The 57,671-nt window shown below is 59.8% G+C and carries 44 protein-coding genes (2 of these 44 only partly in view); 12 read left to right on the top strand and 32 right to left on the bottom strand.

Translation table 11 applies throughout. The annotated features are described in order from the left end of the window. Positions 1 to 1,233: the start of a BPTD_3080 family restriction endonuclease gene (locus ROI90_RS04060; RefSeq protein ID WP_315997051.1), read on the bottom strand. The gene continues 1,902 nt to the left of window position 1, outside the view; 1,233 of the gene's 3,135 nt are visible here — the first part of the coding sequence; its start codon is at positions 1,231 to 1,233; the stop codon falls past the left edge of the window. Positions 1,234 to 1,509: 276 nt separating this feature from the next. On the opposite strand from ROI90_RS04060, the gene ROI90_RS04055 reads away from it, so the two are divergent. From ROI90_RS04055 to ROI90_RS04045, 3 genes are read left to right on the top strand one after another with little or no spacing between them, the layout of a single operon-like run. Further along, positions 1,510 to 6,198: a hypothetical protein gene (locus ROI90_RS04055; RefSeq protein WP_315997050.1), complete on the top strand. Its 4,689-nt coding sequence runs from the start codon at positions 1,510 to 1,512 to the stop codon at positions 6,196 to 6,198. Positions 6,199 to 6,216: 18 nt separating this feature from the next. Continuing rightward, on the top strand, positions 6,217 to 7,329 hold the full coding sequence (locus tag ROI90_RS04050) for a coiled-coil domain-containing protein (protein ID WP_315997049.1): 1,113 nt from the start codon (positions 6,217 to 6,219) through the stop codon (positions 7,327 to 7,329). A 32-nt stretch (positions 7,330 to 7,361) separates the two neighbouring features. Continuing rightward, a complete protein-coding gene (locus tag ROI90_RS04045; protein ID WP_315997048.1) occupies positions 7,362 to 8,024 on the top strand; it encodes a hypothetical protein in 663 nt (220 codons plus the stop codon). 41 nt (positions 8,025 to 8,065) lie between these two features. Here the strand turns inward: ROI90_RS04045 and ROI90_RS04040 are convergent, their stop codons facing one another. Next, on the bottom strand, positions 8,066 to 8,950 hold the full coding sequence (locus tag ROI90_RS04040; RefSeq protein WP_315997047.1) for a DNA/RNA non-specific endonuclease: 885 nt from the start codon (positions 8,948 to 8,950) through the stop codon (positions 8,066 to 8,068). Positions 8,951 to 9,094: 144 nt separating this feature from the next. Here ROI90_RS04040 and ROI90_RS04035 point away from each other — a divergent pair, with 144 nt between their 5' ends. Beyond that, positions 9,095 to 9,676: a hypothetical protein gene (locus tag ROI90_RS04035; protein WP_315997046.1), complete on the top strand. Its 582-nt coding sequence runs from the start codon at positions 9,095 to 9,097 to the stop codon at positions 9,674 to 9,676. Between the two features lie 10 nt (positions 9,677 to 9,686). Here ROI90_RS04035 and ROI90_RS04030 read toward each other — a convergent pair whose 3' ends face one another. Both ROI90_RS04030 and ROI90_RS04025 read right to left on the bottom strand, forming a co-directional pair. After that, complete coding sequence (locus ROI90_RS04030; RefSeq protein WP_315997045.1) at positions 9,687 to 11,009, bottom strand: Y-family DNA polymerase; 1,323 nt, start codon at positions 11,007 to 11,009, stop codon at positions 9,687 to 9,689. Between the two features lie 98 nt (positions 11,010 to 11,107). Continuing rightward, positions 11,108 to 11,575, bottom strand: coding sequence for a LexA family protein (locus ROI90_RS04025; protein WP_315997044.1), 468 nt, complete (start codon positions 11,573 to 11,575; stop codon positions 11,108 to 11,110). 398 nt (positions 11,576 to 11,973) lie between these two features. Here ROI90_RS04025 and ROI90_RS04020 point away from each other — a divergent pair, with 398 nt between their 5' ends. Then, positions 11,974 to 12,942, top strand: a complete 969-nt coding sequence (locus tag ROI90_RS04020) for an HNH endonuclease (RefSeq protein ID WP_315997043.1) — start codon at positions 11,974 to 11,976, stop codon at positions 12,940 to 12,942. A 26-nt stretch (positions 12,943 to 12,968) separates the two neighbouring features. Here ROI90_RS04020 and ROI90_RS04015 read toward each other — a convergent pair whose 3' ends face one another. The 9 genes from ROI90_RS04015 to ROI90_RS03975 all read right to left on the bottom strand — a co-directional run bounded on the left by ROI90_RS04015 (position 12,969) and on the right by ROI90_RS03975 (position 19,858). Then, positions 12,969 to 13,697 (bottom strand): metallophosphoesterase, encoded by a 729-nt coding sequence (locus tag ROI90_RS04015; RefSeq protein WP_315997042.1) that lies wholly within the window; start codon positions 13,695 to 13,697, stop codon positions 12,969 to 12,971. Between the two features lie 245 nt (positions 13,698 to 13,942). Then, positions 13,943 to 15,688, bottom strand: a complete 1,746-nt coding sequence (locus ROI90_RS04010; RefSeq protein ID WP_315997041.1) for an RNA-binding domain-containing protein — start codon at positions 15,686 to 15,688, stop codon at positions 13,943 to 13,945. 34 nt (positions 15,689 to 15,722) lie between these two features. Beyond that, on the bottom strand, positions 15,723 to 16,538 hold the full coding sequence (locus ROI90_RS04005) for a hypothetical protein (protein WP_315997040.1): 816 nt from the start codon (positions 16,536 to 16,538) through the stop codon (positions 15,723 to 15,725). Then, complete coding sequence (locus tag ROI90_RS04000) at positions 16,501 to 17,490, bottom strand: hypothetical protein (RefSeq protein WP_315997039.1); 990 nt, start codon at positions 17,488 to 17,490, stop codon at positions 16,501 to 16,503. The genes ROI90_RS04005 and ROI90_RS04000 overlap by 38 nt, the downstream gene beginning before the upstream one ends. A gap of 12 nt (positions 17,491 to 17,502) precedes the next feature. Further along, positions 17,503 to 18,336, bottom strand: coding sequence for an adenine nucleotide alpha hydrolase family protein (locus ROI90_RS03995; RefSeq protein ID WP_315997038.1), 834 nt, complete (start codon positions 18,334 to 18,336; stop codon positions 17,503 to 17,505). 12 nt (positions 18,337 to 18,348) lie between these two features. Next, positions 18,349 to 18,915, bottom strand: coding sequence for a hypothetical protein (locus tag ROI90_RS03990; RefSeq protein ID WP_315997037.1), 567 nt, complete (start codon positions 18,913 to 18,915; stop codon positions 18,349 to 18,351). A 9-nt stretch (positions 18,916 to 18,924) separates the two neighbouring features. Further along, positions 18,925 to 19,236, bottom strand: coding sequence for a helix-turn-helix domain-containing protein (locus ROI90_RS03985; RefSeq protein ID WP_315997036.1), 312 nt, complete (start codon positions 19,234 to 19,236; stop codon positions 18,925 to 18,927). A 65-nt stretch (positions 19,237 to 19,301) separates the two neighbouring features. After that, a complete protein-coding gene (locus tag ROI90_RS03980; protein ID WP_315997035.1) occupies positions 19,302 to 19,592 on the bottom strand; it encodes a helix-turn-helix domain-containing protein in 291 nt (96 codons plus the stop codon). A gap of 2 nt (positions 19,593 to 19,594) precedes the next feature. Next, the gene (locus tag ROI90_RS03975; protein ID WP_315997034.1) at positions 19,595 to 19,858 is read right to left on the bottom strand and encodes a hypothetical protein; all 264 of its coding nucleotides are present in this window, start codon (positions 19,856 to 19,858) and stop codon (positions 19,595 to 19,597) included. A 102-nt stretch (positions 19,859 to 19,960) separates the two neighbouring features. On the opposite strand from ROI90_RS03975, the gene ROI90_RS03970 reads away from it, so the two are divergent. Next, positions 19,961 to 20,863 (top strand): LexA family transcriptional regulator, encoded by a 903-nt coding sequence (locus tag ROI90_RS03970; RefSeq protein WP_315997033.1) that lies wholly within the window; start codon positions 19,961 to 19,963, stop codon positions 20,861 to 20,863. A 147-nt stretch (positions 20,864 to 21,010) separates the two neighbouring features. Here ROI90_RS03970 and ROI90_RS03965 read toward each other — a convergent pair whose 3' ends face one another. Then, complete coding sequence (locus ROI90_RS03965) at positions 21,011 to 22,675, bottom strand: T9SS type A sorting domain-containing protein (RefSeq protein ID WP_315997032.1); 1,665 nt, start codon at positions 22,673 to 22,675, stop codon at positions 21,011 to 21,013. 337 nt (positions 22,676 to 23,012) lie between these two features. Between ROI90_RS03965 and ROI90_RS03960 the strand changes: the two genes are divergently transcribed. Genes ROI90_RS03960 through ROI90_RS03950 form a run of 3 tightly spaced genes read left to right on the top strand, consistent with a single transcriptional unit; the run spans position 23,013 to position 25,929 of the window. After that, positions 23,013 to 23,996, top strand: coding sequence for an AAA family ATPase (locus tag ROI90_RS03960; protein WP_315997031.1), 984 nt, complete (start codon positions 23,013 to 23,015; stop codon positions 23,994 to 23,996). A 3-nt stretch (positions 23,997 to 23,999) separates the two neighbouring features. After that, positions 24,000 to 24,557, top strand: a complete 558-nt coding sequence (locus ROI90_RS03955) for an acyltransferase (RefSeq protein ID WP_315997030.1) — start codon at positions 24,000 to 24,002, stop codon at positions 24,555 to 24,557. Next, entirely contained in the window at positions 24,508 to 25,929 is a 1,422-nt protein-coding gene (locus ROI90_RS03950; RefSeq protein WP_315997029.1) for a polysaccharide biosynthesis protein, read from the top strand. The genes ROI90_RS03955 and ROI90_RS03950 overlap by 50 nt, the downstream gene beginning before the upstream one ends. Positions 25,930 to 25,995: 66 nt before the next feature. Here ROI90_RS03950 and ROI90_RS03945 read toward each other — a convergent pair whose 3' ends face one another. Both ROI90_RS03945 and ROI90_RS03940 read right to left on the bottom strand, forming a co-directional pair. After that, positions 25,996 to 27,663: a T9SS type A sorting domain-containing protein gene (locus ROI90_RS03945; RefSeq protein WP_315997028.1), complete on the bottom strand. Its 1,668-nt coding sequence runs from the start codon at positions 27,661 to 27,663 to the stop codon at positions 25,996 to 25,998. Positions 27,664 to 27,888: 225 nt separating this feature from the next. Continuing rightward, entirely contained in the window at positions 27,889 to 30,720 is a 2,832-nt protein-coding gene (locus ROI90_RS03940) for a TonB-dependent receptor (RefSeq protein WP_315997027.1), read from the bottom strand. A 148-nt stretch (positions 30,721 to 30,868) separates the two neighbouring features. Here ROI90_RS03940 and ROI90_RS03935 point away from each other — a divergent pair, with 148 nt between their 5' ends. Then, a complete protein-coding gene (locus ROI90_RS03935) occupies positions 30,869 to 31,765 on the top strand; it encodes a YicC/YloC family endoribonuclease (RefSeq protein WP_315997026.1) in 897 nt (298 codons plus the stop codon). A gap of 336 nt (positions 31,766 to 32,101) precedes the next feature. Further along, on the top strand, positions 32,102 to 32,647 hold the full coding sequence (locus ROI90_RS03930; RefSeq protein WP_315997025.1) for a hypothetical protein: 546 nt from the start codon (positions 32,102 to 32,104) through the stop codon (positions 32,645 to 32,647). A 136-nt stretch (positions 32,648 to 32,783) separates the two neighbouring features. Here the strand turns inward: ROI90_RS03930 and ROI90_RS03925 are convergent, their stop codons facing one another. The 11 genes from ROI90_RS03925 to ROI90_RS03875 form a co-directional block, all read right to left on the bottom strand. Further along, on the bottom strand, positions 32,784 to 34,154 hold the full coding sequence (locus ROI90_RS03925; protein WP_315997024.1) for a M28 family metallopeptidase: 1,371 nt from the start codon (positions 34,152 to 34,154) through the stop codon (positions 32,784 to 32,786). Between the two features lie 2 nt (positions 34,155 to 34,156). Beyond that, positions 34,157 to 34,564, bottom strand: a complete 408-nt coding sequence (locus ROI90_RS03920) for a VanZ family protein (RefSeq protein WP_315997023.1) — start codon at positions 34,562 to 34,564, stop codon at positions 34,157 to 34,159. 23 nt (positions 34,565 to 34,587) lie between these two features. Further along, complete coding sequence (gcvH, locus tag ROI90_RS03915; protein ID WP_315997022.1) at positions 34,588 to 34,968, bottom strand: glycine cleavage system protein GcvH; 381 nt, start codon at positions 34,966 to 34,968, stop codon at positions 34,588 to 34,590. A gap of 117 nt (positions 34,969 to 35,085) precedes the next feature. Further along, complete coding sequence (locus ROI90_RS03910) at positions 35,086 to 35,649, bottom strand: hypothetical protein (protein WP_315997021.1); 564 nt, start codon at positions 35,647 to 35,649, stop codon at positions 35,086 to 35,088. 117 nt (positions 35,650 to 35,766) lie between these two features. Next, on the bottom strand, positions 35,767 to 43,287 hold the full coding sequence (sov, locus tag ROI90_RS03905) for a T9SS outer membrane translocon Sov/SprA (protein ID WP_315997020.1): 7,521 nt from the start codon (positions 43,285 to 43,287) through the stop codon (positions 35,767 to 35,769). Between the two features lie 145 nt (positions 43,288 to 43,432). Beyond that, a complete protein-coding gene (gene ruvA, locus ROI90_RS03900; RefSeq protein ID WP_315997019.1) occupies positions 43,433 to 44,038 on the bottom strand; it encodes a Holliday junction branch migration protein RuvA in 606 nt (201 codons plus the stop codon). 234 nt (positions 44,039 to 44,272) lie between these two features. Further along, positions 44,273 to 46,549, bottom strand: coding sequence for an NADP-dependent malic enzyme (locus tag ROI90_RS03895; protein WP_315997018.1), 2,277 nt, complete (start codon positions 46,547 to 46,549; stop codon positions 44,273 to 44,275). 154 nt (positions 46,550 to 46,703) lie between these two features. After that, entirely contained in the window at positions 46,704 to 48,650 is a 1,947-nt protein-coding gene (locus tag ROI90_RS03890) for a LysM peptidoglycan-binding domain-containing protein (protein ID WP_315997017.1), read from the bottom strand. Positions 48,651 to 48,846: 196 nt separating this feature from the next. Continuing rightward, positions 48,847 to 50,286, bottom strand: coding sequence for an Asp-tRNA(Asn)/Glu-tRNA(Gln) amidotransferase subunit GatA (gatA, locus tag ROI90_RS03885; RefSeq protein WP_315997016.1), 1,440 nt, complete (start codon positions 50,284 to 50,286; stop codon positions 48,847 to 48,849). A 12-nt stretch (positions 50,287 to 50,298) separates the two neighbouring features. Continuing rightward, positions 50,299 to 50,664, bottom strand: a complete 366-nt coding sequence (locus ROI90_RS03880; protein ID WP_315997015.1) for a Sec-independent protein translocase subunit TatA/TatB — start codon at positions 50,662 to 50,664, stop codon at positions 50,299 to 50,301. Positions 50,665 to 50,676: 12 nt separating this feature from the next. Continuing rightward, positions 50,677 to 50,910 carry a Sec-independent protein translocase subunit TatA/TatB gene (locus ROI90_RS03875; RefSeq protein ID WP_315997014.1) on the bottom strand — a complete coding sequence of 78 codons (234 nt, stop codon included), beginning with the start codon at positions 50,908 to 50,910 and terminating at the stop codon, positions 50,677 to 50,679. A gap of 319 nt (positions 50,911 to 51,229) precedes the next feature. Between ROI90_RS03875 and ROI90_RS03870 the strand changes: the two genes are divergently transcribed. Further along, positions 51,230 to 52,186, top strand: coding sequence for a GAF domain-containing DNA-binding protein (locus tag ROI90_RS03870; RefSeq protein ID WP_315997013.1), 957 nt, complete (start codon positions 51,230 to 51,232; stop codon positions 52,184 to 52,186). 267 nt (positions 52,187 to 52,453) lie between these two features. On the opposite strand, the gene ROI90_RS03865 is transcribed toward ROI90_RS03870, so the two are convergent. From ROI90_RS03865 to dut, 5 genes are all read right to left on the bottom strand, one after another. After that, positions 52,454 to 53,797 (bottom strand): murein hydrolase activator EnvC family protein, encoded by a 1,344-nt coding sequence (locus tag ROI90_RS03865; protein ID WP_315997012.1) that lies wholly within the window; start codon positions 53,795 to 53,797, stop codon positions 52,454 to 52,456. Next, on the bottom strand, positions 53,781 to 54,539 hold the full coding sequence (locus ROI90_RS03860; protein ID WP_315997011.1) for a DUF4292 domain-containing protein: 759 nt from the start codon (positions 54,537 to 54,539) through the stop codon (positions 53,781 to 53,783). Before ROI90_RS03860 ends, ROI90_RS03865 begins: the two co-directional genes overlap by 17 nt. Further along, positions 54,532 to 56,346 carry a tetratricopeptide repeat protein gene (locus ROI90_RS03855; RefSeq protein ID WP_315997010.1) on the bottom strand — a complete coding sequence of 605 codons (1,815 nt, stop codon included), beginning with the start codon at positions 56,344 to 56,346 and terminating at the stop codon, positions 54,532 to 54,534. Before ROI90_RS03855 ends, ROI90_RS03860 begins: the two co-directional genes overlap by 8 nt. 116 nt (positions 56,347 to 56,462) lie before the next feature. Continuing rightward, positions 56,463 to 57,473 (bottom strand): sugar phosphate nucleotidyltransferase, encoded by a 1,011-nt coding sequence (locus tag ROI90_RS03850; RefSeq protein WP_315997009.1) that lies wholly within the window; start codon positions 57,471 to 57,473, stop codon positions 56,463 to 56,465. A gap of 108 nt (positions 57,474 to 57,581) precedes the next feature. Then, positions 57,582 to 57,671: the end of a dUTP diphosphatase gene (dut, locus tag ROI90_RS03845; RefSeq protein ID WP_315997008.1), read on the bottom strand. 345 nt of this gene lie beyond the right edge of the window; 90 of the gene's 435 nt are visible here — the last part of the coding sequence; the start codon falls outside the window, past its right edge — the gene reads right to left on this strand; its stop codon occupies positions 57,582 to 57,584.

Here is a 57,671-nt window from a genome sequence, read left to right as displayed (position 1 = left end):
CTTGACGAGGCCGCTCTCGATGGCCTCGATGAGGCCGAAGTCGGAGCAGACCCAGCTGAAGAGGCTGTAGGGCGTGTAGCCCGAGCCGCTGAGGTAGTAGGGCGTGGCGGACAGGTCGTAGACCTGCTGGAGCTTGAAGCGGCGGCCGATTTCGACGAGGCCGCGGTACCAGACGGCCGCCCGCTCGTTTTCCTCCTTGATGTCGGTGCCATCCTCGGCCTTGGCGGCCGCCTTCACTTTGGTTTTGGGCAGGTAGCAGTGGTGGGCCTCGTCGTTGAGCACGAGCAGGCGGCTGCCACGACGGAAGGAGTTCAGCAGGCGGCGGATCACCTGGTCGAAGTCTTCCTTGGCTTCGACCTTGAGGCCGGTGATGGGGTCCTTCTTGCCGTCGAAGGGGCTGCGCTTGTTGCCCTGGAGCTGCTTGGGCTCGAAGGCGTGGTAGTTGGTGAGGACGAGGCGGGCGTTGAGGCCGGCGAGGCGCTGGTGCAGGTGGGGCGGTACGAGGCCGCGCTGGCGGTAGTAGTCCTTGGCGTCGGTGGCCGTCTGGGCCTGAGTATCGACGTAGAGCACCCCGAGCCGGTCGCGGATGGTGACGCCGGGGGTGACGAAGAGGAAGTAGTCGGCGAAGCGGGTGTCCTGGCGGTACTCCTGGCGGTTGAAGTAGTGGTAGAGCGTGAGCATGGCCATGACAACCGTCTTGCCGGTGCCGGTGGCCATCTTGAACGCCAGGCGGGGCAGGTTGAAGTCGGCATCGTCGCTGACCTGCCAGGCGGTGGCCAGCTCGGCCAGGATGCTGGTGCCGCGGTTCTCGGCGCGGGCGGGGGCTACTTCGTTGAGCCAGACGGCCGTTTCGAGGGCCTCGCGCTGGGCGAAGAACAGGCGCTGGGTGACGAGGCGCTCCTTGTTCTCGAACCAGAACAGAAGCAGCTCTTTGGTGACGCGGGTGGTGTTGGGGTAGCCATCGTGGCGCCACTGGCCGACCTCCTTGCGGAGGCGGTTGATGAGGTGGTCCTGGGCGGCGGGCAGATCGGCGACGTCGTAGAGCTCCTTCTGCTTGCCGACTTTCTTGGGCAGAACCTGAGCGTCGGGGGTGTAGGGGCGGCGGCCGGTTTTGATGACGCTGTAGTCGAGGCTGCCGTCGGGCGCCATCTGGTAGGCCTTGCGGGGCTCGTCGTAGGGGTTGTTGAGAATGGGGTTATCGGCGGGTGGGGTAGCAGAGGATTCGACGGACATAGGGAAGCATAGCGAAAAAGGGGTAGTAAGGTAGCAGATCGGGTCCTGCCGGACAAGACAGTGGGTGGGTAAACCGGGTAGTTTTCAGGCCCGGCAGGCAGCTAGTGGCTGACTGCCTGCGGGTTGCGGCTGAACAGTGGGGTAAGCGGGAGGATAGTGAATTTGTACTGTGTTGTGCAATGCGGTAGATTGGCTGACGCATTGCTGCCAGGTGGCTATATATTAGATATTTACCATATACAGGCAGGTGTTTTTACCTTTTATCCAATTGCGTTAATGCTTACCGGGATTATCATCAGCTACGATGGAGAACGGGGTGTTATCCGGAGTGAAACCGGCATCCAGTGTTCCTTCACCGCCAAACAGATCAAGTCGCCCGGTACGTGGCGACCGAAGGGCAAGGAAGCGGTAGTAGTGAAGCTGCAGGATGGCCAACATTCAGTGGCGCGCTCCGTCCGGCAGCTGCCCCCTGGCCACCTGAAGGCGCACCAGCCACCGCGGCTGGTGCCGGCGCGCTACGTGGGGTGGGGGGTGGCCGTGAGTCGTTTTGCGCCGGGCATTGAGGTGAGCACGCTGCTGCGAACCCAACACAACGTGAGACCGGGCAGTGTACTGTTGGTGCGCTACACGGTGACCGATAACGCGCTGGCCACGGCCACAGACATCACCGTGGTGGCTCCGGGGAGCGAGCAGCAAAAAGCGCTGGCGGCGGCCCTGCTGGCGGATGAGCAGGCAGTTAAGACGGGTAAAGCCGAACTGCTTGAGCAACTGGAGGCGGTGGGCGAAGTGAGCAGCGACGAGCAGTATGAGCACCTGAAAGGACTACTGCAGCAATGGGATGCATGGTCGATGGAGCCCGGGACGTTCCGGGCAGCCACTTCGGTGGAGACCGGTCAGCGTCTGGTGCAGGATGGCTACGCCCACTACCTGGAGGATACTACGCTGTTGAACCTGCTGGAGCAGGCAACTGACCTGACGATACTGGGCCCGGCGGCGCGCCGGTTGCCGGCGGTGCTACTGAAGCAGAGCGTGCTGGCGCGGCTGGCCCGGCTGGCCCCCACCTCGCCCCTGGCGGACTACCGGTTGGTGGCCCAGTGGCTGAAGGCAGCACCGGAGCTGATGAAGACGGAGCCGCTGCTGCAACCCGCAGCCCTGAGTCAGCTGCCTTTGCCGGAGCTGGCGCGCTTTTACTGGTGGGAAGAAGGGCTGGTATTGACGCCGGACCAGAGCATGCTGGTGACCGAGCTGGGCCGACGGCTGCACCTGGCATTGACGGATACCAGGATGCAGGAACCGCTGCACCGCCTGGTGCGCACCTGTCGGCGGAATAATTGCCTCCGGCAGGTTGGCCGGGAGATGCTTCTCGCCATTCCGGTGGCGGGCCGGCTCCCGGCACTGGGCAGCCTGGTGCCGCTGGCGGACGCGGCAACCCGGGAAACGTGGGTGCGCGAATGCCTGATGGGTCAAGTGAACGATGCCGAGCTGTACGCGGCCTGGGAGCAAAACAAGTTGTTCTGGCTGCCAACGGAGTTCATTGCCGCGCAGCTACTGACCCAGGTTTCGGCTACAGTACAGGCCGTGCTGCAACGGCTGGCGGAGCGGCCGGATGCTCTTCCGGCACTCGCGCAGTCCGGCCGCCAGGGGCCGTGGCTGGGGGAGCGGGCCCAAGCCATCAAGGCGGTGCTGCAGGTTCTGCAGAAGGCCACCATTCCGCCGGCACCACGCCCTTACTGGGAAACTCCGCAACCAACCAGCGGGCTGCCGATAGCCTGGGCCAAGGAGGCCATGCTGACCCTGCAGCAGACCGTGACCGATCTGCCGGGGGCAGCGTGGCTGGAGTGGTGGCTGGCGGATCTGCTGCCCGAGCCCGCAGGTGACATCCTGCTGACGCATTTCTTTGATAGTGCGGCTGGAGAAAATCCGGAAGCGGGGTGGCGGAAGCTGAGCGCAGAGGCGCTCAACCTGCTGGAAGAACCTTTGCTGGCCTGGGTGAGGCGGACTCAGCCGGTAGCCTGGGTGCATCAGGCGCAGAAGGTCTGGGTAGGGCAGCCACAGCTGGCAGAGCTGCTGCAACGGGTGCTGGCCCTGACCGAGGCGCACTGGCCGGCCGCTGCGCAGGTAGACTTCTGGCTCTTAGGAGGCAGGCAACAACCCGGTGTCGGCGTGTTGCAGGCAGCACTGGCGGCAGCCACGGTGGACCAGGCCCGGGCGATACTTACGCGCGCCACGACCGGCACCCTGCCGGAATTGCTGGATCAGTTCCTGGCAGTCCGGCCCAACGGACCGTCGGCGATGGTGGAGCTGGGTCTGGAAATAGCCCGGCAGTATGCCCCATCGGAGCCCTCAATGAAGTACCGGTACAACCGGCTGGTCAGTCTGCTGGTGCAGGAGCTGGATTCGGGGCAATACTACGACTACTGGCAGCGGCACCTGCTGCCGCCGCCGCCCGTGGAGCAGTTCGGTGCCATGGTGCAGACTACGCCCGAAGCGGGCTGGCCCCAGTTGTTTCAACGGTACCCGGTGGAGCTACTGCTGCAGTACGTGACAACGGTGCTGTTTACCGCTGAGCGAAAGAAGGAGCAGGCCCAGGTCCTGCTGACGGTATTGAGCAGCCGCAGCAGTTATGAACCTGGAGCGGTGAATGTACGCAATGAGCTACTGGCCGGCTTCCCGGATGAGCAGCAACTGCAGTGGTGGCTGGATGGACTACAGGCAGCTTCTCCGGGTTGGGAGGTTATTGCCCGGGCCTTGGCAACGGAAGAGCATCCGGCATGGCGGGCAATAGCAGAGAAGGCAACCCGAGTACGGTTGACCGAGCTCTTGGCTTATCTGCCGACGGCCACAAGACCGTTGTTGACTGTGGTAGCGGATCTGCTCTGTGAGCAACGGATTCTCAAGGGGCAATATCCCAACTCGCGGGTACCCTATCTGCTTAAGTTTGCGGAGGCCGTTACGGCAAGACTGGGGCAGGAGCCGGCCTTGATTCTGCCCTGGCTGCGGAGTATGCTGCAGCAGTGTCAGCCGCCTAACGCCGCCTGGGCTAACTCCCGGCACGCCGACGTGGAATATCAGGGGCGCGTCCGCCTCCGGACGTTGGTACGCGAACGAGTACTGCCGCATTTGGATGCGCCGGGGCAGCTGCAATGGTGGGCTGCCGGACTGGCGGGAAATCGGCCGGACGTGGAGCAGGCAGAGCTGGTGGAGTTTGTGGTGCGGCACATGAATGAGTCCATCGCCGGAGGTGTTGCCAAAGCATACGATCTCCCGGAAGCCGTGGTACGAGCGTGGCAAGGGCTGGGTAACCTGCAGGCCAGTCTTTTTGAGCAGCAGTTTCCGGCAGTAAAGGGCTGGCTGCCGACGGCGGCTCATCATCCCGCACTGCTGCGGGCAGTAGATTCTTATCTGGACGCGGAGCTGACTGCTTACCAGAGGGCGAATCTCTGGCTCTATGGCTATCCAACCGAAGCCCCGGGAGAAGGTGGATGGTGGACGGTGGTGGAGCGCATGCAAGCTGTCCTGCGACTCAGCTCCCTTGGTACAGACATTCACCTGATTGCCTGGCTGGCTCCGGGGGCGGAGGAAATTGAGGAATGGCTGGCCGAGCAGTACTGGCAGGAAGAGGATCAGCAACTGGCCGGCCAGATGTGGATCCTGCTGCGCGACTACCACGCGCTGGCCGTGGTGGAGTTGCCGGCCTGGGGGGAGCTGGAGGACGGCCTGCTGAGCCGATGCGAGGGCGTGGTGAAAGTGCGGCTGTGGATGACGCTGCCGGCGGAGAGCCAGGAGCGCACGTTCAACTATTACACATTCCGGCGCGGCTACAGCCGGCTGCGGACGGCGGAGCAGAAGCAGTTTCTGGAGCTAGGACTCCCTTACCTGCAGCGCGCCGGAAAGGCGGAATCGGACGTAAAAGGAGCCTTGCACCTGCGCCGCCGGTGGCTGATGCGCCAGCAGGATGGAGTGAGCGTGTATCGGGTATGCTTGGCCCACTGCTACTGCCCTGGGGAAGGCCTGCTGGAGGTGGAGCTGGCTGACAAGAAGCATACCCGACCGTGCGCCTATCCGGGCGCGGAGGACAGCTGGAACGGCAAGTTTCTGCAGGACCCCTGGTCTGGTTGCCCGGTACTGGCTTACGTGGATGATCAGACGCTGGAGCTGATAAAGATTCAGGGGCTGGAAGCTGCACTGACCCAGCATCCGGTGGACGGTAAGCGCCGACCCTGGATAGTGTATCAGCGGGACCGGGATAAGCATGGCACCACAGACAACCCGGCGAGCTACTGGGAGGATATGGCACTTCACGATAAGCTGAGCGCCTACCTGCTGGAGCTGGCGGAGGATGCGCCGGTGGCACCAGTAGTGCTGACCGAAAGAATGAGCAGACAACCCAGGCTATTGCCGGGTGCTTCGCTCGACAACGACGACGAAACAGTGCCGGATCAGCAGGTACTTCCTTGGCAGACGGTGCTGTATACTGTTCCGATGCAGGAGGAAGTACTGTTTGTGTGGGCCCCGCAGTTCGCGCACGCCAATCGGGCCACCTACGTATTTCGGGCCCCGCTGCAGCACCTGCGGCAGGCGCTGGAACGCCTGCACGATCTGCTGCAGGGCGTGCAGGGTATCCGCTCGGCCCTGTTGGCGCCCGGGCGGGCACCGCACCGACTGCGGTGTCATCTGGGCTACGTGCGCAACATTCGGGGGCAGCGTGGCCTTGACCAGGCATTTGCGCGGTGGCAGAAACGACTGGATGCCGCCATTGAAGCCGGACCCAACCGGCAGCATCCCTACAACCCGGAGAGTGACTTTTTGCCGCTGGAACTGGAGGTAAACGACGAGAAAATTCCTCCCAGACCGAAGCCAGATCCGGCCACCTCTCCCCGCGGCGGCCGGCAGGCCGAAGCCCATAATATGCTTCGACAGATGCGCCATCTTAATGCCCGGTTTCTGGCGGGCTACCCCGCTTAACCGTCAATTCTATTCTTCATGTCACAGGAACAATTTACGACCACCCCTACCGAAACCGTATTCGAGGAGCTGGAGCAGGAGCTGCGCCGGCTCAAGTCGGCCGTGAGCCATCTGAGCTTGTCGGAGTCGGCCGCCACGCAGGCCATTACCGCCGCGGAGCAGGTGGTGGAACGGCAGGACCAACTGAGCCGGCAGCTGTCGGACTACGTGGACCGGCTGCCGCAGCCGCCGGCGGCCGACATGGCCACACAGGTAGCAGACCTTGTGCAAGCGGTAACTGCCCAACAGCAGCTGCTGCGGCAGGCCGTGGAGCAGTTGACCGCAAGCCAGGCAGAGCCACATAATATCCAGGCAAACGAGGAGCAGCACCAGCGTGCACTGGCCAAAGTGGAAGAGCACCAGGGGCAGCTGTCGCAGATGCTGGCGAAGGTGGAGCAGCAGCTCACGCAGGGTGTGGCGCATCACCTGTCGCAGGAGCTGGAAACACTGCTGCAGCAAACCGTGCAGGAGGTGCGGGAAACGCACCAATATGGCCATACACTGGGGCAGCTATTGCAGCACACTCAGGCCATTCGCGAGCAGCAGAGTAAGGCCTTCTCGCAGCTAGAGACGCTGGCAGTAGGCCGACAGGCACAGAGCCGCCAGCTGGAGGAGTTGCAGGGGGCCGTGCAGACAGTGGGCCAACAGTTCACAGAGCAAGTTGCGCAACAGAAAAAGCTGCCGGCGGAGTGGCAAAGCCAGTTGCTGCAACTGCTGCAACCTTTACTCAAACCTCAGGCACCAGTAGCAGTTACTACCTCCCCGGACCAGCGGCTGTACCAGAAGCTGGACGAGTTGCAGAATTTAATGAAGACGACGGGCCGGCAGCTCACGGAAGTAACCGCACAGCAACGCAAGCTGCCGGTGGAGTATCAGGACCAGTTGCAGCAAGCTCTTGCTCCGCTGATTAAACCGAAAGCTCCGCTACCCCTAGCCCCGGACCAGGAGCTCCGCCGGAAGGTGGACGAGCTGCAGCAGACCGTGGTGGCGCAGCAGGGGTTGCTGAAACGGCAGCAAATGGTGGGGCTGGTTACGCTGCTGGCCGCGCTGGCCGCGCTGGCCGGGCTGGTAGTTGCTTTTCTGCGTGGGTAGGGAGCTGGATTAACCGCACACTTTCTATAGAAATGACTGCAGAAATTGCCCTCCTCATACTGGAGAATCCCTGGGATGAGCCCAGAAAAGGTACCCGCCGACTGTCAGTGCAGCCCTTTTTTGAGGGGCTGGAGCGTATCCATGATAATCTGGCCGTGTATCATTCCACTTTTCACGACCTGAACGGGTTGCGGAGTGCGCTGGACTATGACCTGCGTCTTACCAAGGAGCCGCGTCAGGTGCTGTACGTGGGGTCGCATGGCAGCGGCCGGATGCTCAACAATGTCCGGTTTGCGGATCTGCGAACGGCTATTCAGGAGCGTACTGACCGGCTGGAGGGCGTTATTATCAGCTCGTGTGAGGTGTGCAAAGACCCGCAGGATCTGGTGAAGCTGGTGAAGGATACCAGCATCCGCTGGGCTATCGGCTACCAGTGCCCGGTTGGCTGGTTTGACAGCATGGTGCTGGAGCTGGCGCTGCTCAATGCCGTGGCGGAGACTGACGTTGACTACAAAAAGAACATGGAGGCGCTGGAGCAGTTCTTCCGGAAAGCCCTGCAGATTCTTAACCGGGACCATGTGCTGGAGCCGGGGCATGGCCGGTTGGCGGATAGCGTGAGCATCGTTATCAACTCGCGGGTCGGCGCCCAGCCGCGGGTACTCGATTGGCCGGTGAAGGAAACAGAGCTTACCTGACGACCATTTTCTCGGAAGCGAAGCTGCTCTTACCGGATGGCCTAGTTGGTAGGCCCATTATCCACCTGCGCCTCCACCACCTGCTGCACGGCGCTGGGAATGGCAGACAGCAGATCAAGACCGGTGGCGGTTTCGATGGCGTCGACGCTGACGCGGTACTGGCCCCAGTTGGTGTTGATGGAGTTGTCGTTAGGGGTGTCGATGGCAATTATGCGGGTGCTGGTGGTGACGCGGGTGGCATCATCGGTGCCGGTGGGCAGGATGACTACTACCTTCCAAAGGCGGTTGGGAACGGTGACACGGCCGTTATCGAGGGTTTGGGTGATGCCGCCGTTGGAACCGGTGCCGCCGCGGCCGTAGCTGCCACAGATGATGTACACCTCGTTGCCGGTGGTCAGGAACGAGCGGGTGTAATCTTCCAGGTTAGCCCAGGTCTGCTGGTTGTTGCGGGGGGCCTGGGGTACCATATTGGTCATGAAGAACGTGGCCGAATTGTCGGCGATGGTGTTCGTGCGGTCGGCGCTGGGGCACATATGGCCGCGGTCAAAACCGGAGCCGGAGTAGCTGGTGGCCTGCACCTGGTACCAGCCGGCGGGCAGGGTATTGTCGGCGCGAAAATCATCCTGGCGAGCGGCGGAGCCGCGCCAGGTAGCGTCGAGGTGCCAGCTGACCCAGTTGGGGATGCCCCGGTCCCGGTGGTAGCTCAGGGCATACTGCGGCTTGCTGAGCAGGTAATTGGTGGGCTGGGCTGCATCCGCAGTAGCGCCGCTGGGGTTGCCCAGTGTCAGGTGATCGGGAAGCGGCTGCGCAGGTGTGGTGGGAGTAGTTGGAGTGTTCGGCTGCGCCGGAGCCGGGTCTTTGGTGGTGGAGCAGGCTGCCACGAAACTGAGGGCACAGAGGGCAACGGGCAGACGGAGAGCTTTCATAGTAGAAAGGTAAGGACTGATGCCATCGGAATACGCAAATCCGCATAACTTCTGTACGCTTGAACCACCTAGCCACTCGACCCGTCCGCTATGCCCAGAAAGAAGAAGATTATCCTGCCGGAACCCCTTGTCAAGTCTTCGTAGATGCTGTACAATCTGACCAAAAGCCGGGCGGCGCTGCAGCGGCTGCTGGCCCAGGAAGGCAAGGCGTATGCGCCGCTGGTGACGGAGCTGCTGCCGTGGGTAGGTAGCGAGCAGACACCGATGGCCAAGGAGCTGCAGGAGAAGCTGGGACTGAAGCCTGCCCTCTTCCGGTGGTGGCTGGAAGCCTGCTATGCGGATCTGATCGGGCTGCTGGCCACGGAGCCGGACGTGCTGCAGGTACAGGAAGTGGTGCACCATCTATACCTGCACGGCAAGCGCAAAACTGTGGAGGTGCAGTGCCGGCTACCGGTGACCCCGCGGCTATATGAGCAAGTGGAGCTGCCTTTAGTCGGGGCCCAAACCGGGGAGTACAGCTACTACGTGGATGGAATAACGCACGCGCTGGAAATGGATCGACTGGTGATTCATATCTCACTGCAGGCGGGCTACTATAACGCCTACGTGGAGCATTTGCGGGAACGGGCGTACTTCGAAGGGAGAATCACATTCAAAGACCTTACTGAGCTTTCCAGATTTGAGCTGCAGGAAAAGCTGCGGGAGCTGTACGCGCGCAACAAATAGGCGAGCTGAGTTAATCAATAAGCATCAAGTCCTCCAGCCGGGTAGTAAAGGCCTGGCTTTTGTGCTGCGCTTTACCCTGCCAGGGGGCGGCTTGGCCAGTTGCTACTACGGTGGCGGCTGGGCGCACGGTGCCGCGGCCGAAGCGGCGGTTGAGCGTGTCGAGGGTGTGCATGAGCTGCTGGGTGCGGCCGGTGTCGGGAGCGGGCACCAGGGCTTCGGCAGCCGGGGCAAACAAACTCAACTGCTGGCCACGGCCGGGGGGCTCCAGCCCATCAAGCACCACGCCGGCTTTCGCGTAGAGGCGGCCGGGCTCGTAGAGCTTTTCCAGCAGGCGGTGAGCATAGGCCAGCAGCTGGAGAGTATTGCTGGTGGGGCCGCTGGGCAGCGTGACCGTAGCAGAGCGGGTATAGGGCGGCTGCACGCGGGTATCGTAGCGGTCCTGACTGATATACACGGTGAGGATGTGGGCCTGGTCGCCTTGGGCACGCAGCTTTTCGGCGGCGCGGCTGAGGTAGGTGGCAACGGCACCCCACAGGTCTTCGAAGGTGGCCAGCCGCTGGCCGAAGGAGCGGGAGCAGCTGATGCTTTGGCGGGCGAGGGTGCCGTCTTCGGAAGGCAGCAGCCCGTGGCAGGGCTGACCCAGCAACTCCTGCACCAGCCGCCAGCCCACCACTCCCCCAAGGTGCTTGCGGGCCCAAGCCTCAGATACCTGGCTCAGCTCCCAAGCCGTGCGGATGCCATGGGTGGCGAGCTTGCCGGCGTACTGGTAGCCGATACCCCAGACGTCAGCTACGGGTAGGGCGCGCAGCGCCCGCTCGCGGCGGCTGGGTGTATCAAGGCGCAGGATGCCGCCGAGTTCGGGGTGTTTCTTGGCCAGGCGGTTGGCCACCTTGGCCAGCGTTTTGGTGGGCGCCACGCCCACGCAGGTGGGAATACCCGTGCAGGCCAGCACGTCGCGGCGGATGGAGTGGACGCGGGCGTCGAGGGTGCCGCAGTAGGTGGTGAGACCGTGCAGGTCGAGAAACGCCTCATCGATGCTGTACACTTCCACGGCGGGTACGTGGGCAGCCAGGCGGGCCATGACGCGGCGGCTCATGTCGCCGTAGAGGACGTAGTTGGAGCTGAGGGCGTGGCCCTGGTGCTGGCGCAGCAACTCGCGCACTTTGAAGAAGGGTGCCCCCATGGGAATGCCGAGCTGCTTGGCCTCGGCCGACCGGCTCACTACCGCCCCGTCATTGTTACTGAGCACCACCACGGGGCGGCCTTCGAGCCGGGGCTGAAAAACCCGCTCACAGCTGACGTAGAAGTTATTGCCGTCGACTAAGCCGTACATAATAAGTTGTTAGCTGCCGGTTGTCAGGCGCAACGAAGCGGTAGAGATGCTTCGGCTTCGTTGCACTTCGCTCAGCATGACGTTCTGTTCTGGTCCTTCTAGTCGCGGCTGCGCAGAAGCGCCGTGAGCTTGCCGGGTATCAGCTCGTGGACTACATGGGTAACCACGCCCCAAATGCGTAGATTCTCCGGCTCGGTGATTTCGTAGTCCTGGTAGTCGGGGTTTTCGGCCTGTAGCCACCAACTGGTGCCGCGACGGACTAGGCGCTTCACGGTGCAGTCCCCATCCACCACGGCCACCACGATATGGTTATGGTCGGCTTCCAGGTGCTTGTCGACGGCCAACAGGTCGCCGGTGTGGATTTCCGCATTCTTCATACTCTCGCCGGCTACCCGGATGAGGTAGGTAGCTTCGGGGTGACGGAACAGGATGCGGTTGAGGTCGAACAACTCCTCCAACTCATCGGAGGCAGGCGACGGGAAGCCGGCGGGCACCAGGGTGGCGAACAAGGGTAGCCACACCGTGGTGGTGGGGTCACCGACTTCGATAAGTTCGATGGACGTCATAAGGAGTGGGCAATGTATTAAGCACAGCAATTATACTAAAATAGTTAGTAGTTTGTTCGCATAACAATGGCACAAGTGAATGGATATAAAGTCAAATGCATGATATAATCGGCTTTAGAAAACGCGTTTTTATGCGAATAATGCACATAAGGAGGGTGATTTAAGGGTCGAAATAGACACGCAATAAATTAGACTAAATTAAATAGCAATAACTGTATGACGTATCTCCTTCCACATTTAGAAGTTGTTGAAGGCAGGAGACTGCCCTTCCTAGTCATGAAGGCCTGCAGATGAAACCGAATATTTTCTGGGTATGATTTGAGGGCACTATTCACTGTGATAAGCACCAAGCATTGCGGCCGACGTCCTTACTTTTAAGGCAAACCAACTATCTACCCGTGACTGATCTGACGCGCTATACGGCTAAGCTGACCCGGCTGAAGCTGGCTTCCTCCACCATCGGGGGAATGAAGCTGGAGGCGCCCTACAAGCCGGCGCTGCTGCTGGCGGTGCTGGAAGGCATAGAAGAAGGTAGCATCAGCGACAATCAAATCCGGATTACGCCTGAGTTGATTGCTGCCTTTAAGGCGTACTGCCGGCTGTTGAGCCCAGGGCCGGAGTACTCGGCCTGCCCGTTTCATATGCCCTTCTTCCACTTGCAAAGCAGTGGCTTCTGGCACCTGCAGAGCCGGCCGGGGCGGGAGTTGGTGCTGACCTCGGCGCGGTCAGTGCGCAGCTTCGGGCACTTGCGGGATGTCACGGCCTATGCCTACCTGGATGCGCCGTTGTGGGAGCTGGTGCTGCAGCCGCTGGCACGGGAAGAAATGCGTGAGGCGCTGCTGGCGCGCTATTTCCCCCTGACGCGGCAGTACTTCCGGCCGCAGGCCGGGCAGGAAAAGCTGGACGAATTGGGCCGGCAGATGCTGGAAGAACCGGCGGCTAGATACCGGCGGGAGGTGGACGTGACCGACGAGACGGAAGTACTGGTGCGCAGTGCGGTATTCGGGCGGGAGGTGCTGCGGGCGTACAGCTCGACCTGTGCCGTGTCGGGTCTGCAGCTGCTGAGTACGACCGGGGCGGCGCCCCTACTGGATGCCTGCCACATCGTACCCTGGTCAGTTAGCCACGACGACACCATTGGCAATGGGCTGGCGCTGTGCCCGAACCTGCACCGTGCGTTTGACCGGCATCTGTTCTGGATTGACACCGACTACCGGGTGCGCATCACGGAAGGCTTCGGGGAGCTGGGCGGGCATGCGTACGGCGTGCAGCAGTTTAATGGCAAGCAGCTGCAGTTGCCGAAAGTACGGAAGTGGTGGCCGCAGGTGGAGAATCTGGTGGCGCAACGGGAAGCCTACGCTTGGTAGGATGACCAATGACTCTGGCCGGCAGGTTACTGCGGGAGCTGCAGGGTCAGGAACTCGTCGGGGCTACGGTCGTGGCAGTCGGCAACGATGAAACCGGTCTGGGTGGCTTCGTTGATGTCGGAATAGATGTGCGGCTGGGGCGTGTGGCCCACCACCTGGATCAGGCCGGGCAGCAGGCCCCGGCTCAGGTGCACCGGACGCACCCACAGGGGACCGTCAACCCGGTCACGCCCGCCGTTGTAGCCGGATACCTGCCAGAGCAGATGCCGGCCCTGCTCCGACGTGAGCAACTGGTTGAGCGTATCGGCCAGGTTATCGGGGCGGGCATGATTGCCAATCAAAAAGCGGATGGCCAGCCGGTTGACCTCCAGCCACATTTCGGAGACACCGGCGTGGGTGAACAGGTAGGGCCCACCTTGCCAGGCCACCTGAAACAGGGGACGGTGCGTTTTGAACAGGTTATGCAGAGCCGGGGCCAACTGGGGGCGAAAGCCGGAGCACTGAAAAGTGGGGTAAAACAGGTAGGGGAAGCAGTGATTACCCAGCAGCAGAATAACCCGTTCGGGTTCCCGTTCGCGCAGCAGCAGCACGTCGATGAAGTTATCGAGCATGGGCTGGTCGGCGACGGTGAAGCTGTCGAGGTAGTCGCCGAGGAAGATTACCCGGTCAGTTGGAACGGCGGCCGTCAGAAAGTCCGTTACTGGCTGCTGCCAGTTGGCGCGGCCGTGCAGGTCGGGGATGACGAGGATGCGCATGAGGCTGGGGCCGGTAGTGGAAATGTATTGAGTCGTGCTTCCCTGTCAGGGCTCAGCAATCTGGCACCCGGAAACAGGCTGTCAGCTCAAGACGTATTTGTTTCGTCACGTTTCGTCACGTTTCGTCACGTTTCGTCACAAAAAGTAGCTTATTGGGCTATTGGGGGATATTTTATCGAAAGGGCTTTCATCAATCTATCGTCATTCTTTCGTCATTCCGTTGTTGACGAAACACGATGAAAGAGCTAGATGCCCTGTGATTCCTGTTCTCCTTCAATTAGGCGCCCTGCTTTTTGGGGAAGGGGACCAAGGGCTGCTGACACCGCTTTACCGCTCACCCAACATGATTGCGTACGACTGCCCACATTGTGTATGCGGTCTTGACGGCGCAACTTATTGATGAACTGGTCTATCTTTTTGGTTTTGGCTTCCTCGGAGAGCTGTAGTGGCAGCTGATCCCATAGTAACTCGTTGATATCGTGCCGGGAAACTCCCTGGCAGGAGTCGACAAGGGTTACGATAAGCCCTTCGTAATGAGCATTGCCAAGGCCTTTATTTTTAAGGTAGGTGACGTTCTGGCTGGTTTTAGCCGCTACGCCGCTGGAGATATATAGGCTGTCCTTACGACCTTCCACTAGGCGGCGCTTGCGCAGGTGCTCTACCTCGCCAGTAGTCAGTGGCTTATGTTTTTGTACTTTGTCGAGCAACATTATTTCTGACAGGGTCAGGTCAGGGTGACGGGCCAGCACGCGGGCGTAAGCCATATCCAGAACACGGCCGATAATGGTAACTTTCACCAAGTTATTGCCTATTTCGTAGTCGGGTAGCGGGAAATACTTTTCCCGCTGCAGGCGAAACATTCGCTTGATGCCACTGCCGATGGTGTCAATCATATTCAGATTGACCATGGCTTCAGCTAGAAACGGATTCTGGCCGTCGGGTTCTGGTGCATCACGCTGGATAACATTCTCGACACTACCTGGCAGGAACGGACCAGCATTGAGAAAAACTAGTTGATCGGGCATTTCCACAACCGAAATACGCCCAGTATTGCCTTGATACTGCTGGTGAGCGATGCAATTGTGCAAGGCCTCACGTACTACGAACCGGTCGTACATTTCAGCTTCTTCCGGAAACAGGGTCTCATCCTTAATGTAGCGGTAGCGCAGGTTGCGAATGAGCAGATACAGATCGTCGACAGCAGGTAGAAAAGGAGGATTGAAGTGACGATAATCCAACTCTTCGCCGCGTTCGTTTTTGAGGATCCAGGTGATGCGTGGGGAAAGGTGCAGATGATGCACTGCCTCTTCGCGACCCAACAGCAGCAAAGCTGCCCGGGTAATCTGACCGTTTATACAGACTTTGGCTTTGTTAAGAAACGTAGCGTTGTCCCATTCATCTACCTCGGCGGCAAGCTTGGGGTGCTTAATCTTGTAGTTGTTTCGGGCTATCATCAAGGCAGCCGGATCCAAGTCATCTAAGGACGCCTCAGGGCAGATGCTTCGGCTCCAGTCTTCAGGCTGCTGCAGAGGCTCGCGTAGAATAGCCTCCTCACGTTCCGCGGTAAGGGCAATCAGACTATCGCCCAGGCGCTGCCATTTGCTGCCGTGCGCTATGACCGGCCTGCGGGGTCGGTGTTTGGGAATATGCACCACCCACACACGTTTGCCAGAGTCGCTGGTAATAAACTCCTCTACGCGCAGTCCTTCGGTAGGTAGATTGGGACACTTATTAGCTAAGCGTTCAGGCAGATTTTCGGCGGTATGGCCAGCGGGGTCCTGCAAGCCGGTGATGACATGACCTTGGTCACGGATACCAATGATGAGCGTGCCACCTTCCAGGTTAGAGAAGGCAGCTACATAGGAAATAAGGTCTTCGCCGGCATGACCACCAAAGTTGTGCTTCAGACTGGCATACTCCTTCCACTCGTGGCGCTCGTTCTCACGCGGATAAGTTGTGGCTAAGTAATCCTGTAATTGTACTTCCGTCATAGTGCTCATCGCAAGGAATGTAAAGTTAACAGGACTAAGGTTCTGTTGGCTTGTCTTTGTAGTCTGAACGCACACTTAAGTGTGCTGGATTAATACCATGAAGCTTAGCAAAATGAGAAATGGAAGCATTCTGCCGGCGTCCAATGGCTTGTTGAGCAACCTCTGAAGGCTGCCAGTCAGGGCGTGGGTTGCGGTGGGTGGCGGCGGTGGTTTCGGCGCGCAACTGCTCGGCCTGTTCGGGCGTGAGTAAGCCGCGCTTTTCTTTCTGGCGGATGATGGTGAGACGCTGGCGGATATGATCGGCGTTGGGGTGGTCGTCGGGGATGCGGCGGGCCAGGCCCTGGGTAAGCTGGGGGGCGGCCTGCTGCAGTTGGGTCAGTTCCTGCTGCTGGTTGCTGGCCTGCTGGGCCTTCTGGTCGAGGTGCAGCTGTTCGAGGCGTTCGGCTTTGCGGTTGAAATACTCCTGTAGCAGCGCGTAGATGCGGGACGGGTCGAGGGACTGATAGAACTTGCTGCCCCGGGTGCGGGCTTCCTTCAGGGCCAGGATGATGTCCTTGAGGCTGTCGTGGGTGTAGGTATGGGCGAGGGTATCGGCCAGCTCCAGGATGTCGGCCGCCTCGGGCTTGTCGGGCACCCGCAGCGAGTCCAGAAATGCCCGCAGGATGATGACCAGCAGCTTGATCAGTACGGCCTCTCCTAGCTGGCGGCGAAGCTGAAACAGCTTGGGGGCTTGCGCAGCCTGGAGGGGCGTGAGGCCTACCGACAGCTCGGCCAGCAGGGCGCGGGCTTCGGGATTGGACGTGCCGGCCAGCTCACGAATCGTACTTGGAGCGGTAGCCAGTGCGAGCAAAGAGTGTTCCGGCGTCGGGGGACGCAGCGCCGGGTTGGTAGGCACTGACGCCGGGGGCCAGTTTGAGGCGGTTATCGTGAGCATCGTTGAGGAAGAATTGGATGGCGGTGGCATGCCAGTCGCGGCGGCGGGGCGGGTGGCCCTTCTGCCGCCAAGCGCTGATGCGGGCGTGGTAGTAGCGTAGGTCAGCCAGTGCGTAGTCGGTGCCGGCAAAAGCAGTGGCGAAGTCTTCGTAGCTGGCCAACTCAGATTCCGCAAAGGGTACCTCTGGACGTCGTGCGGGGCTGGAGCCCGCCTTCTCCTTTTTTGGCGCAACGCCCCACTTTATTCGCGGCGTCTTGGGGTCCTTGCCTGTGCCGTTGGTTGGACTTATCAGATCAGATGTAGAGTGTCCATCTGAAAGCTCTTCGTCCGGCCAAACCTGCCCCTCTTTTTTTTTCGGGCCGCCGCTGCCGTTTTGATGTAAATGTTTACTACTACCCTCTGTTTTATTCCCTATAAGGAGTACCGGGGGCACTTCTGCTCCTGATGAGCCTTTTACCGGGGCCACTTTTGCCCCTGATAACCGGGTGGTATCGGGAGCATTTTTGCCCGTGGTAGCAGGTGATTTATCGGGGGCAGTTTCGCCCGTAGTAGAGTGGTTTACCTCGGGCACTTCTGCCCCCGATGCGTCGGTCAGAAAACAGCGGCTGGGCTGGTGCCGGGAGGTGCTGGGCTGGTAGGTGAGCAGGCCCCAGGCTTCCAGGTCGCGCAGGGCTGCCCGGTAGGTGCGTGCGTTGCCGATGTGGGCGGCCTGCATACTGGTCTGGTGGTGGAGGTCGATGCCGGGGGAGAAGTGGCTGGCGTTCCACTGGAAGAACAGGGCCCAGTAGAGGCTGACGTGGTGGGGCGTGGCGGCGGGCTGGCGGCTCAGCTGCTCATGGATGGCGCGGGTGTGGCGGATGTAGTTCACAAGCCGGCGGCGTTAGAAAGAACACTCGCACGGCTTGCGGATGTCGGCCCCGTCTACCTGATAGCGCCGCAGATCCCAGGAAAACTTGCCGATGGCATAGTGCTCCGTATCGGGGACGCCGTCGGCCTGCATGCGGGCGAAGATTGGCCGCAGCTCGGCCAGCGGCAGGGGCGTGACGCGCTTGTAGGCCCGGCTGCGGTTGATAGTGTAGCCTAAAGTGGCTTCGGCGGCTTCCGCTTCGGCATAGACGTCGGGGCGGTGGCAGAAGGTGACGTACCAGTGCTGGATGCCACCTTTGAGACAGCCGGCGCAGTTGCCGTGCTTGTAGGTGGCGTAGGTGAGCGGAGGCTCAATGCCGACCTCCCGCGTCGACTCCAACGTGTCGGGCCACTCGGCCAGCGGAAAGCAGGTATCGTAACCCAGGGCTCCCAGGATGTGGCGCCGGCGGGCGATGCGCTCCTGCTCGTCATCGTCGAAACCGTAATAAACGACGGCCTGGCCGGGCGGATGATACTGTTTCAGGTAGGCGTGAAAGGGCTTGGTCTTCAGCTCATGGGTACAGAAAGCATTACCGCTGCCGGGCTGCTTGAAGCCGCCGGCCGCCAGGCTGACCTGGAACTGGTCGGGCAACTGCCCGGCAGGCAGGCCGCCGTGGTTGGCATAGGTGATGGGCACACCCAGGTGGGCAGCTATGTCGCGCTTGAACCGCTTGATATCGGCATCCTCCTTGTGCGGGTGAATGTCGTGGTTGAGCAGGATGGCCTGCTGCGGGCCGAAACGTCGCACGACGGCCAGGGCCACCAGCCCGGAGCTGTGGCCGCCGGAAAAACAGACGATGTGTTGCATGCTGATCCGGAGCTATTCGTGGAGCTGGAGGGGTGAGTCAAATAGAGCCAGCTGCCGGTGCCCGGTGCATTTGCCTCGGAGGGCCGCCTCCACTTCGGTTAAAGAGTCGAGGACAGCCGTTTCGAGCAGGCCCGCGTAGCCGTAGGCCTGGCTGGTTTCATCGTCGTAGGTGACGTAAGGGCTGGTGAGGTTGAGAAACTTGCCTCCACTGAGCATGCGCTGACCAACGAGTGTAACCCCACTGCCGCCCTGGCCGATGCTCAGGCCGGTGACGCTGAACTGGTCGAAGTGCGGGGGCAACGCTTCGGCCGGATCTTCGGGCCAGTAGGTGGGAGTTTCCGTTAGCTGCTCGGTCAGCAGACACAGGTGCGGCACCAAGCGGCTGAAGGCGTGCAGCAGGTCGGGGTGAACCAGCTCGTGCGCGGTGAGCGTGAAGGCACGGGGCGGGGCCTCTTCGGTGCGCTGCTCCGTGAATTCGCAGGCGAGCTGCTGATTTTTGACTTTAGCTTTCTGGATGCGGATGACGGACGGCGTGGCCGGTGCGTCGGGGCCGACGATGGGGGCAAGCTGGGTGGTCATAGGCTAGGGTTAGTCTGGTAATGGGCCGTCCAGCGGGCGGCGGTTGTAGCGGGTGAGGTAGCGATTGAGCTCGGAAAGCCGGAAACCCCACTCCTTTTCATTGATATGCAGCCCTTGCAGGCGACCCTGACGGCGGGCCTTGCGGATGCCCTCGGGCTTAAGCCGGAGGTACTGGGCGGCCTCACGCACATTGAGGATGCGGTCGGGAAGGGCGGGCAGCGTAGCCGGGGTGGTCAGTTTTTCCACCTCCGTCCGGAGGCGGGCCACTTCATTGAGGAGGCCATTCCACTCGGCCTCGGAAACCATGATAACAGCTTGCATGACAGCAGGGTAAAGGGTAAAATGATACCCAATTTAACGAGCAGGCCGGCTGTTGGTGTTAAGCGTCAGGGGGCGGCCGGGCGGTGGTAGCGGCGCGGGTAGGCATCGAGGGCGGAGCGGCGGAAGCCCCAGTCCTTGTCGTTGAGGCGTACACCGGGAATGCGGCCCAGGCGGCGGGCCCGTCGCAGGGCCTCGGCACACAGACCGATGTAGGCAGCGGCCTGCTCGGTTGGCAGCACCTCATCCGGAGGAGCTTCTGCTGCGCTGGCCCGGTGCTGCTCGGCCGTTTCGAGTTTCTCCAGACGCCCCAGAATCTGCTTCCATTCGGGCTCAGGAATGAGGACGACGGTCTGCATGGCTACTGCTCGGTTAGCTGGGCAATGCGTTGTTGGATGATGCGCTGCGCGGCTTTCTCCTGCTCAATGGTCTCCAGTAGTGCATTAATAATTGCCGGGGTACCGTAACCCCGCCGGATGACGCTATGGATAGTGCTGCGGGTGAAGCTATGGCCTTGCTGCGTAAGCTTTTCCAGCGTGTCCTGCACAATAGTAGTCCTTGCTCCTAACTGCCGGACCAGTTCGTGAAGGGTGGAAGTTTGGCTGTTATTACGCGGTTGTTTCATGTTATTATGCGAAAAGGATGTATATTTGTTTTGTACCTGCTACAAAACGGCACACATATTACTATGCTTTTCGCATAAAAGAAAACTAAAACACGCCTAATAATGCAACAAGTTGAACCACAGGGCAATAATTCTCTGCCCAACACCCTGGATGCTGAGGTAGGTAGTCGTATTAAAGAGCTGTTCAAGCAGCACAACCTGACCACGTATGAGGCCAGCGTGAAGCTGGGCTACGGGAAGTCAAGCAAGCTCTACAAAACGCTCAGCGGTGAAGTGAAGCCTTCTTTCGAAACGCTGTTTGACATCTTCACCTGCTTTCCGAACGTTTCAGCGGATTGGCTGATGCTGGGTCGGGGACCAATGGAAGTAGGCGGTAAAGCCTCTGTCGTGAAAACTACGGCGCCGCATCAGAGCAGCAGCCTGCAGGTACTGACGGTAACCGTAGACAAGGACGGAGAAGAAACCACGGTGCTGGTGCCCGTGCACGCCCAGGCCGGCTACTCCTTGCAGCACAATGAGGCGGTGTATCTGCGCGACCTGCGCCACTATAAGATACCGGGCTTTGAACACGGGTCGTACCGTGCCTTCGAGGTGGCGGGGGACAGCATGATTCCTATCTTCAATCACCATGACGTGGTGGTAACGTCCCTCGTGGATGACCGGCGGCTGCTGGAGCCGGGGGAGGTGTACGTGGTGGTAACCAGTGAGAGTGTCATGCTCAAGCGCATCCGCCAGCAGATTACCTCGCCCGATATGGAGGTGCTGCTGTATTCCGATAACCCGCACCGCAAGCCCTATCCACTGGAGGCCCGCGACATCCAGCAGCTGTGGCGGGTGCGGGGCTGCGTGTCCAGCTTTATCCCCAGCGCCCCCGACGTAACGACGGAACGGTTGTGGGAAGTAATCGAGCTGCTGGGGCACGATAAGAGCGAGAAGACGCCCCCTCTGACGCCCCCCGTTGAAAACGAACAGTCGCTGCGAATTACGCAAGCGACTGATGAGTAATTAGTTACCTAGTCTTTCGGTTGTAAGGTTCTGTCACCGTCTCTGGTACAAGTATTTAAACAAAGAAAGCCACGCAGACCGCGTGGCTTTCTTTGTTTAAATACCCCGCGTAATCAGGTGCAATTGCTTGTGAAGCAAAGTGGTTATCTACTGTACCTCCACACTCTGACTGTAGGAAGCACCATCGGATGTGGTGAATTGCAAAATGTACAGCCCGAGGGGTAGGCTGGAGCAGTCGAAAATGGCTTGGGCATGGGCAGCGGGGCTAGCCGGTACTGCTTGAGTGGACACCTGGCGGCCTAGGGCATTGGTGAGCGTTGCCCGCCCGGCCAGGCGCATGTTGGCCTCGCCCCAGGTGAGACGGGCTATTATGCGGCCTCGCGCCGGATTTGGAAATACCTCGAAGGTAGGATTTGTGCTGATGGTAGGCTGCCGGAGATTAAAGCGGGCTACAAACCCATCGGTGCGGGTGCCGGTTTGCAGGGTGGTGGCTCCGAAGGTGGCTGTGCCGCCCAGCGTACCTGTTATATATAGCAGCCCGTTAGCATCTTGCGTAATGCCGTAGCTCCTGCAGCTACCACTGGTGCCAATAACATCGGAGTAGTGCAAGCTGCCGGTGGGTTGAAAGCTGTGTAGCAGCAGCTTGGACTCGAAGCTGGCATTCAGGCGCCGGCCAACCAAGGTGCTGAAGCCATCGGCGTTGGTGGTGAGTTGTGTGCTGTACTCGGCGGCGGTAGTACCTGTGCTTTTGGCCCATTGCACTGCGCCTGTTGAGGCGTAGCGGGCCACGAAAATATCGGGCTGCCAAGCATCGTTGCCTAGCAAAGGCTGACCTCCCAGAGAAGTAACCCCGGAAAACTCGCCGGCTACGTACACATTGCCTTGGCGGTCGGTGCTTAGCGAGGCAATGCGCACGTTGTTATTGGCCGCTGGCGAGCCAGTACCACCACCTTGTTTTAGCCACTGTAGCGCACCGGAAGCTGCTGCAAACCGAGCCAGGTAGGAGTCGGCACCAACGGTAGTTAGGGCAGCGCCAGCAAGCGTCATATCGTTGTTGAAAAACCCGCCCACGTAGCAGTTACCTCGTCCATCCAGGGCTACATCACTGCCACTGGCGCCGTAGGAGGAGAAGTTTCCGGATACCGTAGCCCAGGCTACCTCTCCGCCGGTGCGGTAAGCGGCCACGTACAGCACCCGGCGGCTGTTGGGGCCGTACACCTTATTGCCAAATTCAATGTTGCCGTAATCTGATTGGCCGGTGATGTAGCTGGTACCAGTGGCATCGGTGGCAATGGCGTAGCCGTAGCAGCCAAACTGCTGAATGCCAAAGCGCTGAGCCCATTGCACCTGGCCCCGGCCATTTAGCTTAACAACCAACCCGGCCTGGAAGCCACTGGCATAACTTTGCAGCGCCCCGCCAGGATAGGTAATGCTGCCGGTAAAACTGCCTACCAAATATGCGTTACCGGCCGCATCCAGGGCTATATCGTTGCCACTGGCACTAGCCTGGGAGTAGCCCGGCACGTTGTTAGGACTCTGGCCGAACTGCACCGCCCACAACGCACGGCCGCTGGGGTCATAGCGTACCACAAACAAATCGGAGGTGCCCCGGCTAACGAGCGTGAAGGCACCAAACCGGATGGTGCCCGTAAATGAGCCGGTAACCACGCTGCCGTAGCCATCCGTTGCTACGCTCCGGGCCGAAACCTCTCCTGAAGAGCTCTGTAACTGGGTAACAGATTGCCAGGAAACCTGGGCCGAAGCCAAGAAGCTGCTCAGGACCAGCCCCAGAAGAAGGTAGATTGTTTTCATAGTGCAGAAGGAAAAAACAGGGTGGAAGAAGCAAAAGAGCATCCAACCCGCGCAAAGCGGCGGGGAAGAAAGGGCATTAGAGCAGGCAGCACATCAGGAGCCCGCAGGGGCCGGCGGCAGGGGCGGTAACACACAACATCAACAACTCAGGTATCTGAAGATAGATATTTTGGATAACTATAGTTATAGATTATATATAATTTTTACCATACCCATAAAACGATTGAGACTAATCGGACGCGTGTGGAAGTGTGGAGGCAGGCTGCTTCCGGAGAGCGGGACGGGTAATAGCCCCATTTTTCTACCTTTAAGCTCGTTCTACCTGTTTCGCTGTTGTATGCTGCCTCCTCAGTCTGGTTTGGCTCCCGATTATCCGCAGAAAATAAAGCAGGTGTTTGCCGAAGTAGGCAAGGTGGTAGTCGGTCAGCACTACATGCTGAACCGATTACTGATTGGCCTCTTTACCGGTGGACACATTCTGCTGGAAGGGGTACCTGGTCTGGCCAAAACGCTTACCATCAGTACGCTGTCCAGGGTGTTGCACCTGCATTTTCAGCGGGTACAGTTCACCCCCGATTTGTTGCCGTCCGATTTGGTGGGGACGATGATTTACAACCAGGGCCAGTCGGTATTCGAGGTCAAGAAGGGGCCTATTTTCTCTAACCTAGTGCTGGCCGACGAAATCAACCGCTCCCCGGCCAAGGTGCAGAGCGCCCTACTGGAAGCCATGCAGGAAAAGCAGGTAACTATTGGAGAAACCACCTACCCGCTCGATTTGCCCTTTCTGGTGCTGGCTACCCAAAACCCCGTGGAGCAGGAGGGTACCTACCCGCTACCTGAGGCGCAGGTAGACCGTTTCATGATGAAGGTGTATGTGGACTATCTTAAGAAAGCCGATGAGCTGGAGGTGATGCGCCGCATGGCTAACATGAGCTACGTGGGCGAGGTAAACCCGGTACTGACCAAGGAAGATATTTTCGGTATTCGGCAGCAGATCAACCAGGTACAGATTTCGGAGACGCTGGAGAAGTACATTATTGAGCTGGTGTTTGCCACCCGTCGTCCGGCCGATTACGACTTGGCCGATTTTCAGCAGTACGTGCAGTTTGGCGTGAGCCCGCGCGCCAGCATTGCCCTGCACCGGGCCGCCAAAGCCGTGGCCTACCTAGACGAGCGGGATTATGTGCTGCCCGAGGATATCAAGGAGGTGGCCACTGACGTGCTTAACCACCGCATTCTGCTCAACTACGAAGCCGAAGCCGACGGCATCCGCACCCAGGACATGATTGAGGCCATCCTGCGCAAAGTGCCAATCAGCTGAAGCATGCGGCAAGGGCTGAAAAAGTGGCTGTACCAGGGGCTGCATCTGCGGCCCGAAATGCCGTTGAGCTTCTACGTGCTGGATGTGCTGTTTCGTGGGCTGCTGCGCCAGAACGCGGGCGTGCAGTGGGCCGTGCATCATACCAGCACCGTCCGCAGTCCGCAGCGGCTGCGTGTGGGCTCCGGCACGTTTCCCGGCGACTCACCCGGGGTGTACATCAATGCCGATAACGGGGTGTACGTGGGCGACTTTACTAATCTGGGCCCGCAAGTCGGCTTGATTTCCGCCAACCATGATGCCGTAGCCAACACGGAGCGGGTGGCGGCGGCTCCGCTGCGCATCGGTCGGTTCTGCTGGTTGGGAATGGGGGCCGTAGTACTGCCCGGCGTAGAGCTGGGCGACTTTACCGTGGTAGGAGCCGGGGCTGTGGTAACGCGCAGTTTTCCGGCGGGCTACTGCGTAGTGGCCGGCAACCCCGCCCGCCTCATCCGTCACCTTGACCCCGCCGCCTGTGATGCCCAAGCCCGGAGCACCTACGCGCAGCACGCTGCTGGGCACTAGCGCCTACCTGTTCCTGATCCGGTTTTTCCCTACGCTGGCCAGTGTGGGGGCGCTGGTGTGGCTGGCCCGCCATACTTCGGCCGATTATTACGGGCGCTACCAGAGTTTTTGGGTGCAGTGGCAGGTGTTGCACGTGGTGGCCTGCCTGGGGCTGCCCACGCTGGTGCTTACGTATCCGCTGGCTACCGTGAATGCCCTAGCGCAGCGGCTGACTGCCCGGCGGCTGGCGGTGCTGGCCACCTGGGTGAGTGGGGGCGCCGGGGCGCTGGTGCTGGCCCAGCACTATACCGGCTCCGTGTTTGGAAAGTGGCAAGCAGGGGCATTTTTGCTGCTGAATGTGCCCGTGGCAGTGCTGGAAGCCTATGCCCTGCTGGGCCGGCAGTTTCGGCCGGCTGCGCTGGTCAGCATTATATACGCTGGCCTGTTTGCACTGAGCCATGTGCTGCTGGTGGCTGGTGTGCTCAGCAGCGCTCAGCTTATGAACCTGCTGTTGGTAGGCAACGGGCTGCGGCTGCTGGTACTGGCCCGGCTGGCGCAACGGCTGCAGGCCCAGAACCACCAAGTGTTGGCCGAGTTTCCAAATGGTTTACGGAGCCTGTGGGCGCATACAGCCCTGAATGAGGTGGTGCAGATTCTGTTCCGGTGGGTAGATAAGCTGGCGGTGGGCCTGCTGCTGCCGGCCGCGCTGTTTGCCCTGTACTTCAACGGTACCATTGATGTGCCCTTCCTGCCGGTGTTGCTGGGGGCGGCGGGCAGTGCCTTGCTGTTGCACTTCCACGAGCCGGAAGTATCGGACGCGGAGCGGGTTCAGCTGCTGCGCGCTACGGCCACGTTGCTGGGGCGGCTGGTGTTTCCGCTGTTTTTCCTGTTGGTGCTGTTTCGGCGGGAGTTGTTCGGGGTAGTATTTGCCCACCGCTACGATGCCGCCGTGCCATTGTTCCTGCTGTCCTCCCTCGTCATTCCACTCCGGGCCTACAATTTTACGGCCCTGCTGCAGCACAAGGGACAGGGGCGTATTATTACCACCGGGGCCGTGCTGGATTTGCTGGTGGCGCTGGTGCTGATGTACGTGCTTTACCAAGTGGTGGGCCTGGGGCTGGCCGGCGTGGCACTGGCTTTCGTTATCAGTACCTGGCTGCAGGCGGGCTACTACCTCTGGCACACGGCGCGGCTGTTGGGACGGCCGTGGTACGCGCTGCTGCCGCTCCGCTCCTGGGCAATGCAGGTAGTGGGTGCCGGCCTTGGCTTACTGCTGCTACACGAGGTACTGGTCCGGAAACTTTCTGAAACAGGCGTACTGTGGGCCGGCGCGGGTGTGGTTGGCCTGTGGCTGGCGCTGCAACTCTGGCTGGCTCGGCGTGCTACGCGTTGAGCCCAAACAAAAACGCCGACCACCCAAAGGTAGTCGGCGTTTACGGTCGGCAGGCGCCGCGCTTACTTATTTAGCTACCACGAAGCGTACCGATTGAGCGGTTTCGTTGGTGGTTACCTGGGCCAGATATACGCCGGCTTTCAGCGTAGCGGGCAGAGCTACTTTTTGAGTGCCGGCAGCCAGTTTACCATCAGCCAGCACGGTAGCTACGGTGCGGCCGGTTACGTCCAGCACGCGCACCGAGGCCGTACCGCTACGCTTCAGCTCAAAATTCAGCGAAGCCTCACCAGCGGCGGGGTTGGGCGAAACCGTCAGTTGCTGCAGTTGGTCAGAAGCTGGTTTGGCCGCCAGGGTCAGGCCGGGCAGGTTGTAGCAGGTAATCTGGGGGTTGAAGTTGGTCCAGCCCTCGGCCCAGTTGGTAGCGCCGAAAGCACCCCGGTACGTACCGGTTTTCTCGAAAAAAGCGTCCGTCAGCTTGGAGTCGGTGAAGGCCGCGCCGGTGAGCAGGGGCGAAGCGGTAGGCAGACCGAAGCCGGGAGCCACGTTGGTATTGATGGCAAAGTTGGTGGCGCTGAAGTTCAGCGGACCTACGGCCGTGTACGTGGTGTTGGCGCGGTCAGCGTTGTTGAAGTAGGCCGAAGCATCAAACGTGCTGCCCGTATTTACGGCGTAATAGTTGGTAGTAGAGCCCGAGTTGATTTCGGCAAACACGTTGTTCTTAAACACCGAAGCGCCGCTGGTCAGGTTGGCTTCCGTGGTAGCGCCGTCCACGAGCACGCCCCGGCGGAAACCGGTTACCACGCTGTTAAACAGGCTCATGGCCGAGTTCCGGCGGATGTGCACGCCACGCTGGAACGCGGGGTCAGCCGAGGTGAGCGGACTGGGCAGGAACACGCTCATGTTGGAGAAGACAGCCGAGGTCTGGGGCGAGTTGGTCGTGCCGGTGGCGTCGTTGTCACTCTCGAAGGCGTTGGAAGCGCCGCCCGAGGCTACGTCGGCCACCTGTGGGTCGCGCAGGGCCACGCCGTACTGTACCTTGCCCGAGTAACCGTTGTCGGTGTCGAAGTCGTCGTCGGTGCCGCGGAAGGCAATCAGGTGCTTGGCATTCACCGTGCCCCCGAACCACTCAAAGGAGTCGTCGCCGGAATAGGAAACCTGCACGTAGTCGATGGTGGTGCCGTTGCCCACCCCGCCCAGGGTCAGGCCGTTGATTTCGTTGTTGGTCTGGAACTCAATACCGGGAAACTCAATGCGCACGTAGCGCAGAATGCCGGAGTTATCGGTGGCGTTGGTACCGCCGAAGTTGGCTACGGGGCCGCCCTCAATAGTGGGGTCGCCGGGCAGGTTCTGGGGAGCCGAGCCGCACAGGATAATGCCGCCCCAGTCGCCCCGGGCCCGGGAGCCGGCCGGCTGATTAGAGGTAAATACGATGGGCTGCTGCGGAGTGCCATCGGCAATCAGCTTGCCACCGCGCTGCACAATCAGGGTGCCCTTCGAGGCCTTGTCGCCTTTGATGATGGTGCCGGGCTCAATGGTCAGCGTCACGCCGCTGGGCACGTACACGAAGCCCTGCAACAGGTAAATGGTGTTGCGGCTCAGGGTTTGGGTGCTGAGGTTTCCGCTGAGGACCGTGGCGGCCGGTGCGGCTGGGCATACCGTTTGCGCCAGGGCGGCCGGGGTAGCAGCCGCTACGGCGGCCATGGCTACGAAAGCAGAGAGTACAAGCTTTTTCATAAGGTAGGCAAATGAGGAACGGACAGGACAAACAGGATGGAAACCCTGTGCAAAGGTCAGCCGGCCGGGTTCCAATCGGGCGCTGAAACAGGTTGTCAATTGGTTACCGCTGCGTTACTATATCATTACCCGGCAGTGTTCTGAGCGGATAAGCGCCCGCCCACCACGCAAAAAGGCGGGACCGAAGCCCCGCCTTTCGCGCTTTAAGTACTAATAGGATAAGGCTTAAAACTTGTAGGTCAGGCCAGCCGTGGAGTAGGTGCCGCGGCGGTAGCGGGCAAATGAGCCATTTTCGCCGCTGTTAATCTTGCCGTCCCGGTTGAAGTCGTAGTACTGGCGCACGTACTGGTTGAGCACATCCTGAATGCCCAGGCGCAGGTCGAAGTGCTTGCCGAAACCCTTGGTCAGGGCCAGGTCCACTACGTGGCGGGGCAGCTCAAATACCGAGTAGTTCTGGCTCCGGTCGCCCACGAAGGTGATGCGCGGCCCGATAACGTTGTACTGGGCCGATACCTGCCAGCGGTTCTCATCATCCTGGTAAAACAGGCCCGTATTCACTACGTAGGGCGACTGACCCTGCAGCGGGCGGTCGGAGAGGGCAAATCCGGTGTTCGACTGATTTTCTACCAGCTTCACCCGGCTCCGGATCAGGGAGGCGTTCAAAATAAGGGAGAAGCGCTGCAGAAACCGGCTCTCCGTCAGGCCTACCAACGATTTGCGGGCTTCCACTTCCACGCCCACATCGTAGGCCTGCTCGGCGTTCTGGTAGGTCAGGTACAAATCGGAGCCGGGTACCGACTGCGTGGTTTGCTCAATCGGGTCGCGGAAGTATTTGTAGAACACGCCCACCGACAGCATTTCCGAGCGGGTAGGGTAGAACTCGTAGCGCAGGTCGCCGTTGTAGATGGTCGCCGTTTTCAGGCTGTCGTTGCCCCGGATGTAGAGGTCGTTGGTAAAGTCGTAGTAGGTGTAGTTGGCAATTTCGCGGAACTCGGGCCGGTTCACACTCACGCTTCCGCCCAGGCGCACCAGGCTGCGCTGGTTGAAGTTGTAGGTGGCATTGAAGGAGGGCATCGGAATGACGCGCACCTCTTTGTAGTCCTGGCCATTGCCCGGCATCAGGGTGCGGCGGTTGTACTCCACCCGTACCCCGCCCGACACGCTGAAGGCGTCGGAAATGGGTGCCACGGCCGATACGTAGCCGGCCAGCAGCGTGTTCTTGCCGGTGTAGCGGTCCTGGGGCTGGGTTCCTTCTTCCAGCTTCAGGCCCCCGGGCCGCAGGTTAGCCGGCGAAAAAGCCTCGTCGGGGGACAGCAGCTGAATGCTCCGGTCAAAGTTAACGCCGCCCTCGGTGTTGCGGATGTAGCTGAAAAAACGGCTGTTGTAATCGCGCTGCTTCTGCTCGGCGTAGAAACCTACCCGTAGCTTGTACTGATTGGCCTTGGTGGTATCCCTGCCGCTGAAGCGCTGCTCCCACTGCCCGTTGCCGGTGTAGGTGTTTTCCTTCAGGTCGGAGTAGTAGCGGGAAGCGTCGTACTGGTTGGGGTTGTTGCTGATGCCCAGGCGGCGGGGCTGCGACATATCCTCGGGCTGCTCGGTGCGGAAGCGGCGGTAGTCGGGCTCGTCGCGGAACACGTAGTTGTAGCCACCCGTCCAGGTCAGAGTCGAGGCCAGGTTCGGGCCCAGGTCGTGAGTGCCGGCCAGCTGCCCCGAGTAAATGGTCCGGCTCTGATAGTGCAGGGCCGCGTTGTCGCGCAGAATACCTTCGCCGGGGCCGCCCTGGCTGTAGTCAATGCCGGTGCGGTTTACCACTTCGTCGGTGCCGTACTGGTTCAGGAAGTTGCGGAATTCCAGGCGGTTGTGGTCGTTAATGCGGGCCTGCCAGTTGTGGATGATACCCAGGCGGGCGCTGGTGGTGGCCCGACGGTCGTTGTAGAGGCGAGCGGCGGGGGCGCTGTTGGTACCGGGCACGTAGGCCTCGTAGCGGTTGCGCTCCACATCGTACTGCTCCCGGGTATTGGAGTAGGAGAGAGACGTTACGTTGCTCAGATAAGTGGTGCCCACTTCAAAGCGCCGGTTCAACCCCAACGACAGGCGCAGGTCGGGCCGGGCCGTGGTTAGGGTCGGCGTCCACTCGCTGCGCAAAGCCGTGCCGGCCGGTTTCAGCGCTTCGCCCGTGAGCACCTGCCCGTTTTGGTAGGCCGGTACCGAGCCCGGTAGCTCCCGCTGGCCGCTGTCGTAGCCCAGCCAGTCGGTACTGCTGTGGCTGCTTTCCTGGTAGCCACCTTTGAAAGTGGTAGTGCTCCGGGCCCAGCCCGAAGCGGTAAAGGAGCCGGAGTTATCCAGCACCGAGTTCTTAGTATATACCTGCACCACGCCGCCCCCAAACTCGCCGGGCAGCTCCGGGGAGCCGGATTTGAAAATCAGTACCCGGTCAATCACCGAGCTGGGCAGAATGTCAAACGAGAACGAGCGGGTATCTACCTCGGCCGAAGGCGTGAGCGTGCCATTCAGCATTACGGTGTTGTAGCGCTCAGCCAGGCCCCGAATAACGATGAAGTTGTTGTTCTGAATGGTGACGCCCGGAATGCGCTTCACCACTTCGGCCGCGTCCCGGTCCAGGGTTTTCACAATCTGGTCGTTGCTCATGCCGCTCACCACTACCTCCGACTTCTTTAAATCCTGGATCATGGCTACCTCCGTACCGGTCTGCTTTTGGCCGGTTACCACCACTTCCTTCAGGGCCTGAGCATTTTCCTCCAGCGCACCGTTCAGGGTCGTTTTCTGATCAGCCTGAATACTAATGCCCGAAAACGTGAGCGGCTTGTACCCGATGGACTGAATGGTGATATTGTAGGTGCCAGCGGCCAGCTTCAGGGCGTAGCTGCCATCTATTTCTACAGGAGCCGCCTGCGTGGTGCCGGTTACCAGCACCGTGGCCCCGATGGCGCCTTCGCCAGTTTTTTTATCCGTTACTTTTCCAACCAAAGTGCCCTGTTGGGCCCAGATTAAATGGCTGATTGTCAGGAAAAACAGTAAGAGAAAAGAACGCCGCATACGGGGGTCGTAAAAAGGTTTCACAAAACTAGACCGGCCCTGTTATGCTAATATTGCGGCCACGTTATGCTTGTGTTACCGCCTGGCTAAGCCCTTCAGCGTCTGCGGGAAACCAGTACTTTTGCGCCCACTTTGCCCATTTCTACCCATGCTCCAGTCCATGACCGGCTACGGTATCGCCTCCCGCGAAACCGACCACTATGCCGCCACCGTCGAGATTAAGTCGCTCAATTCCAAAACTCTCGACCTGAGTTTGCGCTTGCCCCGCTTCCTGCAGGACCGGGAGCTGGAAATCCGCAACCTCGTCACCAAAAGCCTGCAGCGGGGCAAGGTGAACCTGAACCTGGACTTCACGCGCCCGCGCGCTACGGGCGCACAGGGTTCCGTAGTCAACCAGGCCGCCGTAACCATTGCCTGCCAGGAGCTGTTGCAGGTGAGCCTGGCCACCGGCCTGAGCCTGGAGCAGGTGACGGCCGTGGCCCACGCCTTGCCCGGCGCCCTGCGCATCCCCACCGATGCCACCGCCGCTACTGAAGAGGAGGAAGAAACGCCTTGGGAAGAACTGCTGCCTCTGTTGCAGCAGGCCCTAGACCGCGTCAACCAGTTTCGCCGCGACGAAGGCCAGGCCCTGACCTCCGAAATCCTGGGCTACGTGGACCGCATCCGCATTCTGCTGGCCGATGTGGAGCGCCACGACCCCACCCGTATTGAGCAGGTGCGGCTGCGCTTGGAAAGCCACCTGGCCGATATTTCCGGCAACGAAAACTTCAACCCCATCCGCTTCGAGCAGGAAGTGCTGCACTATATTGAGAAGCTGGATATTGCCGAGGAAAAGGTGCGGTTGGTCAATCATTTGCACTACTTCACCGAAACGGCTGGTTTACCCGAACCCACCGGAAAGAAATTAGCGTTTATTTCGCAGGAAATTGGTCGGGAAATCAATACCATCGGGTCCAAAGCCAACGACTCCACCATTCAGCATTTGGTGGTGAGCATGAAGGAGGAACTCGAGAAAATCAAAGAACAAATCAACAACATTCTGTGAGTGCAATCAGTACTGTGGAGAAGCATACTCGCTTCCCAAATTGAACTTTGAGCATACCAAGTGGGATAGGGTATTCCTGATACAAAATTGGTATTTTTTAAGGTTGCGCTTTTCGATTGAGAAGGATCAGGTGTTTAGAAAATCTTTGTTTTTGACTGATTTTAAGTGTTTTATGAAAATAATTTATGGTTCTATATAGATGTTCCTAAATTATTTTTTTGTAAAATACTTGCAGCTTACATTTTTGTGCGTAAATTGTGTTATCCAAACAGAGCGACTTTTCGTTCTTTGGATACACTCAAGCCTTTGAATCACATCTTTTTTCAGTCTAGGATTATGAAAAAAGTCTTACTCTCTGCCCCTCTCATCTGCCTGATGCTGTTGCTGATGGCTGCCCGCCCCTTCGCTGAAGTGGAGATGGTGAAAAAGCGCGTGCTGAGCGAGCGTGTGGAAATTCTCATCCCCAAAGGCTTTGAGGTGATGAGCGAACAGCAAATGGACTTTAACTACGCTAAAGCCCAAAGCCGTCCGAGTGTTATCTACACTAACAACAAGGAAGCCAGCATTGCCTTCTCCTACACCGACAATACAGCCGATCAGGATATGATTGAGATGTACTCGGACAACTTCTATAAGATCTACGCCAAGCAGTTCAAGGAAGCGAAGTGGTTTAACCACGGCGTGAAAGACGTGAACGGCCGCAAAGTAGGCTATATGGAGTTGATGAAGCCTGAACTGGGCCACGAAGTATACCAGCTGATTTTCTTCACCGACGTGGAAGGCAAATTGCTGATGTGCACCTTCACCTGCGCCGACCGCCAGAAGCCCGAGTGGGAAAATGTAGCCAAGCAGATCATGGGCTCATTTAAAGCCAACAGCTAGTACAGGCTCTCTAAGTTTGATAAGGAAGGCCGGCTCTCAATCTGAGAGCCGGCCTTCCTATTTGCCTTGTACTTGCGCCAGCAGCACGAATGGCCATGCCAAGGATTGCCTCCCACAAAGAGTAACGAAGACTCACCTACTGAGTAGTAGCCCCTTGCAGGTTTAGAAAATCCCGCAAAAGTTGAAAAACTTGCGGAAAGGCTGTCAGAGGCAGCTTTTCCGGGCGGTCCTGCACATCGTGGTAGGCAGTGGTGCCCCCGCGGGTATAGAGGAAAAAAGCGGGTACGCCAAGTTCCGAAAAGTAGTAATGGTCGGAGTTGGCGGCTTTGCCCCGGGCTGCCAGGGAGGGAAGGTAATGGTGCTGGGTGTTAAGCTGCTGCAGTTGCTGAAATGGTTGGGCAAACACCCGCCCATTCACTACGGTGGCACCTTCGGAGCCGGTTCCCAACAAATCAAGGTTGAGCAGAAAGCGGATACGCGGCAGCGGTACCAAGGGGTGCTCAGTGAAATAACGGGAGCCAACCAAGCCCGCCTCTTCCGCGCCAAAGGCTATAAACACGAGTGAGCAGGCCGGGCGGTTTTCGGGGCGGGCGTAATGGGCCGCCAACTCCAGCAGCATTGCCACGCCGCTGGCGTTGTCGTTGGCCCCGGGGAAATAGGTGCGCTTGCCCATGGTGCCCAGATGGTCATAGTGAGCCGTTACCACCAGAAAGGAATCGGGTTGCACGCGGCCGGGCAGGTAGCCCACGATATTCTGGGTTAGGTACTGGCGCTGCAGCACCGCCTCCACGCGCGCAGCTACCAAGGCCACCGTGGGGCCGCTGGCTGTCGAAGGGATACTATTCCACACCGAATCCCGCACCTGCAACCGCATCTGCGAAGCCTGTTCAGAGGCGAGCGAGGCCGTGAGCTTGGGTACTAACGTCAGACGCAATGCGGCTGAATCGAGGTGCTGACGCAGGGGCAGGGGCAGGGTGGCGAGTCGCCGCTCATCGGCGGTCCGGAGCACCAGGCCGCCCCCGTGCCAGGAGTGGCGCAGCAACTGCTGCTGGGCCGTGGCATCGGTGAAGGCTAGAGTATCAAAACGCAGTAGGGGTACCGCTGAAAACGGACCGCCCACTTTACCGCTGCCCGAAGCCGGAGCCGCAATGAAATCGTGGCCGGGACGCAGGCGGCGCGTACTACTCAGGCCCGGAAAGCGGAGCATCCCCAGGCTTAGCTCCAACTTCAGCTTGCCTGGGAAGGTGTTTACATCCAGCGGAAACTGTTGGGTGTAGTTGGGGGCCAGAGGCTGCAACCCCAGCTCCCGAAACCGTTGCTGCAGGTAGCGGGCCGCTTTATGGTCCCCGCCGCGCACGTAGCCGCGGCCATGAAAAGCAGGGGAAGCCAAGCTGGCAATGGTCTGGCGCACCCGGGGCATGTCCTGGCCGTAAGCTGGGCCCAGGATTACGCAAGCACTGGCCGCTGCCAGGTAGCGGGTAAAAGCGGCGGAAACCTGGCGACGCATCCTCATTGCCAACTCCGTTTAGTGAACCACATCAGCAGCACGCCCAGCACTACGCCCAAAGCATCACTCAGCAAATCCGACCATTCGCCGTGGCGGCCCAAGTCCATGCGCATCTGCAGGATTTCGATGAAAGCTCCCAGACCCACTGCCCCCAGCAACACTACTCCGAAAGCGTGGGTGCGCAAGCGGGCAAACCACCGCTGCCGCCGGGCCGAAAAAACGCTCAGCACGGCCAGTACCCAGAACACGAAGGCGTGGGCGGCCGTGTCGAAGGAGAGCAGCTCCCAGCGCGGTGTGTTAGGCATGGACCGGGCCGGCGTAAGGGTGCTCACCAATACAAACGCCGCCCACGCCAGCGGCAGAACCACGAAGGCTCGGCGGCGGGGCGGGGGCGGCGCAGTGGCAGACAAGGCCGAAGAAAGCAAGCGGTGGACTAAGCGCCTACCAACTCACCGTAAGTTTCAGCCGACAGCAAGGCTTCCAGCTCGGCGGGGTTGCCGATGGCCATTTTGATCATCCAACCGTCGCCGTAGGGGTCAGAGTTTACCAGCTCAGGGCTGCCGTCGAGCTTGTCGTTGATTTCCAGAACGGTACCGGTGATGGGGCTGTACAGGTCGGAAACGGTTTTTACGGCTTCCACGGTGCCAAATACCTCGTTTTGAGCCACGTCTTTATCGAGGGTGTCAATATCCACATACACAATGTCGCCGAGTTCCTTCTGGGCGTGGTCGGTGATGCCGATGAAGGCAACGTCGCCTTCCACACGGATCCATTCGTGCTCTTTCGTGTACTTCAGGCTGGCGGGCAGATTCATGGGGTGCGGTACTTGATGGGTGTAAGTAAGGATGAGGAAGCCACGGGCTCCGGATTCAAAAGTACGAGTTGCCGCGCAGTTTCCGAGGGAAGCGCCCCCGGAAGATTTGGGGTATTGCTACGGGTTTGGGGCCAGCATTTGCGGCTTCGCGCTGCGCACTACCCAAAAGCCCCAGGCACCCTGCTCCAGCTCCAGAGCCAAGTAGCGGGCCAGCACCGCGCGGCCGGCTTGTTCGGGTAAGGCAACCTGCGTGGGGTAGCCATCCAGGAGAACTGCCGCGTAGGCATCCTCCGCGCCCGGCACCGAGGTGCTTTGCACAGGTAGGAGCAGATGACGGGTAGGCCCCGAGGCCAGCAGCTGGTTGGAAGCCAGCAGCAACACCGCCGCCAACATCCCAAATGCCACAGTCGAGTACAGATATAGCAACACCGCCGTTATCAGCACACTCTGGATAGTAGGAGCAGGAGCCTGTTTACGGCGTCGCTGGCCGGCGAAAAACCACAGCAGCCCGCCCGTAACCACGCCAGCCGTGCCCAGCACTACGCCCCAGAGCAAACCCGCTGAAACCACCGTGCGTGTGGCTAGGCGCAGCAGCGCAAAGCCCCATACAATACCCAGTAGCAGCAATACGGCCCCGAGTATTACCAGGCGACTGGATGAGGTAGAGGTGGCGGCAGCCATAGAGGAATGAGGAATAAGGTAGAAATCAGCCCCTAGTTACTGCCATTTACTCGGGCATACAAAAGCCCGCCTTCATAGAAGACGGGCTTTTACTGAAATCAGGTTAAACAGGACCGTTTACTGCGAAAGGCTATAGCGGAGCTGAATGCCGCCCTCGGTAGCGGTGTTGCGGAAGGCGTTCTGCACCCGGGGCTCGGTAATGTTCTGGGTGAAGAAGAACTGCAGGTTCAAGCGCTGGTTCAGCACGTAGTCGATGGTGGGGCGCAACTGCACCTGGCGGGTGCCGCTGGTTACCTGGCTGGAGGAGCGGCCCTTGTCGCCGGTAGTGCCGGCGGTGGGGTCTACCACATCCAGAATGGTGCGCTGCACGGCATAATTGTCGCTGATGCTCAGGTCGAGGCGGGCCGTGAGGTCGTTGCGCAGGATGCGCTGCTCCCCGCCCACCCGGAAGGGCAGCTTGAGGCGGTTGGTGGAGAAGCCCACCCGAATCACGATATCGGAGCGGCGCAGCTCGGTTACCTGGGCATTGGTGGTGTTCAGGCCAATGGTGCGGTCGATGCGGTACTCCAGGCCGCCCGAGAGCTTGCCAGTGGTCTGGAAGTTGACGCCGGCCAGCGGGGCCAGCCGCTCGGCAATGCTCACCTGCCCCAGAATGAAGTAGGGAATGTACTGCCCGGCCTGGTTGGTGATGGAGGAGAATTCATCCTTGCCCGGCTCCTTGAGGTAGTTGGCCGAAGTGGTGTAGCCCGCAATGTTGTACTGGGAGGTATACACGTGGCTGAGCGTAAACGAGCGGAAATACTGCTGCATAAAGGGCAACTCGGCCAGCCCGTTGTACTGAATATTCCAGTTGGGTACGGGCAGCATGGAGAAGGGGCTGAATCCTTTGGCCTTGTAGCCGCTCGATGACTTACCTCGGTAGGCATCCATGAAGGCCGGAATCAGCACGTCCTGAGAGTTGTAGCCGTAGCGCCCGGTGGCACTGCTGCCGCCCTGCGCTTCCTGGAGGCGCTGCTGCACAAACACCCGGTTCTCCACGAACCGGTCAAAGGCCCGGGAAACCTCCCCGCCCCGGCTCAAATCACCAAACAGCGTCTGAACCGAAATAAACGAGGTAGTAAACGTGCCCGAACCCAACGAATTGCTGGCCGTGGGTACCGCGTTGGGCAAGGCTTGCAGCGTGAGGGTATCTATGGGGTTGCGGTAGAACACTTCCCGGTTACGCACCAGGTTGCGGCGGGCGTCTAGTTGCACAATGAAGTCGCGGAAGGGCTCCAAGGTGGTGCGTAGCGTCAGGGCCTCGGTGAGCAGGGAGCTGAGCGGGGTGTTCAGATACTGGCTCTCCTCAGTATACCAGCCGTTGCGGTAGGCCCGCTGGAACAGGGCATCCAGGTCTTGCTGCTGGCCCAGCAGGAAGGGTACGCCCGGCGCATCAAAGCCTCTATCCAGCCCGAAGAAACGGGTGCGGGGCAGATAGCCCGGCAGCAGCGTGCCATTGGAGCGGGCGTAGGTGAAATTCAGGGAGCGGGCCGTCATCAGGGAACGAAGAATGCCCTTCAGCAGCCGAAGCTGCGGGCCCTGGCTGGAGTCAGCGGCGGCCGTTTGGCCGGGGCTGCCCGCCTGGCCCGGCACCGTGCGCGGGTTGTTCTGTCCGGCCTCCGGCTTAACCCGGGGCTGGGGTGGGGGTGCGTTGTTGATGATGTTGAGGAAGCGCACCTTGTTGTAGAGCTTCACCAGGTCAATCTTCCCGTTGGCGCTTACCTCCCCGTTGTTCTGGATGGTGTTCCCCAGGTTCAGCTCCCGCACCTGCGTGCTGTCCGGGAATTGGGGATACACCGGGGCCGTGAGGGCCGTGGAGGCCGCCTGCCAGGTGTAGTTGGCCGCGTACCGGATATCGGAGGAAACCCAGTCAGTGAGCGGAAACTTATCCAGGGGCAGGCGGTAGGTAAGGGCCACCGTCTGGTAGAAGTTGGTGGTGCGGCCCCCGTTACGGAGCAGGTTGCGCTTGATCTGGTCCCGGTTGCGCTGGGCCTCATCCGAGCTGCCAATGCTGCGGCCCAGGCCCTCATCCACAATAGCGCGGTTGTTGGCCGTGTAGTCCAGGGCCAGGGCCTTGGTCAGGTCCCAGCGTAGGTCATAGATGCGGTTCACGTAGAACGACTTCTGGAACACGCCCGGAATGCCGGCCGTGCTGGGTACCTGGCCGGGCTCCAGGGTACGCTGCAGAAACCGCTCGTTGTAGCGGCGGTCCAGGTCGGCGCGGAAGGAGAAGCGCGAGGGCAGGGGCGTGAAGTTGACTTCCTTGAACATGGCCAGGTAAGGCGAGTCGAAGGCTTTCACCTGGGCCAGGGGCGTATAGTTTTTGGGCGTGGCCTGGTACACGTAGGCCAGGGCCCCGGTGTAGGTGCGCGTATAGTCCCGGTCGGTGCGGATATCGGTGTGCAGGCGCTCAGTGAGGGAGTAGCTCACGGCAAAGTTTTCGATATCGTAGGGCTGCACTTTCCGCTCGGGGTTGGTGCGCTCCTTGCGCACGTTCAGCAGGGAAATGCTGCGCTGGCTGGTCTGGTCGATTACTTCCTTGCGGTAGTTGGCCCTTTCTTCGCCGGACTTAAACTTCTCCAGCGACTGATCGAGCTTGGTGTCGGGGTCCAGAGGATCGTACTTGGGGGCGCGGGTTTCAACGCCGGCTTGCACCAGCACCGGTACGCGCAAGCCCAGTTTCTCGGGGAAAAACTTCTCGGCCGCAATGGTGGCATTCACGTCACCGCGGGTGATGTTGTCGATGGAGCGTTGCTGGGCCCGGTCCTGCAGTCCCCCGAAGCCCGTGCTGATGAAGCTGCCGGTGGCCGTAATGTTGGCCACATCGGCCAGCTTGGCATTGAAGCGGGCCGTGGCGGCCCAGCCACTCTCATTCTCGAAATCCAGCACCCGCAGCTCATCAGCCCAGAGGGTAAAAGACTTGTTGGCGCCGTCGTCGCGGGGGTTGAGCACGCCAATCATAGCGCCCTGCACCGCCGAGAGGTCGGGGTTGCCCACTACGGTAATCGTCGAGCCGTCGGGCAACGTTACCACGAAGGGGCGGGTGTAGTCGATGCTGGACGCGGCCTGCTTGTTCCGGGCCGATTTGGCATCAACAAAGGCCTGGAAAGGTAGGTCGATGCGGTTTTCTACGGGCCATACCTCATCTACCAGGCGCTGACCGGGCTTAGTGAGGATGAGGGGCTTGCTATACTCGTAGTAGTTCTGGACGTAGTCGGTGCCGAGGCGTACAAAGCCGCGCAAGTCCTTATCGTCCACTGACCGGTCGTCCGATTCAGCGTGCAGGAACATCTTCAGCCGCTTGTAGCGCAGCATGTTCAGGTTCAGATTTTTGTAGGCTGCCTTGGCAAACCCGTCGCGCAAGCCATCCACTACCAGACGCAGGCTCTGCTCGTTCTGCTGGCGGTTTACGGTGCTGGAGCCATACTCCCGGTCGCGGCGGATGTTGGGCGGCAGTACGTAGGGAATTGCGTCGTTGCCCGCCGTGTTGGAAATACCGTTTTCCTCAATGCTCACCGTCGAAATGCTGAAGCCATCAGCGTCCGTATCGGGGTTTACAATCGTCTGGCCCGGCTCGGCCAGCTTATTGAGGTAGCGCCGCCACTGGTTGGCCACAAACTGGGGCTGCACCATGCGCAGCACCACCGGCTGCTGCCAGCGCGTGAGGTACATGCGCAGGAACCGGATGGATTTGAAGCCGAACTCCTGGTTGTTGTTGCCCACGATGCCAGTGTACTGGCGCACCGGCACCCGGAACTGGTACCAGGTAACCGGCTCGTTGTTGGTGTCGGTGTTGTTCACCGTAATCTTGTCCACAATGTAGTTCTGGCCTACATCCAGCTGGCCGGGGCGCAGCTGCAGGCGGTACTCGTAGTACCGCTCCGTGTCGTTGAGTACGTTGTCCCGGTTCAGGTCCTCCTTGTCGGGGAAGGCCGTGGAGCTGAGCTGGCTGCCCTCGGGCGAGTTGCCTTCCAGGCCGTTGAAGTCCTTGTAGCGGGCCAGCACCTTGGCATCCTGCTGGTCGTAGCTAGCGTCGAGGTGGTGGCGGAAGTTGTCGGCGGCGGGGTCCGGCACCGTCTGGTAAGCGGGGCTGATAGTGGGCAGCTGCTGCTCTTCGCCGTCGTTCACGCCATCCAGGCCCACATCCTGGCGGGCCCGGGCACCGGGAGCGGCACTAAAGGCATCCGTCAGGAACTGCTGGCGGGAAGCGCGGCCCCAGTCGGTGGCCACGGTTTCGGTGGCTAGGTTGGCGGGGTCAGCGGGCAGGCCGTTCTCAAACTCGTACTGGTTGTTATCCTGCAGCGCATCTTCCGACACCGAGCCCAGGTTGATGTACACCTCGCCACCGGTGGTGTTGTTGCTGTTGTGCCCGTCGGAGTCCACCACCCGGCCGTTGTCGCCGGTCAGGAAGGGGTCCATCATCCAAAATTCCAAGAACTCCACGTTGGCGTTATCGAAGTCCGTATCGAAGGTGATTTCCCGGGAAATACCGGCGTAGCGGGCCGTGTTGGCAGCCGGGGTGGTCGTGGCGAAGAAGGTAGGCCGGGCGGGGTCGAACTGGGGCGTGTAGTTGTACTGGCCGCGCTGGTCCGGGAAGTAGGCCAGATCCAGGGTGCTCTCAAACGAGTTGCCAGTGGTGCCCACGTCCCGGTTCGGAAATACCTCCGTGCGCTTAATGCCGCGCACGTAGTGGTTTTTCAGATCATTTACACCAATGTTATTGGGTCGGCTCTGGCCGTTGGTGTAGTAAGTCTGGTCGATGGTATACCAGGCCATTTTGGCGCGGCTGTAGGCCGCCGCCAAGCCCTGGGCAGTACCGGCCAGGGGGGCCGGCGTGGCCGCCAGTCGCCAAGTAGTAGCCGAGTTAATGCCGCCTAAGGAATAAGGCGTGCGGGCGTTTTCGAAGTCGTCGAGGTAGGAAGCCCCATCCTCGCCCCCACTGCCGCCGCTGCCCAGCTTGCTCTGGGAGGGTAGCAGCTGCGCAAACTCCCCGCTGAAGGCTACCGTCGAAATTTCCTTGGTGCTCACGAAGGGCAGGGCGTCCAGGTACTTGGTCAGGGCCCGTGACTCCCGGCGCATGTTCACGTCGAAGCCGTAAATGGTGTTGTTACCCGGCTCGTCGCCGATGTTCACGCGGTTGATGCCGGGGGCCTGGTTTTCGCGCAGATGCAGTACCGTAGCCCCAAAGTTGATGTCGGGGGAGAGGCGGTAATCGAAACGGGCACCCAGCAGCTTGCGGGGCTGTACCTGCACCAAGGCGTTTTTCTCAAATTCCACCCGCAGCTCATTGGCCGAGTTCAGGTAGGCCGGGTTCAGGATTTTTACCTTGGCCTGGTCGTAGAATACCTGGTAGTCGGTGCCTTCCTGCAGCAGGGTGCTGCCGGCAAATACCCGCACCGAGCCTTCCGCCACGCCAATACCAGGCAGGCTGATTTCGTCGGTAGAAGTAGCCTGGTAGCGGCCGCGCAGGAAAAACTTGTCTTTTTCCTGGCGCTGCTGGGCGTCGCTCTGCACCTGGTTGTACAGCTCCCGGTACACGTACTTGCGCGCCAGCTCCCGTTCCTGGGCCGAAGCCGTGGTATCAAACTGGGCCGCCAGGTAGCTGCCGAAGGGCTGAATTTCCGGAAAAATGATGCGGCCCAGCTCCGTATCTACCGTCACGCCCGGGAAAAAGTCGAAGTTGCCGTCGGGGTTCCGGTCGTTGTTGGGGTTTACGTTGTCGAGGTTTAGCACCTCAATCAGCGGGCGGTTGGCAATACGCTGGCCTTCCTTCAAGGAAATCAAATCCACCCCCGTCACGTCATCCTTGTAGATGATCTGAAGCTGGAAATTGTCCCGGTTGAGCTGGTTGGCGTTCAGGGGATAGATGTTTTTCATCATCAAATCCCAGGTTGGCAGGTTGCGCGTGAGCAGGTTGCTGTTGCCGCTGTTGGGGGCGCCGGGAGGGGGCACGTTCACCGTCGGATCGGCAAGGTTGGCCAAGCCCACGCCGGGGTTGGTAGCCTTCAGCATCTTCAGGAAGATGACCTGATCCTGCCCCACGTTGGCGTAATCGTTCTGAATTTCCCCAACGGTGTAGGTTTTGCCGTTGTAGATGTACTGGTACGATACGCCCAGCACCTGCTCGGGCAGCAGCTGCGTGTTCAGGGAAAGGTAACCCAGTTGCGCATTGTAGGTGTACTCGCGCGGGTCCAGCTTCCGGGCCCTTACGTGTTCGAAATCCACGTTTTTGGTCAGACCCAAGCTGGCCAGTGTGTTGTCCACGCCCAGGTTGTTGCGGTAGCCGGGGGTGCCCTGAATGGTGCTCAGCAGGGTGTTGGCCGGGTTATCAGCCAAGGAGTTGGGCCCGAAGGTTTTCTGGAACTGGCGGCGGTAGAGGCGGCGGGGCTCGGCCACGTCCATCAGGGTGATGACGTTGCGCAGGTTGTCGCTCTGGCGGTTGTCATTAGTTACCCACACCTCCAGGTGGGTTATTTCCACCCCGCTCTGGATAGTGGGCAGGTTGCGCAGGGCCGCGTCGTACCGGTCGCGGAAGGTCTGGTTCAGGAAGAAGTGCCGGTCCCGCTCGTACTGGCTGGCCTTAATTTCAAACTGCCGGCTCTGGCCCCCGTTCTGGATACGCACCTCATCAGCCTGCCCGCGCAGAGTGCTGGCTAGGGCCGTTACGCCCAGGCGCCCAAACTGCAGCTGGGTTTTTACCCCGAACAGGTTTTGCCCGCCCTGAATCAGGGAGTTGTTCAGGGGTAGGCTCACGTTGCCCAACTCTACTTTGCGGATAATATCGGTTTCGTAGCCCGTGTAATCGAGCTTCATATTGTTCTCGAAATCGAAGGCCGCGCGGGTATCGTAGTTAAAGGTCAGCTTGAGCTTTTCGCCAATCTGCCCGGTAAGGTTGAGGTTGAGGTTCTGGTCGTACTGGAAGTCGCCCACGCGCTGCTGACGCAGGGTGAGGGTAGGGTTTTCGTTGCGGTTGCCCCGGTAGCCCATGCGCAGCGTCACGGCGCCCTGGGGCCGAATGTCCACGTAGCTGCCCCCAAAAATCCGGTCGGCCATGGGCCCCAGGTAAATCTTGGGGATAAGGCGGCGGTTTTCGGCCTGGTTCTGGTCGCCGGCCACGCCCCCGTTGGAGCGCTGGCGGAAGTAGTTGCGCACGGCCTGCTGCTGCTGCCAGCGCGAGTACTCCTCAAACGTCATCCGGCTAGGGTCCCGGAAGTCCACGTCCGAACCCACCCGCTCCCGGATGTCGAAATTCTGCAGGCTGTCGTCGGCCTGCACGTCCAGTTGCACGTTAGAAGGGAGCGGCAGCACCAAGGGCGAACGGCGGCGCTGGGGCGAAAACGGCGTGCCTACCCGGTCTTCGGGGGCTACGCGGGGCCGGGTGCTGGGCCGGTAGCGCGTGGTATCGGTGCGGGGCGTATCGGGCGAGAACCCCAGGGAAAACCGGGGCTTCGGGGCGGTGCCGGGCAGCCAATCGGACCAGAGCTGACGCATGGCAAACGGCGCGGCCAACCCGCCCAAGGGCCGGGCCTGGGACCACCACGCCACCAACGACACAACGGCCACCACCGAGGCGGCCAGGGACTTCTTACTGGTATTCAAGCGTCAATAATCCGTCGGGCGAATGGAGAGATAGGAGCAGGTAACCCACCGGAAAACGCCGGCAGCCGGGGCCTGCGGCGGCCGCCTGCCAAGGGCCGCCGCCGCAGTTAACCAGGTGTAATCCGGAGCCGTAAGCCAGGCAGACCTAGTGGGACTTGAGAGCGAATTTAATCAATTCCTCCACGCTCAGGTCGTTGCCGTGCTTGTGCTGAATCTGGTCGAGGGTTTTCTCGGCCGCGGCCCGCGCAAAGCCCAGGGTTACCAAGGCTGCTAACGCTTCGCTGCGGTTGGTATTGTGCGCTTTGGCCAACGGCACAGTATCAATGCCGGCTTTGGCCAGCAGCTCATCCTTGCGGAGCTTGTCCTTCAGCTCCAGCACCACGCGCTGGGCGGTTTTGGGGCCTACGCCCTTGATGCTCTGGATGGAGCGCACGTCCTCGTTCACAATGGCCTGACGGATTTCGCCCACCGACATCGACGACACCATCACGATGCCCGTGCCCGGCCCAATGCCCGACACCGAAATCAACTGCATAAACAGGGCCTTTTCGTTGGGGTCGAGGAAGCCGTAGAGCGTCTGCCCGTCTTCCTTGATGTGCTGGTAGGTATAGAGCTTAGCCTTCTCCCCCTCGGCGGGCAGTTTGGAGTAGGTAGCCAAGGAAATCCGGATTTCGTAGCCGATGCCGTTTACATCCAGAATAGCTTGGGTGGGGTCTTTATAAGCGAGTTTACCGTCGACGTAGGCAATCATGCGGGGTGGTAAGGTTGAAGTGTGTCAGAACCAGCAGAACAGAGGCGGAGCGGAAATTGTGCCAATGCGTTTAGTGATTCTAACAAGGTTAGCGTAGGGTTGAATCGGCTACCTAGGGCAAGTTGCGCCGAATTCGGTCGGAATCAAAACCTTGCCTCCTGGCCTGCACGCAACAGCGCCAGAACTGCACGGAGCAACTCTGGCGCTGAGGATGAAAAAAAGTATGTGGGCAGACTACAGGCCCTTGCCGTCGGGCTGCTGGGCGTCCACCACGGCAATGGCGGCCATGTTCACGATTTCGCGCACCGACGCGCCCAGCTGCAGAATATGCACCGGCTTGCGCATGCCCATCAGGATGGGCCCGATGGCCTCGGCGCCGCCAATTTCCTGAATGACTTTGTAGGCAATGTTGCCGCTAATCACGTTCGGGAAGATGAGCGTGTTGGCTCCGCCGTGGGCAGCCAGCTCCGAGAAGGGGTACTGCTCGCGCAGCAAATCGGGGTTGAGGGCGGTGTTGGCCTGCATTTCCCCGTCCAGAATCAGCTCGGGGAAGCGGGCTTTGGCCAGCTCGGTGGCGCGGCGGGCCTTGTCGGGCAGCTCGCCGGGGTTGGAGCCGAAGTTGGAGTAGCTGATAACGGCCACCCGGGGCTCGGCATCAAAGAATTTTACCGCCCGGGCCGAGAGGCCGATAATTTCCACCATCTCCTCGGCCGTGGGGTCGATGTTCACGGTGGTATCGGCGAAGAAGAACGGGCCTTTCTTGTGCTGGATGATATACATGGACGCCACGCGCTTCACGCCCTCGGCCACGCCTATCACCTGCAACGAAGGCACAATGCTCTTGCCATAATCCTTGCTCAGGCCGGTGATGAAGGCGTCGGCCTCGCCGGTTTCCAGCATCATCGAGCCGAAGTAGTTCCGCTCCCGCAGCAAACGGCGACCTTCGTAGAGCGTAATGCCCCGGCGCTGCCGCTTCTCATAAAACAGGTTGGCAAACTCCTCGCGCTTGGCCTCCTCGTGCAGAATATCGATGATCTGACAGCCTTCCAGGTCCAGGGAATTCTCCTGGGCAATGCGGGCAATTTTCTCCCGGTTGCCCAGCAGAATGGGCTTGGCAATGCCCTCATCGTGCAGGATCTGGGCGGCTTTGAGGATTTTGTAGGTGTCGCCCTCGGCGAATACCACGCGCTTGGGGTTGCTACGGGCCGCCTGCGTGATGCGGTTCATCAGCTTCTGGTTTACGCCCAGGCGGGCACGCAGCTCGTCCTCGTAGGCAAACCAGTCGTCGATGTGGATGCGGGCCACGCCGCTATCCATAGCCGCTTTGGCTACGGCCGGACTCACGGCCGTAATCAGGCGCGGGTCCAGGGGCTTGGGAATCAGGTAGGTGCGTCCGAAGCTCAGGGTATTGTCACCGTAGGCCTTGTTCACCATTTCGGGCACGGCATCCTTGGCCAAGTCCGACAGGGCCTTCACGGCGGCCAGCTTCATGGCCTCGTTGATTTCGGTAGCCCGCACGTCCAGCGCCCCCCGGAAAATGTAGGGGAAGCCCAGCACGTTGTTCACCTGGTTGGGGTGGTCGGAGCGGCCAGTGGCCATGATGATGTCGGGACGCGTGGCCATGGCCACCTCGTAGGCAATTTCCGGATCGGGGTTGGCCAGGGCAAACACGATGGGGTCCTGGGCCATCTTCAGCAGCAGCTCGGCCGGTAGCACGTTAGCCGCCGAAAGCCCCAGGAACACATCGGCCCCGTCCATGGCCTCAGCCAGGGTGCTGATGGGGCGGGTAGTGGCAAACTGCAGCTGCAGGTCGGCCAGATCGGTGCGCTGGGGCGTGATGATGCCGTCCTTATCGAACACCACAATGTTTTCGATGCGTAGGCCCAGGGCCACGTACAGGCGCAGGCAGCTGATGGCCGCGGCTCCCGCGCCGCTTACCACCATCCGGATTTCCTCTATCTTCTTGCCCACCACTTCCAGCCCATTCAGGAGGGCGGCCGAGGAAATAATGGCCGTGCCGTGCTGGTCGTCGTGCATCAGCGGAATATTCATCTGCTCACGCAGGGCCGTTTCGATGCGGAAGCACTCGGGGGCCTTGATGTCTTCGAGGTTGATACCGCCGAACGTGGGCTCCAAGCTCTTCACGATGCGGATAAACTCGTCGGGGTCGGTGGCGTCAATTTCAATATCGAAGCAGTCGATGCCGGCAAACTTCTTGAACAGTACACCTTTCCCTTCCATCACGGGCTTGGAAGCGTCGGGGCCAATGTTGCCCAGGCCCAATACGGCCGTACCGTTGCTGATGACGCCCACCAGGTTGCCCTTCGCCGTGTATTTATATACATCCTCCTGGTTGGCGGCAATGGCTTTGCAGGGCTCGGCCACGCCCGGAGAGTAGGCCAGGGCTAAATCCAGCTGCGTACTAACGGGCTTGGTGGGAATTACCTCAATTTTGCCGGCAGGGCTCTGCGAGTGGTAGTTGAGGGCATCCTGTTTGTTTATTTTCAGCATAAGCAAAGGCGGTGGGTAGGCTTCCAGCAGAAGAGCAAGGAAGCAAGATGGGGCAAAATCAACCCGCGTCAAAGGTACACCCCGCCGCCCGGATAGAAAAAAGCCCCGAACCAGAGTTTGGTTCGGGGCTAGTAAAGGCGAAATAAACAGGTAGTTAGCTTCTCACAATGAGTTTCTGACCTGGCTTTACCTCATCAGACTCTAGGTTGTTCAACTCCCGCAGCTTTTCTACGGTGAGTCCCTGGTAGCGGCGTGAAATGTTGTAAAGCGTATCGCCGGGCTGCACCAAATGCATTTGGGGCGGTGGCAGCGTGGATTTCGACTTGGAAACCGGATGGGCAGCCGGGCGTTGGGCGGCAACCTCCCGGGTGGCACTAGCCAGTTCCGCAGTTGCCTCGTTCATAGCTTTGAGGTTAAGCTTTTGCCCGGGCTGCACCGTTTCACCCTTCAGGTTATTCCAAGCTTTGAGCTGGGCAATAGTGAGGCCGTGGGTGCGGGCTACTTTCTCAAGGAAGTCGCCCGACCGCACTACGTACGTGCTTGGTACCGAATCGTCTGCCGCCGGAGCTTCGGGTGCCGGTCTGCGTACTGGCCGGCTACTGGCGGTTTTATGTACTGTAGGCTGCTTAAAAGCAGGTTCAGCAGTGGTGTCTTCCGCTTCGGGCTCTGGGGTGGGCTTGGGTTGGCGAATAGTGCCGGAAGGTTTTGTCCGGGCAACTGCTACGGTGGTTGATGCAACCGGCGCGGGCGCACCATCCTGAGCGGCTAGAGGTACAAATACTACCAGCTGCTTGCGCGAGGCGAGAGAGTTGCTGCGGCCCAGCTCATTCCACCGGCGCACCTGAGCGGTACTTACAGTGTATTGCTCGGCCACGGAAGCTACCGTTTCACCCCGCTTTACGGTATGGCGCAGGCGGCGGTAGCGCGGCTGCGCACTAGTGAAGGTGGTAGCCGCCACGGCCTTGTCGCGCGTGGGGAAGGGCTCTACCCCATTCAGCACCACGGAGCGCAACGGAAGCATAGCCGGCAGTTCGGCCAGGGGGCGACAATAGTCAAACAGCGTTTCCCGGTCTACGGCCGCCAGGGTAGGGCGGGTAGCAGCCGGAAACTGTACGACGTAGGGCCGGTAACCGGCCGGTAGCCAGGGTTTGCGCAACTCCGGGTTCAGGCGGGCCAGCGCCATGGAGTCGGTGTAGCCGCAAGCCCGGGCCAGGCGTGTCAGGTCGAAAGGCCGGCCCCCTAAGTTCAGGGTATCCATGGCCTCAGCGTACTGGTAGCGCAGGGTAGGGGAGTGCAACTGGTGCTCCTTGGCGTACTTCATGGCGTACATGATGGCCGTGAAGGTGGGCACGTAGTTGCGGGTTTCAGCGGGCAGATTGGGGTGTACTTCCCAGTAGGTTTTCTTGCCGGTGCGCCGCACTACCCGCTGCATGTTGCCCGCGCCCCAGTTGTAGGCGGCCAGCACCATTTCCCAGTCGTGAAATACGCCGTAGAGGTAGCGCAGGTGCTTGCAGGCGGCCTCCGTGGCTTTTTCCGGGTTCATGCGCTCATCCACCCAGTCGTCGCGGCGCAGGCGCAAGTCGTTGGCGGTGGGCCCCATAAACTGCCAGAGGCCCGTAGCCCCCACCCGCGACTTGGCCGTCGGAATCAAGGCCGACTCTACCACGGCCAGGTATTTCAGGTCGGCGGGGAGGTTGTACTTGGCCAGATATTTCTCAAACAGCGGGAAGTAGAGGTTTTCCCGTTCCAGCACCCGCTGGGTGTAGCCCCGCTGCCGCTCCGTAAACAGCCGTACAAAGGCCATTACGTGGTTGTTGAACGCGTGCGGCATGGCCGTCTCGAAGCACCCAATCCGGTCCCCTACCAGGTCGCGCAGCTCGGGCGGAGTACGCAGCCATACTAGTTTGGATGAGTCGATGGAGGCCGGAGCCGTGGCCAGCGAATCGGGCAGTAACTCCAGGTTTACTTGCACTGAGTCATTGGGCACGGCCGGCTGCGGAGCAGGCGGCAGCCCGGGCCGCACTTGCGCCACCGCCGGACGGACCAGGGTCGAAGTGAGCAGGATAGGAAGGGCAGCACGCAGCAACGACTTTATCATCATCTACTATCAATCGGGCCAGCAGCCGGAGACACAAAACGCTGAGCATCAACCCAGCGTGTTTTCAAAAATAACGCAGAATCCCGGAAAAGCCAGCGCCATTACCAGCCAACTGCCTGGCAGGCCCTACGAACAATTCACCAGAATCGTTCAGTAGAAGCCCGTCAGGCAGTTGGTAAGTACGTAGCGCTGCGCCTGATTAAGCCTCAGCCGTAGCCAGGGTTTCGGTCACTGCGTTGGCAAATGCCAGCAGATGCTCCTCGCGGAAGGCACCGCTCAAAATCTGCAAACCAATGGGTAAGCCCTGCGAATCGGCCCCGTTCGGAACTGAAATAGCCGGCACCCCAGCCAAGGAAGCCTGTACCGTGAAGATGTCAGCCAGGTACATAGCCAGCGTATCCTTGTTCACGTCGCCGATGCGGAAAGCCGTAGTAGGCGTAGTGGGCAGCACCAGGAAATCGTACTCGCGCAGCAGCTCGTCAGTTTTCTCCTTGATGAGACGCCGCACTTTTTGCGCCTTGGTATAGTACGCATCGTAGTAGCTGGCACTGAGCACAAAGGTACCCAGCATGATGCGCCGCTGCACCTCCGGCCCAAAGCCCTGGGCCCGGGTTTTTTTGTAGAGCGACTCCAGGTCAGTAGCGTCCGGGGCCCGGTACCCAAACTTCACTCCGTCGTAGCGGCTCAGGTTGGAGCTGGCTTCGGCGGTGGTCAGGATGTAGTACGTGGGTACAATGAAATCGAGGTAGGGGAAGTCCACGGCCTCTACCACATGGCCCTGCCCGCGCATCTGCTCCAGCGCCTGCTCAGTAGCCGCCTTGATTTCAGAGTTCAGACCTGGCCGCTCCAGGCAGTCCCGGATGTAGCCGATGCGGTAGTGAGGAGCGGGCGTAAGCTGCTGGCTGTACGCGGGTACTTCCCGCTGGCTCACGGTGCTGTCGAAACTGTCGGCGCCGGCCATTACTTCCAGCAGCAGCGCGGCATCCTCCACCGAGCGGGTTAGCGTACCAATCTGGTCGAAGGAGGAGGCGTAGGCAATCAGGCCGTAGCGCGAAATGCGCGAATACGTGGGCTTAAAGCCCACGATGCCGCAAAACGCAGCCGGCTGGCGCACCGAGCCGCCCGTATCGGAGCCAATGGAAGCCAGGCACATATCTGCCTGCACGGCCACAGCCGAGCCCCCGGAAGAGCCCCCGGGAACCCGCTCAGTGTCCAGCTCATTGCGGGCAGGGCCGAAGTAAGACGTTTCGTTGGATGCCCCCATGGCAAACTCGTCGCAGTTCTGGCGGCCAATCACAATGGCATCCTCATCCAGCAGACGCTGCACGGCCGTGCCGGTAAACAGGGACTTAAACCCGTCGAGGATGTGGCTGCTGCTTTGCAGGGCGTGGCCTTCATAGGCCAGCACATCTTTCAGCCCGATAACCATACCGGCCAGCTTGCCAGCCGTACCGGCGGCCAGCTTGGCATCTACGGCCTCGGCCTGGACGCGGGCCTCGTCGGGCCATACTTCCAGAAACGCGTTGAGGTGCTGCTTGTGGTGGATGTTATCCAGATAATACTCGACGAGCTGGCGGCAGGACGTGGTGCCTGCCGCCAGCTCGTGGCGAACTTCCGTGAGGGAGTTAAAACGTCTCAAGACGAAAAGGATTTAGTTCAACTGGTCGGGGCGGGGGCGCTCGGCGGGTGTGGGCGTTACCGGAGGAGTAATGCCACCATCCATGGGCGGGGCAACGGGCATAGCAGCCGGAGCATCGGCAACGGGCGCCTGGTAAGCGGGCTGCTGATAAGGTTGCTGCTGGAACTGCTGCTGGTAAGGCTGCTGCGGAGCACCGGAGTTTTCAATCTCGCTGCGGATTTCCCGGGAAGCATCTTTGAACTCCCGAATGCCTTTTCCTAGGCCGCGGGCTAGCTCCGGAATTTTATTGGCCCCAAAGAAAATCAGGATGAACAGCACGATGACCATCAGCTCACCGCCGCCGATACCTTCCAAAAACAAAAACAAAGGAGTGTGCATGGCTACAGGAAATTAAACGCGGGGGGCGTTAGGGTCAGTGGTAGGGGGAGTAGGGTTATTCGCGACCGGACGGTCCCGGAATTCGGGGCTTTCCTCTTTGGTTGCGCTTTTGAATTCGCGCACCCCCTGCCCTACGCCACGGAACAATTCCGGAATGCGCTTGGCGCCAAAAAGCAGAATTATAACAATGGCGACGAATATCACCGTGCGGGGGGATATCGACAGCAACAAGATGGTTGTTAGCATGAGAGAAGGCCCTGACCGGGCAAGTTTGGAGTGGCAAAGCTACTTATACGCAGCTTCGTGCGAACAAGGATTGATAAAGGTACCGCATAATTTCAAAATCAGTTCCCTTCACAATTCATCTGGCGGCCTACATCTGACTGATAACGGGGTCTTCATCCGGAACTCATTTGGCCCGGAAAAGCCGACCTAGAAAACTCCACTATTAGGCGGGCAAATGTACTTATTCGGCGGGGTCACAAGCAAGATATCCTGATTAATACCCTATTTCGGGGTGTAGTACTGCCGGCTTCCGGTAAAAAGTATACTCACGCTTTACTAAATGTCGCCAAAACAGCTTACCGCTTCTTCTCGCACGAAACCGGCCGCCCGCCGAGCGAATGAAGCTGCCCGACTGGAAGCACTGCAGCGGTATCAGATCATGGATACCTCCCCCGAATCGGGCTTTGATGACCTGGTTCGGCTGGCTGCGTTTATCTGTGAAACGCCTATTTCGCTGGTGTCTTTGCTGGATGAGGAGCGGCAATGGTTTAAAGCCAAAACCGGTTTGCCAGATGTGGTAAGCACTCCTCGGGAACTGGCTTTCTGTCAGCATACCATTCAATCAGATGTGCTGTTTGAGGTGGAAGATGCCCACGCCGACCCGTTGTTCCAAGACAATCCTATGGTAACCGGCGACCCGAACATTCGCTTTTATGCGGGTTTCCCCCTGCTCACCCCCGATGGCCAGGCAATAGGTACCATTTGCGCTATTGACCGGGTGCCTCGCCGCCTGAATGCGGCTCAACGGGAGGCTTTGCGGATTTTGGCCCGGGAAGTAGTAGCACACCTAGAATTGCGGCGCGCGCACATTCAATTGCAGGAAGAGAAAAATAAGTTGGAAGGACTATTGCGAATGGCTAACGACAAAGCCGAAACGCTGTACCTCAACGGAGGGCACAACGAGATATTCATCAAGCAGGATCATAAACTGCTCCGCGTTCAGACTACGGATATCCGCTACGTTGAAGCTTTGGGCGACTACGTGAACATTTACTCGGGGCGGGAGCGGTACACGGTGTACAGCACCATGAAGGAACTGGAAGCCAAGCTGCCGGCCCGGGAATTTGCTCGCGTACACCGCAAATACATTGTGCGCCTTGACCGAATCATCTCCATCGAAAGCGACGCACTGATTGTGGAAGCGGGCCGCAACCCGGATCAGGGAAACAGCCTGCTTCCCGTGCCCATCGGCAATTCTTACAAATCGGCCCTCTTGGGGCGGCTAAACCTCATCTAGGGCAATGCGCACCAGCGGCATCCGGATTTCAATTATTCACCGAGCGAAAAAACCGATTCGGCGAATTTGGATGATCAGCTGCTAGTAGCTCCCGTATCTTTCGAGCAGTTATCGGGGATTAACCCTGAAAGCCCCGGCGCACCACTTGGTGCGCTCTGCTTTTAGGGGAGGGATTTCGGTAGCTAAGTTTGTTTTCATAGCTCAGAAAGACACCGTGCTTTGTGCGGTGTTTTTTTATGCCCTCTTCGCGAGCCTGCGTCGCGTATCCTATTTACGGCCCAGCCAGTTTTCCGGGTTCAGATTGGAGCTATTGTGCCACACCTGAAACTGTACTTCTGAGGTGCCCTCTGCATCGGTAGATACTGTGCCGATGGGCTGGCGAGCCTGCACGGTTTGACCTTCGCTTACGCTCACGCTCCGCAGTTTGGCATACACCGTGAAGTAGTCGCCGTGCTGCACCATTACAATGGTGTTCATGCCGGGTACGCTGGCCACGGTTAGCACCTTGCCACTGAATACGGCTCGTACAGCCTCCCCAGCACTGGTCTGGATATCAACGCCCCGGTTTTCTACCACCACGTTTTTGAGCACTGGGTGGTTGTGGCGGCCAAACCGCTGGCTGATAAAGCCCCGCCCTACCGGCCAGGGCAGCTGCCCCCGATTGTCGTGGAAGGAGGCGGCCAGCTCCGCCGTTTCGGGCGTGAGCGTTACCCGGTCTACCCGCTCCGCCGCCGATACGGCCGCCGCTTCCGCTTCGGCTGTGGGGCTGGTGCGGGAAGTTGCGGCCGGGCTGCGGGCGGCAGAGGCTGCCGTGGAGGAGCGGGCCGCGTTGGCCGCCGCGGCTTTCCGTGCCGCTGCCCGGGCCGCCCGGGCAATTTCCTCCCGCACCCGCAGAGCAATCAGGTTATCAAGGCGGCCAATGGCCTGCTGGCGGGCGGCTAACTCCTTGCGTAGGGTTTCCTCCTGCTGCGTGAGCTTCACAACAACTTCATCCTGCTGGGTTTTGAGCGTAAGCAGGTTTTTCTTCTCAGAAATCTGGTTGCTCAGCAGGCTGCCTTTCTGCTCTTGTTTCTCCTTCAGGCCCAGGAGCTGGGTGCTGAGGCGCTGCTGAGTGTGGGTGATTTGGGCCGCCTGGGCCTGGCGCACTTCCGTGTACTGACGAATGTAGCGCAGGCGCAGCATAAACTGGTTGAACGACTCCGAGGCAAACAAGAACATGAGCCGGTTGTAGCCGTTAGCTGTTTTGGAGCCGGCATAAATCAGGCGGGCGTACTCGGCCTTCAGCTGGTCCAAGTTCTGGCGGGTTTGCTGTACCTGGCTTTCCGTCTGGCGTACATCGGTTTCAATGTAGCGCAGCTCACTGCTGATGTTCTTAATAACGCCCTGCTGCACCGTCAGCTTTTCCTTCAGCGCGTTCAGCTGGCCCACGGAAGCCTGCTTCTGCTGCTGCGTTTGGGCCAGAATACGGCTGGTTTCCTGCACGCGCCGCAGCGTAGCCTGCCGTTCGCGGAGCAGCTGGGCCTTGGTTTTGCGCTGCGCCCACGCCGGCTCTGCTGAAAGCAGCAGGAGTACGCCTACAGCCAGCCCCCAGCCGTTACTTTTTCCGCGCATAGCCTTTCGGAACCGAGAACGGGAATTGCAGCCGCTCCTTGTCCACATCTACTGAGCGGTAGGTAAGCGTAACGGTGGTAGGGGCCGTTTGCCCTTGCTGCACCTGCACCAGCGTGTTATGCGCAAACTGTTGCGGGTTGCGCTCCAGAGCCCGGAAATCGGAGTATTCTACCGTGAGCTTGTTCTGATTGGCGGGCGTTTGCACCTGCAGCTGCTGGATTCGGCCGCCCTCCAGGTTGATGAGTTGCTGCACTAAAGAGCCTGCCTGCTCATAGTTCACACGCTGCACGGGCCCTTCGGTGGTAACTGTGGGCTGCACCGATGCCGTCAGCGGGGCCAGGTAGTTGCCTAGCAGCAGGGCCTGTATCACATCAAAATTGACGGGCACATTCAACCGCTGGCTTAGGTAGGCGAAGTCGCCGGAGTAGTATTCCTTGTGCAGCTTGTCGAGCACCTGCACCGAGTCGCGGGTGATGTAGATGCGGCCGCCCTCAATGCCAATCAGCGAGGCCGAAATCCAGATAACGCTGTCCTTGCGGATGCGCACGTTGATGTTGCCGCTCTGGTCGCCGAACTGGGCCTTGCCTTTGGCGGCCAGAAACCGAAAATCTACATTGGCGGCCCGTACGGCCTCGGGCATGGGTACGGTGACAACTGGTTTTCTGCCGGGAAGCAGGTTGCGGGTACAGCTGCCCAGCAGCATCAGGGCGCTCAGCAGCACCAGCACATGGCGGTTACTCATACAGTTTTTTGTCTTTGATCTTCCGGTCGATAAGCGAGGAAGCTCCGCCAAGTTTCTTGGCTCGTTGCCATTCAGCTAGGGCCTTATCAACCTCGCCCAGGCGGAACAGCACGTCGCCGTAGTGTTCCACCACGGTGGCATCGGTAGTAGTTTTAAGGGCCTTTTCGAGCTGTTGCCGGGCCCCGGTATAATCCTTGAGCCGGTACAGAACCCAGCCGTAGGTATCGAGGTACGTGTCGTTTTCGGGGTTCTGTTTCACCAGCTTGCCCGCCATTTCCTTGGCCCGTTCCAGCTTTTCGCCCCGCAAAGAAAGGTAGTAGCTGTAATTGTTGAGCGCCTGCGCGTTGTTGGCATCAAACGTCAGCGCCGCCTCATAGGCCGCATCCGACTTCGGATAATCCTTGAGTTCGTGGTAGGTGTCACCCAGTTGGGTGTCAAACTGCGCCAGCAGTTCGGGGTTGTCGGTAGCCAGCTTGCGGCCGTATTCCAAGGACTTGACGGCCTTGGTGGGCTGCTTGTTGAGCTGGTAGCCCACACCGTTGTAAAACCACAGCGGGGCTTGGTTCGGGAACAACTCCAGGGCCTGGTTGGTGTGCAGCAGCAAGGAATCCACCTGCGAAAGTTCCGCATCAATGAGCACCACTTGCTGCCAGATCTGGTAGCGGGAGTTGTCCAGGCGAATGGCCTTGAGGTAGTTGCTGCGGGCGGCGGAACGGTTGCCGCTCACAGTCTGGATGTCGCCGGCTATGGAAAAGGCTTTGGCCTCCTTGGGGTGTACTCGGGTGGTAATGGCCGCCAGCTCCTGGGCCGTCTGGTTGAGGTCTGGATTAGGCAGCTGCTTAATAAAATCTACTAGAATCCGAACCTTATTGTCGATATCCAGGGATGGACTCTCAAAGGCCAGCTTCAACTGCCGCTCCGATTCCTGGCTGTTTTTCTGTTGCCGGTACACATCAGCCAGAATCATGTGGGCCCGGGGGTTATCGGGGTCCTGCTTCAGGGCCTGCTCCGCTACTCGAATGGCATCGGGTAGGCGGTTGTTGGTAGCGTACATCTGGGCCTGGGCCAGCACGTAGCGCACCTCATCGGGGTTAGCCGTAATTAAGGCCTCCCCTTCCTGCAGAGCCTTATCGAGGTTGTTCTGCTTGAGATAAATCTGCTGCTTCTTAAACGATACCTCATCCAGGGGGCCAAACTTCTGCTCGGCCTGCTCAAACGTCGCCAGGGCCTCGTTCAGCTTTCCCTGAGCCATGTACAAATCGGCTAGGTTAAACAGGTAGGGGCCCGAGTTGGGAACAACCTTGATAAGGGTGGTGTACGTCTGGATGGCTTCCTCATACTGCTTCTGGGAGCTATACACCTGGGCCAGCAGTAAGTAATAATAGGCGTTCTGCGGGTCCAGTTTTACGGCGGCCAGCGCAAAGTTGGTGGCATCCCTGAGGTTGCCGCTCAGCAGGTTGGTTTCGGCAATCTTGTAGTTGATGGCCGCGTTGGTGGGGTTGAGGGCGTAGGCCTTCAGCAGCCGCTCCAAGGCTTTGTTGTAATCCTCCAGTAGCAGAAACCGTACGCCATCCACGAAAAAGGATTCGCTCAGCTCCCGGTCTTTCTCCGACAAGTTCACGCGCTGGCGGGAAGCGGCGTCCAATGCGGCGCGGCGGGCCAGCTCTTTGCGCTCCTTGCGGCTCAGCTTGCGAGGTTTCGTCGGCTCAGCTTTGGGAGTTGGCGTGGCCGGTTGTTGCTGGGCATAGCCGGGCCCAGCCAGCAACAGGCCCAGCAACAGCAGAAAGAAGACGCGAAATCGGCTCATTGAAAACGGTAGCGCGGACCCTAGTGGCCCGCGAATTGGAAACAGGTAACCCAACCCCAACACGCTGTTAGCCCACAAAGGTCCGCGCTACTAAAACGTCAGGCGCCGCAAAAATATCACACGCGCAGGTTGTTGTAGTCGCCCACGCTCAAATCGTTGGGCTGGCTGGCTACGGTGGCGTGGCTGCCCACCATGGAGTTGGTGATATTAGCGTGCAGAATAGAGGCCGACTGTTGCACAATGGAGTTGGTAACGACAGAGTGGCGCACGTTGGTATGGTCGCCCAGGGATACGTGCGGGCCCACCACCGAATCGGTGATAACCACGCCTTCGCCCACGTACACCGGTGGAATCAGTACGGAGTTGGTCACCTTCGCGGATTCGGCCACCAGCGTTTCGCCGCGCTCCTGCAGGTATTCCAGGTAGCGCTGGTTGGTGAAAACGGTGGCGTCCTTGTTGCCGCAGTCGAGCCACTCGGTTACGCGGCCGGGCACAAACTTAGTACCCTTGTTTTTCATGTTTTCCAGGGCGTTGGTGAGCTGATACTCGCCTTTGTCCTTGATGTCGTTATCGAGCAGGTATTGCAGCTCCCGCTTGAGGTATTCACCGTCCTTGAAGTAGTAGATGCCGATAATGGCCAGGTCCGATACAAACTCCTGGGGCTTCTCCGCGAAGTCGGTAATCTGGCCCTGCTCGTCGAGTTTTACCACGCCGAAGGGCTTGGGGTCGTCTACGCGCTGCACCCAGATGGTACCTTCCGCTGAAGAATCCAGCACGAAATCAGCCTTGAACAGGGTATCGGCAAAGGCTACCACGGCCGGGCCGTCCAGGGCCGACTGCGCACACAGAATAGCATGGGCCGTGCCCAGGGGCTCATCTTGGTAGTGTATAGTGCCCTTGGCTCCTACTGACTCGGCAATATTGATCAGGCTTTTCTCCACTTCGCTGCCAAAGCGCCCGATGATGAAGGCAACTTCCTCCACCGGTTCGCCGCATACCTTGGCAATATCCTCTACCAGGCGGCGTACAATGGGTTTGCCGGCAATAGGAATCAGGGGTTTAGGAACGGTGAGCGTGTGGGGGCGCATGCGCTTGCCCATGCCTGCCATCGGGACGATAATCTTCATAAACGAGTAAGTGGAGAGTGAAAGTTGAGTGAAAAAGCCAGAGGGCGGATCAGCTGCTGAAGCCAAGGGAAAGAACGTAAAAGTGGCCGTTAGCAGCCGGCTCGTGCATTAACGCACCCCGGTGCTGCCGTAGCCACCGGTGCCACGCTGGGTTTCGCTGAGTGTTTCGGTGGGCTGCCAGGTAATGGTTTCGTGGCG

This window comes from Hymenobacter endophyticus (genome assembly GCF_032464715.1).
Lineage (GTDB): Bacteria > Bacteroidota > Bacteroidia > Cytophagales > Hymenobacteraceae > Hymenobacter > Hymenobacter endophyticus.
This window is presented reverse-complemented; position numbering and strand designations above follow the sequence as displayed.

Excerpts from the sequence above, each read along its gene's own strand:
- ROI90_RS04055 (WP_315997050.1), top strand. The coding sequence starts at position 1,510 with ATGCTTACCGGGATTATCATCAGCTACGATGGAGAACGGGGTGTTATC.
- ROI90_RS04050 (WP_315997049.1), top strand. The coding sequence starts at position 6,217 with ATGTCACAGGAACAATTTACGACCACCCCTACCGAAACCGTATTCGAG.
- ROI90_RS04045 (WP_315997048.1), top strand. The coding sequence starts at position 7,362 with ATGACTGCAGAAATTGCCCTCCTCATACTGGAGAATCCCTGGGATGAG.
- ROI90_RS04040 (WP_315997047.1), bottom strand. The coding sequence starts at position 8,950 with ATGAAAGCTCTCCGTCTGCCCGTTGCCCTCTGTGCCCTCAGTTTCGTG.
- ROI90_RS04035 (WP_315997046.1), top strand. The coding sequence starts at position 9,095 with ATGCTGTACAATCTGACCAAAAGCCGGGCGGCGCTGCAGCGGCTGCTG.
- ROI90_RS04030 (WP_315997045.1), bottom strand. The coding sequence starts at position 11,009 with ATGTACGGCTTAGTCGACGGCAATAACTTCTACGTCAGCTGTGAGCGG.
- ROI90_RS04025 (WP_315997044.1), bottom strand. The coding sequence starts at position 11,575 with ATGACGTCCATCGAACTTATCGAAGTCGGTGACCCCACCACCACGGTG.
- ROI90_RS04015 (WP_315997042.1), bottom strand. The coding sequence starts at position 13,697 with ATGCGCATCCTCGTCATCCCCGACCTGCACGGCCGCGCCAACTGGCAG.
- ROI90_RS04010 (WP_315997041.1), bottom strand. The coding sequence starts at position 15,688 with ATGACGGAAGTACAATTACAGGATTACTTAGCCACAACTTATCCGCGT.
- ROI90_RS03995 (WP_315997038.1), bottom strand. The coding sequence starts at position 18,336 with ATGCAACACATCGTCTGTTTTTCCGGCGGCCACAGCTCCGGGCTGGTG.
- ROI90_RS03990 (WP_315997037.1), bottom strand. The coding sequence starts at position 18,915 with ATGACCACCCAGCTTGCCCCCATCGTCGGCCCCGACGCACCGGCCACG.
- ROI90_RS03985 (WP_315997036.1), bottom strand. The coding sequence starts at position 19,236 with ATGCAAGCTGTTATCATGGTTTCCGAGGCCGAGTGGAATGGCCTCCTC.
- ROI90_RS03980 (WP_315997035.1), bottom strand. The coding sequence starts at position 19,592 with ATGCAGACCGTCGTCCTCATTCCTGAGCCCGAATGGAAGCAGATTCTG.
- ROI90_RS03975 (WP_315997034.1), bottom strand. The coding sequence starts at position 19,858 with ATGAAACAACCGCGTAATAACAGCCAAACTTCCACCCTTCACGAACTG.
- ROI90_RS03970 (WP_315997033.1), top strand. The coding sequence starts at position 19,961 with ATGCAACAAGTTGAACCACAGGGCAATAATTCTCTGCCCAACACCCTG.
- ROI90_RS03965 (WP_315997032.1), bottom strand. The coding sequence starts at position 22,675 with ATGAAAACAATCTACCTTCTTCTGGGGCTGGTCCTGAGCAGCTTCTTG.
- ROI90_RS03960 (WP_315997031.1), top strand. The coding sequence starts at position 23,013 with ATGCTGCCTCCTCAGTCTGGTTTGGCTCCCGATTATCCGCAGAAAATA.
- ROI90_RS03955 (WP_315997030.1), top strand. The coding sequence starts at position 24,000 with ATGCGGCAAGGGCTGAAAAAGTGGCTGTACCAGGGGCTGCATCTGCGG.
- ROI90_RS03945 (WP_315997028.1), bottom strand. The coding sequence starts at position 27,663 with ATGAAAAAGCTTGTACTCTCTGCTTTCGTAGCCATGGCCGCCGTAGCG.
- ROI90_RS03940 (WP_315997027.1), bottom strand. The coding sequence starts at position 30,720 with ATGCGGCGTTCTTTTCTCTTACTGTTTTTCCTGACAATCAGCCATTTA.
- ROI90_RS03935 (WP_315997026.1), top strand. The coding sequence starts at position 30,869 with ATGCTCCAGTCCATGACCGGCTACGGTATCGCCTCCCGCGAAACCGAC.
- ROI90_RS03930 (WP_315997025.1), top strand. The coding sequence starts at position 32,102 with ATGAAAAAAGTCTTACTCTCTGCCCCTCTCATCTGCCTGATGCTGTTG.
- ROI90_RS03925 (WP_315997024.1), bottom strand. The coding sequence starts at position 34,154 with ATGCGTCGCCAGGTTTCCGCCGCTTTTACCCGCTACCTGGCAGCGGCC.
- gcvH (WP_315997022.1), bottom strand. The coding sequence starts at position 34,968 with ATGAATCTGCCCGCCAGCCTGAAGTACACGAAAGAGCACGAATGGATC.
- ROI90_RS03910 (WP_315997021.1), bottom strand. The coding sequence starts at position 35,649 with ATGGCTGCCGCCACCTCTACCTCATCCAGTCGCCTGGTAATACTCGGG.
- ruvA (WP_315997019.1), bottom strand. The coding sequence starts at position 44,038 with ATGATTGCCTACGTCGACGGTAAACTCGCTTATAAAGACCCCACCCAA.
- ROI90_RS03895 (WP_315997018.1), bottom strand. The coding sequence starts at position 46,549 with ATGCTGAAAATAAACAAACAGGATGCCCTCAACTACCACTCGCAGAGC.
- ROI90_RS03890 (WP_315997017.1), bottom strand. The coding sequence starts at position 48,650 with ATGATGATAAAGTCGTTGCTGCGTGCTGCCCTTCCTATCCTGCTCACT.
- ROI90_RS03880 (WP_315997015.1), bottom strand. The coding sequence starts at position 50,664 with ATGCACACTCCTTTGTTTTTGTTTTTGGAAGGTATCGGCGGCGGTGAG.
- ROI90_RS03875 (WP_315997014.1), bottom strand. The coding sequence starts at position 50,910 with ATGCTAACAACCATCTTGTTGCTGTCGATATCCCCCCGCACGGTGATA.
- ROI90_RS03870 (WP_315997013.1), top strand. The coding sequence starts at position 51,230 with ATGTCGCCAAAACAGCTTACCGCTTCTTCTCGCACGAAACCGGCCGCC.
- ROI90_RS03865 (WP_315997012.1), bottom strand. The coding sequence starts at position 53,797 with ATGCGCGGAAAAAGTAACGGCTGGGGGCTGGCTGTAGGCGTACTCCTG.
- ROI90_RS03860 (WP_315997011.1), bottom strand. The coding sequence starts at position 54,539 with ATGAGTAACCGCCATGTGCTGGTGCTGCTGAGCGCCCTGATGCTGCTG.
- ROI90_RS03855 (WP_315997010.1), bottom strand. The coding sequence starts at position 56,346 with ATGAGCCGATTTCGCGTCTTCTTTCTGCTGTTGCTGGGCCTGTTGCTG.
- ROI90_RS03850 (WP_315997009.1), bottom strand. The coding sequence starts at position 57,473 with ATGAAGATTATCGTCCCGATGGCAGGCATGGGCAAGCGCATGCGCCCC.